At 72.6% G+C, this 56,900-nt stretch carries 50 protein-coding genes (2 of these 50 running past the window's edge); 28 read left to right on the top strand and 22 right to left on the bottom strand.

Annotation, left to right across the window (positions count from 1 at the left end):
* The 4 genes from C6376_RS17990 to C6376_RS17975 form a co-directional block, all read right to left on the bottom strand.
* On the bottom strand, positions 1-709 hold the 5' end (the start) of the coding sequence (locus tag C6376_RS17990; RefSeq protein ID WP_107444345.1) for a glycoside hydrolase family 13 protein. The gene continues 1,028 nt to the left of window position 1, outside the view; only the first 709 of its 1,737 coding nucleotides appear in the window; its start codon is at positions 707-709; the stop codon falls past the left edge of the window.
* 182 nt (positions 710-891) lie between these two features.
* Complete coding sequence (locus C6376_RS17985) at positions 892-1,800, bottom strand: sugar ABC transporter permease (protein WP_107444344.1); 909 nt, start codon at positions 1,798-1,800, stop codon at positions 892-894.
* Positions 1,801-1,813: 13 nt separating this feature from the next.
* Positions 1,814-2,818 (bottom strand): carbohydrate ABC transporter permease, encoded by a 1,005-nt coding sequence (locus C6376_RS17980; RefSeq protein ID WP_107444343.1) that lies wholly within the window; start codon positions 2,816-2,818, stop codon positions 1,814-1,816.
* A 124-nt stretch (positions 2,819-2,942) separates the two neighbouring features.
* On the bottom strand, positions 2,943-4,217 hold the full coding sequence (locus C6376_RS17975; RefSeq protein ID WP_107444342.1) for an extracellular solute-binding protein: 1,275 nt from the start codon (positions 4,215-4,217) through the stop codon (positions 2,943-2,945).
* 401 nt (positions 4,218-4,618) lie between these two features.
* Between C6376_RS17975 and C6376_RS17970 the strand changes: the two genes are divergently transcribed.
* On the top strand, positions 4,619-5,653 hold the full coding sequence (locus C6376_RS17970; RefSeq protein WP_107449037.1) for a LacI family DNA-binding transcriptional regulator: 1,035 nt from the start codon (positions 4,619-4,621) through the stop codon (positions 5,651-5,653).
* A gap of 275 nt (positions 5,654-5,928) precedes the next feature.
* Positions 5,929-7,017 carry a phosphatase PAP2 family protein gene (locus C6376_RS17965; protein ID WP_254075992.1) on the top strand — a complete coding sequence of 363 codons (1,089 nt, stop codon included), beginning with the start codon at positions 5,929-5,931 and terminating at the stop codon, positions 7,015-7,017.
* 288 nt (positions 7,018-7,305) lie between these two features.
* Here the strand turns inward: C6376_RS17965 and C6376_RS17960 are convergent, their stop codons facing one another.
* Positions 7,306-10,302 carry a bifunctional [glutamine synthetase] adenylyltransferase/[glutamine synthetase]-adenylyl-L-tyrosine phosphorylase gene (locus C6376_RS17960; RefSeq protein ID WP_107444341.1) on the bottom strand — a complete coding sequence of 999 codons (2,997 nt, stop codon included), beginning with the start codon at positions 10,300-10,302 and terminating at the stop codon, positions 7,306-7,308.
* A 152-nt stretch (positions 10,303-10,454) separates the two neighbouring features.
* Between C6376_RS17960 and C6376_RS17955 the strand changes: the two genes are divergently transcribed.
* The gene (locus C6376_RS17955; RefSeq protein ID WP_107444340.1) at positions 10,455-10,889 is read left to right on the top strand and encodes a VOC family protein; all 435 of its coding nucleotides are present in this window, start codon (positions 10,455-10,457) and stop codon (positions 10,887-10,889) included.
* Between the two features lie 228 nt (positions 10,890-11,117).
* Here C6376_RS17955 and C6376_RS17950 read toward each other — a convergent pair whose 3' ends face one another.
* Positions 11,118-12,479: a glutamine synthetase family protein gene (locus C6376_RS17950; protein ID WP_057583457.1), complete on the bottom strand. Its 1,362-nt coding sequence runs from the start codon at positions 12,477-12,479 to the stop codon at positions 11,118-11,120.
* 353 nt (positions 12,480-12,832) lie between these two features.
* Here C6376_RS17950 and C6376_RS17945 point away from each other — a divergent pair, with 353 nt between their 5' ends.
* Positions 12,833-14,053 (top strand): globin domain-containing protein, encoded by a 1,221-nt coding sequence (locus C6376_RS17945; protein WP_107444339.1) that lies wholly within the window; start codon positions 12,833-12,835, stop codon positions 14,051-14,053.
* A 65-nt stretch (positions 14,054-14,118) separates the two neighbouring features.
* Here C6376_RS17945 and C6376_RS17940 read toward each other — a convergent pair whose 3' ends face one another.
* Positions 14,119-14,565, bottom strand: a complete 447-nt coding sequence (locus C6376_RS17940; RefSeq protein WP_107444338.1) for an Rrf2 family transcriptional regulator — start codon at positions 14,563-14,565, stop codon at positions 14,119-14,121.
* A 142-nt stretch (positions 14,566-14,707) separates the two neighbouring features.
* Between C6376_RS17940 and C6376_RS17935 the strand changes: the two genes are divergently transcribed.
* From C6376_RS17935 to C6376_RS17920, 4 genes are all read left to right on the top strand, one after another.
* Positions 14,708-15,370, top strand: a complete 663-nt coding sequence (locus C6376_RS17935; protein ID WP_107444337.1) for a DUF3105 domain-containing protein — start codon at positions 14,708-14,710, stop codon at positions 15,368-15,370.
* Positions 15,371-15,381: 11 nt separating this feature from the next.
* The gene (locus C6376_RS17930; RefSeq protein WP_254075991.1) at positions 15,382-15,981 is read left to right on the top strand and encodes a DUF305 domain-containing protein; all 600 of its coding nucleotides are present in this window, start codon (positions 15,382-15,384) and stop codon (positions 15,979-15,981) included.
* Positions 15,982-16,294: 313 nt separating this feature from the next.
* Complete coding sequence (locus tag C6376_RS17925) at positions 16,295-18,238, top strand: protease pro-enzyme activation domain-containing protein (RefSeq protein WP_107444335.1); 1,944 nt, start codon at positions 16,295-16,297, stop codon at positions 18,236-18,238.
* Between the two features lie 82 nt (positions 18,239-18,320).
* Positions 18,321-20,075 (top strand): NAD+ synthase, encoded by a 1,755-nt coding sequence (locus C6376_RS17920; RefSeq protein ID WP_107444334.1) that lies wholly within the window; start codon positions 18,321-18,323, stop codon positions 20,073-20,075.
* Between the two features lie 134 nt (positions 20,076-20,209).
* Here the strand turns inward: C6376_RS17920 and C6376_RS17915 are convergent, their stop codons facing one another.
* The 4 genes from C6376_RS17915 to C6376_RS17900 all read right to left on the bottom strand — a co-directional run bounded on the left by C6376_RS17915 (position 20,210) and on the right by C6376_RS17900 (position 25,092).
* Positions 20,210-21,433: an MFS transporter gene (locus C6376_RS17915; protein ID WP_107449036.1), complete on the bottom strand. Its 1,224-nt coding sequence runs from the start codon at positions 21,431-21,433 to the stop codon at positions 20,210-20,212.
* A gap of 109 nt (positions 21,434-21,542) precedes the next feature.
* Positions 21,543-22,604, bottom strand: a complete 1,062-nt coding sequence (locus tag C6376_RS17910; RefSeq protein ID WP_107444333.1) for an endonuclease/exonuclease/phosphatase family protein — start codon at positions 22,602-22,604, stop codon at positions 21,543-21,545.
* Positions 22,605-22,774: 170 nt separating this feature from the next.
* Entirely contained in the window at positions 22,775-23,407 is a 633-nt protein-coding gene (locus C6376_RS17905) for a TetR/AcrR family transcriptional regulator (protein WP_254075990.1), read from the bottom strand.
* Positions 23,408-23,499: 92 nt separating this feature from the next.
* Positions 23,500-25,092: an MFS transporter gene (locus tag C6376_RS17900; protein ID WP_107444332.1), complete on the bottom strand. Its 1,593-nt coding sequence runs from the start codon at positions 25,090-25,092 to the stop codon at positions 23,500-23,502.
* A 181-nt stretch (positions 25,093-25,273) separates the two neighbouring features.
* On the opposite strand from C6376_RS17900, the gene panB reads away from it, so the two are divergent.
* The 3 genes from panB (at position 25,274) to C6376_RS17885 (ending at position 28,180) form a co-directional block, all read left to right on the top strand.
* Positions 25,274-26,149, top strand: a complete 876-nt coding sequence (gene panB / locus C6376_RS17895) for a 3-methyl-2-oxobutanoate hydroxymethyltransferase (RefSeq protein ID WP_107444331.1) — start codon at positions 25,274-25,276, stop codon at positions 26,147-26,149.
* A gap of 190 nt (positions 26,150-26,339) precedes the next feature.
* A complete protein-coding gene (locus tag C6376_RS17890) occupies positions 26,340-27,365 on the top strand; it encodes an ATP-binding cassette domain-containing protein (RefSeq protein WP_107444330.1) in 1,026 nt (341 codons plus the stop codon).
* On the top strand, positions 27,362-28,180 hold the full coding sequence (locus C6376_RS17885) for an ABC transporter permease (RefSeq protein ID WP_107444329.1): 819 nt from the start codon (positions 27,362-27,364) through the stop codon (positions 28,178-28,180). The genes C6376_RS17890 and C6376_RS17885 overlap by 4 nt, the downstream gene beginning before the upstream one ends.
* Before the next feature lie 111 nt (positions 28,181-28,291).
* Here C6376_RS17885 and C6376_RS17880 read toward each other — a convergent pair whose 3' ends face one another.
* On the bottom strand, positions 28,292-32,017 hold the full coding sequence (locus C6376_RS17880) for a BTAD domain-containing putative transcriptional regulator (protein ID WP_107444328.1): 3,726 nt from the start codon (positions 32,015-32,017) through the stop codon (positions 28,292-28,294).
* 187 nt (positions 32,018-32,204) lie between these two features.
* On the opposite strand from C6376_RS17880, the gene C6376_RS17875 reads away from it, so the two are divergent.
* A complete protein-coding gene (locus C6376_RS17875; RefSeq protein ID WP_107444327.1) occupies positions 32,205-33,005 on the top strand; it encodes a site-2 protease family protein in 801 nt (266 codons plus the stop codon).
* Here the strand turns inward: C6376_RS17875 and C6376_RS17870 are convergent.
* Positions 32,995-33,213: a hypothetical protein gene (locus C6376_RS17870; protein WP_254075989.1), complete on the bottom strand. Its 219-nt coding sequence runs from the start codon at positions 33,211-33,213 to the stop codon at positions 32,995-32,997. The two genes, C6376_RS17875 and C6376_RS17870, sit on opposite strands and share 11 nt — an antisense overlap.
* A 61-nt stretch (positions 33,214-33,274) precedes the next feature.
* Complete coding sequence (npdG, locus tag C6376_RS17865; RefSeq protein ID WP_107444325.1) at positions 33,275-34,003, bottom strand: NADPH-dependent F420 reductase; 729 nt, start codon at positions 34,001-34,003, stop codon at positions 33,275-33,277.
* Positions 34,004-34,105: 102 nt separating this feature from the next.
* Here npdG and C6376_RS17860 point away from each other — a divergent pair, with 102 nt between their 5' ends.
* Positions 34,106-34,702, top strand: coding sequence for a hypothetical protein (locus tag C6376_RS17860; RefSeq protein ID WP_107444324.1), 597 nt, complete (start codon positions 34,106-34,108; stop codon positions 34,700-34,702).
* Positions 34,703-34,823: 121 nt separating this feature from the next.
* Positions 34,824-36,164 (top strand): MFS transporter, encoded by a 1,341-nt coding sequence (locus C6376_RS17855; RefSeq protein WP_173985670.1) that lies wholly within the window; start codon positions 34,824-34,826, stop codon positions 36,162-36,164.
* Here the strand turns inward: C6376_RS17855 and C6376_RS17850 are convergent, their stop codons facing one another.
* Entirely contained in the window at positions 36,165-36,398 is a 234-nt protein-coding gene (locus C6376_RS17850) for a hypothetical protein (RefSeq protein ID WP_107444323.1), read from the bottom strand.
* 57 nt (positions 36,399-36,455) lie between these two features.
* On the opposite strand from C6376_RS17850, the gene map reads away from it, so the two are divergent.
* Positions 36,456-37,313 (top strand): type I methionyl aminopeptidase, encoded by an 858-nt coding sequence (gene map / locus C6376_RS17845; protein WP_107444322.1) that lies wholly within the window; start codon positions 36,456-36,458, stop codon positions 37,311-37,313.
* Between the two features lie 112 nt (positions 37,314-37,425).
* The gene (locus tag C6376_RS17840) at positions 37,426-38,073 is read left to right on the top strand and encodes a heme oxygenase (biliverdin-producing) (RefSeq protein ID WP_107444321.1); all 648 of its coding nucleotides are present in this window, start codon (positions 37,426-37,428) and stop codon (positions 38,071-38,073) included.
* A gap of 54 nt (positions 38,074-38,127) precedes the next feature.
* Here the strand turns inward: C6376_RS17840 and C6376_RS17835 are convergent, their stop codons facing one another.
* The gene (locus tag C6376_RS17835; RefSeq protein ID WP_107444320.1) at positions 38,128-38,331 is read right to left on the bottom strand and encodes a hypothetical protein; all 204 of its coding nucleotides are present in this window, start codon (positions 38,329-38,331) and stop codon (positions 38,128-38,130) included.
* A 105-nt stretch (positions 38,332-38,436) separates the two neighbouring features.
* Positions 38,437-39,081: a PhzF family phenazine biosynthesis protein gene (locus C6376_RS17830; RefSeq protein ID WP_107444319.1), complete on the bottom strand. Its 645-nt coding sequence runs from the start codon at positions 39,079-39,081 to the stop codon at positions 38,437-38,439.
* Between the two features lie 258 nt (positions 39,082-39,339).
* Here C6376_RS17830 and efeO point away from each other — a divergent pair, with 258 nt between their 5' ends.
* From efeO to C6376_RS17810, 4 genes are read left to right on the top strand one after another with little or no spacing between them, the layout of a single operon-like run.
* Entirely contained in the window at positions 39,340-40,479 is a 1,140-nt protein-coding gene (gene efeO, locus C6376_RS17825; RefSeq protein WP_107444318.1) for an iron uptake system protein EfeO, read from the top strand.
* A gap of 26 nt (positions 40,480-40,505) precedes the next feature.
* Positions 40,506-41,759: an iron uptake transporter deferrochelatase/peroxidase subunit gene (efeB, locus tag C6376_RS17820; RefSeq protein ID WP_107444317.1), complete on the top strand. Its 1,254-nt coding sequence runs from the start codon at positions 40,506-40,508 to the stop codon at positions 41,757-41,759.
* A 3-nt stretch (positions 41,760-41,762) separates the two neighbouring features.
* Positions 41,763-42,656 (top strand): iron uptake transporter permease EfeU, encoded by an 894-nt coding sequence (efeU, locus tag C6376_RS17815; protein ID WP_107444316.1) that lies wholly within the window; start codon positions 41,763-41,765, stop codon positions 42,654-42,656.
* On the top strand, positions 42,595-43,617 hold the full coding sequence (locus C6376_RS17810) for a hypothetical protein (protein WP_107444315.1): 1,023 nt from the start codon (positions 42,595-42,597) through the stop codon (positions 43,615-43,617). Before efeU ends, C6376_RS17810 begins: the two co-directional genes overlap by 62 nt.
* Positions 43,618-43,666: 49 nt before the next feature.
* Here the strand turns inward: C6376_RS17810 and C6376_RS17805 are convergent, their stop codons facing one another.
* The 3 genes from C6376_RS17805 to C6376_RS17795 all read right to left on the bottom strand — a co-directional run bounded on the left by C6376_RS17805 (position 43,667) and on the right by C6376_RS17795 (position 46,312).
* On the bottom strand, positions 43,667-44,404 hold the full coding sequence (locus tag C6376_RS17805; protein ID WP_107444314.1) for a bifunctional DNA primase/polymerase: 738 nt from the start codon (positions 44,402-44,404) through the stop codon (positions 43,667-43,669).
* Positions 44,405-44,534: 130 nt separating this feature from the next.
* Positions 44,535-45,167: a TetR/AcrR family transcriptional regulator gene (locus C6376_RS17800; protein ID WP_107444313.1), complete on the bottom strand. Its 633-nt coding sequence runs from the start codon at positions 45,165-45,167 to the stop codon at positions 44,535-44,537.
* Between the two features lie 143 nt (positions 45,168-45,310).
* Complete coding sequence (locus C6376_RS17795; RefSeq protein ID WP_107444312.1) at positions 45,311-46,312, bottom strand: Gfo/Idh/MocA family protein; 1,002 nt, start codon at positions 46,310-46,312, stop codon at positions 45,311-45,313.
* A gap of 87 nt (positions 46,313-46,399) precedes the next feature.
* On the opposite strand from C6376_RS17795, the gene C6376_RS17790 reads away from it, so the two are divergent.
* The 4 genes from C6376_RS17790 to C6376_RS17775 all read left to right on the top strand — a co-directional run bounded on the left by C6376_RS17790 (position 46,400) and on the right by C6376_RS17775 (position 50,786).
* Positions 46,400-47,665 (top strand): multidrug effflux MFS transporter, encoded by a 1,266-nt coding sequence (locus C6376_RS17790; RefSeq protein WP_107444311.1) that lies wholly within the window; start codon positions 46,400-46,402, stop codon positions 47,663-47,665.
* Positions 47,626-48,786, top strand: a complete 1,161-nt coding sequence (locus C6376_RS17785; protein WP_107444310.1) for a serine hydrolase — start codon at positions 47,626-47,628, stop codon at positions 48,784-48,786. Before C6376_RS17790 ends, C6376_RS17785 begins: the two co-directional genes overlap by 40 nt.
* 151 nt (positions 48,787-48,937) lie before the next feature.
* Positions 48,938-49,927 carry a small ribosomal subunit Rsm22 family protein gene (locus tag C6376_RS17780; RefSeq protein WP_107444309.1) on the top strand — a complete coding sequence of 330 codons (990 nt, stop codon included), beginning with the start codon at positions 48,938-48,940 and terminating at the stop codon, positions 49,925-49,927.
* A gap of 103 nt (positions 49,928-50,030) precedes the next feature.
* A complete protein-coding gene (locus C6376_RS17775) occupies positions 50,031-50,786 on the top strand; it encodes an SDR family oxidoreductase (protein WP_107444308.1) in 756 nt (251 codons plus the stop codon).
* Between the two features lie 264 nt (positions 50,787-51,050).
* Here C6376_RS17775 and C6376_RS17770 read toward each other — a convergent pair whose 3' ends face one another.
* Together C6376_RS17770 and C6376_RS17765 are read right to left on the bottom strand one after the other, a co-directional pair.
* On the bottom strand, positions 51,051-52,178 hold the full coding sequence (locus C6376_RS17770) for a D-alanyl-D-alanine carboxypeptidase family protein (protein ID WP_367881048.1): 1,128 nt from the start codon (positions 52,176-52,178) through the stop codon (positions 51,051-51,053).
* A 209-nt stretch (positions 52,179-52,387) separates the two neighbouring features.
* Positions 52,388-52,714 carry a hypothetical protein gene (locus tag C6376_RS17765; protein WP_107449032.1) on the bottom strand — a complete coding sequence of 109 codons (327 nt, stop codon included), beginning with the start codon at positions 52,712-52,714 and terminating at the stop codon, positions 52,388-52,390.
* A gap of 141 nt (positions 52,715-52,855) precedes the next feature.
* Between C6376_RS17765 and C6376_RS17760 the strand changes: the two genes are divergently transcribed.
* The 4 genes from C6376_RS17760 to C6376_RS17745 form a co-directional block, all read left to right on the top strand.
* On the top strand, positions 52,856-53,401 hold the full coding sequence (locus tag C6376_RS17760) for a DoxX family membrane protein (RefSeq protein ID WP_107449031.1): 546 nt from the start codon (positions 52,856-52,858) through the stop codon (positions 53,399-53,401).
* Positions 53,402-53,459: 58 nt separating this feature from the next.
* Entirely contained in the window at positions 53,460-53,900 is a 441-nt protein-coding gene (locus C6376_RS17755) for a MazG-like family protein (RefSeq protein WP_254075988.1), read from the top strand.
* A gap of 252 nt (positions 53,901-54,152) precedes the next feature.
* A complete protein-coding gene (locus tag C6376_RS17750; protein ID WP_107444307.1) occupies positions 54,153-55,007 on the top strand; it encodes a hypothetical protein in 855 nt (284 codons plus the stop codon).
* Positions 55,007-56,900, top strand: the 5' portion of a protein-coding gene (locus C6376_RS17745; protein ID WP_107444306.1) for a bifunctional serine/threonine-protein kinase/ABC transporter substrate-binding protein. 524 nt of this gene lie beyond the right edge of the window; the window shows 1,894 of its 2,418 coding nt (coding positions 1-1,894); the start codon lies at positions 55,007-55,009; its stop codon lies off the right edge, out of view. Before C6376_RS17750 ends, C6376_RS17745 begins: the two co-directional genes overlap by 1 nt.

Below are 56,900 nucleotides of genomic sequence, written 5' to 3'. Positions count from 1 at the left end.
CGGGCGCCTTGACCAGGCCGTGGGCGACGTCGATGCGGAAGCCGTCGACGCCCATGTCCAGCCAGAATCGCAGGATCGAGCGGAACTCGTCCCCGACCGCCGGGTGTTCCCAGTTGAAGTCGGGCTGCTCGGGGGCGAAGAGGTGCAGGTACCACTCTCCGGCCGAACCGTCGGGCTCGGTCACCCGCGTCCAGGCCGGGCCGCCGAAGATGGACTCCCAGTCGTTGGGCGGGAGTTCGCCGTTCGCTCCCTTGCCGGGGCGGAAGTGGTAGCGGTCGCGCAGGGGTGAGCCGGGGCCGTCCGCGAGCGCGCGCCTGAACCACTCGTGCTGGTCGGAGGAGTGGTTGGGGACCAGGTCGACGATGATCCGCAGGCCCAGTTCCCGGGCGTCGCGGATGAGCGCGTCGGCGTCGAGCAGGTTGCCGAACATCGGGTCGACGGCACGGTAGTCGGCGACGTCGTAGCCGGCGTCGGCCTGCGGCGAGGCGTAGAAGGGGCTGAGCCACACGGCGTCCACACCGAGGTCGCGCAGGTACGGGAGACGGGAGCGTACGCCTTCCAGGTCGCCCATGCCGTCGCCGTTGCTGTCGGCGAAGCTGCGCGGGTACACCTGGTAGATCACCGCGTCCCGCCACCAGTCGCGGCGCTGGGCGACGGTGGCGACGGCCGAGGTGGGGGCGGGGGCCGGGGCTGCGGGCTGCTGGCTCATGGCGTCCTTGGGGCGATCGGGGTTCCCCGCTCGAGCGGGGTCGAGCGGGGAGGAGTCGTTCGGTCAGAGGTACGGCGGCGGGTGACGAGGCGGCCGCGGTCACAGCGGGGTCGGATGGTGACCGCGGCCGCCCCGGGTCCACGGAGGGCCGGGCAGGTCCGGCGAGGCGACGGCGGTGCCCGTCACCCCTTGGTGCCGCCCGCGGTGAGGCCGGTCACCAGGTTCTTCTGCACGAGGTAGAAGAACACGGCGGCCGGTATCGCGATCAGCACCGCGGTGGCGGCCATCAGGTTGCGCTGGGCGTCGTGTTCGCTGACGAAGGACTGCAGACCGACGGCGAGCGTGTACTTGTCGTCGCTGAGCATGAACGTCGAGGCGAACGCGACCTCGCTGAAGGCGGTGAGGAAGTTGTAGAAGGCGGCTACCGCGAGACCGGGCTTGGCGAGCGGCAGGATCAGCCGGAAGAAGGTGCCGAACGGGGTGAGCCCGTCCACGCGCCCCGCCTCGTCGATCTCGAAGGGGATGGTGTCGAAGTACCCCTTGAGCAGCCAGGCGCTGTACGGGATGACGGTCGTGCAGTAGACGAGGATCAGGCCGAGGTAGTTGTCGATGAGCTGCAGGTCCGAGAGGATCTGGTACATCGGCACCATCAGCACGGCGACCGGGAACATCTGGGTGACCAGCAGCACCCACATGAACTTCTTGTAGCCGGGGAAGCGCATGCGGGACACGGCGTAGCCGGTGGTGGCGGCGATGAGCACACCGATGGCGGTCGTACCGAGCGTGACGATGAGCGAGCTCTTCAACCAGTTGAAGAACTCGGTGTGTTCGACGACGAACGTGTAGTTCGCGAACGTCATCTTGTCCCAGATACCGCCCGGGTGGAGGTAGTCGTCCTTGTCCGGGCCGAGGGACAGATAGACCAGCCAGGCGATCGGGAAGAGCGCGATCAGGCTCGCGGCGATCAGGACGCCGTGCGAGGCGAGGGAGCCTGCGAGGCTGTTCTCGCCGCGCCGCCGGGCCCGGCGCGAGGCCTTCGGGGGGCGCCCGCCGCCCGCCGCGGCGGAGGTCTCGACTGTGGTGCTGCTCATGGGAACTCCTGCCTCAGATCGCGAGCTGCTGCTCGTTGCGGTTCAGCCAGCGGCGGTAGAACGAGGTGAAGACGATCAGGATGGCCAGCAGCAGGATGCCGTACGCGGCCGACTGGGCGAAGTCACGCGGCTGCTGTCCGAAGCCGAGGTAGTAGGCCCAGGTGACGAGGATCTGCGCGTCCGGGGCGGTGTTGCCGAACAGCAGGAAGATCACGGCGAACTGGTTGAACGTCCAGATGACGCCCAGCAGGACGACGGTGGAGCTGACCGACCTCAGTCCCGGCAGGGTGACGTACCGGAATCGCTGCCAGGCGCTCGCGCCGTCCATCTCGGCGGCCTCGTAGAGCGAGGCGTCGATGGCCTGCAGGCCGCCGAGCAGCGAGATCATCATGAACGGCACACCGCACCAGGTGTTGACCATGATCGCGGCGAACCGCTGCCAGAACGTGTCCTCGAGCCACAGCGGCGACGGCAGGTGCAGGAAGTCCAGCGCGGAGTTGATGATGCCGCCGTCGGCGAGCATGAAGCGCCAGCCGAACACGGTCACGAAGGTGGGCACCGCCCACGGCAGCACCAGGATCAGCCGGTACAGGGTGCGCCCGCGCAACTTCTGGTTGAGGAGCAGGGCGAGGCCGAGTCCGATGCCGTAGTGCAGGGCCACGCAGGCCGCCGTCCACACGATCGTCCAGAGGAAGTGCGACCAGAAGCGGTCGTAGGCCGTCGGGCCCCACAGGATGTCGGCGTAGTTGTCGAGGCCGATGAACTTGTAGGTGGCGTCGATGTGGTTGACGCCGATGGTGCGGGCCGTGTTGAGGCTGTTGGCGTCGGTCAGCGTCAGGTACAGGCCGTACACCAGGGGGTACAGCACGAGGACGCCGAGGACGACCGCCACCGGGGCGATCATCGCGTACGCGTACCAGTGCTTCTGGTAGCCACGCCTGAGGCGGCCGGCCGGTCCGGTCCCCGGCTCACGGTCACCGCGGCGCTTGCCGGTCGCGCGGTCGATGGCGACTGTCATGGTTCGACACCTTCTGGATCTTCACGCTGGATCGTCGACGGGGGGCTGCGGCTCGGAGCTCACAGGCCGGTGGCCGCCGGATCTCTCCCCTCCACGATCTGGAAGATCCGGCGGCCGCTCGGGCTCACTTGCTGAAGTCGGGCACCAGCTTGGCGATGGCGAGCTCAGCGTTGCCCAGTCCCTTGTCGAGGGTCTCCTTGCCACCCGCGATCTTGGGCAGTTCGGTGTCCAGCGGACCCCACAGCGAGCTGTACTCCGGCAGCGCCGGGCGCGGCTGGGCGGCGGCCAGCACCGTCTGGTAGCCGGCGATGCCCGGGTCGGCCTTGACGGCCGCGGTGTAGGCGTCGTCGCGGGTGGGCAGCGTGGAGTTCTTCTGGGCGATGGTCGCCTGGGACGCGGCGGAGGTCATGAAGTCGACGAACTTCAGCGCGGCAGCCTGGTGGGCCTTGTCGGAGCCGGCGTAGACCGAGAGGTTGTGGCCGCCGGTCGGGGCGCCCGCCTTGCCGGTGGAACCGGCCGGGACGGTGGCGATGCCGAGGTTGGCCTTGTCCTTGAAGGCGCTGCCCTTGTAGAAGTTCGTGATCTCCCAGGGGCCCTGGATGATCGCGGCGACCTTGCCGTTGACGAACGCGTCCTGGATGTGGGCGTAGGCGTCGGCGGTGGTGTCGGCCTTGTGCAGGCCCTTGCCGTCGAAGAGGCCGAGCCAGGTGCCGTACGCCTTCTTCGCGGCCGCCGAGTTGACGGTGATCTTCTTGGCGTCGGCGTCGACGGTGTCGGTGCCCTCGCCGTAGAGGAACGACTGCGCGTAGTAGGCCTGCGTGGAGCCCCAGTAGCCGTCGACGCCGGTCTTGGCCTTGACGGTGGCAGCGGCGGTCTTCAGCTCGTCCCAGCTCTTGGGAGCCGCGGTGATGCCGGCCTTGGCGAAGAGGTCCTTGTTGTAGACCAGCGCGAGCGTGTCCGTGACCAGCGGGACACCGTACGTCTTGCCCTCGTACTTGGCCTGCTCCAGCAGGTTGGACTTGAACTTCGCCTGGTCCTTGAGGGCGTCCGTGCCGTCCAGCGGCAGGAAGTAGCCCTTCTTGGCGAAGGCGGGGGTCCAGCCGACCTCGGAGCGCAGGATGTCCGGGGCGCCGGACGCGCCGGCGGCCGTGTCGAACTTGTTCTGCGCCTGGTCGAAGGGCACGTTGACGTACTTGACCTTGACGTCCTTGTTGGCCGCCTCGAACTGCTTGACCAGGGCCTGGTACGTCGGCGCCTCATTGGTGGCGTTGGAGGTGTCCCACCAGGTGATGGTGACCGGCCCGGACGAGTCGTCACTGCCGCTGTCGTCTCCGCCGCAGGCCGTCGCCGCGAGGGCGAGGGACGCCACCAGCGCGGTGGCCGCTATGCCACGCCGCATGAGTTTCTCCTTGAGGGTGAGAGCCCGTATAGCTGCGGGAAGCGGTCCCGTCCGCTGTTCCCGCCGGCTCCGACGCGCCGTTGCCGCCGTCGAGCGACGTGAACGTAACAGCCCTGCAAGCGGCACGAAAGACCTTGCAGAAAAAAAGTGCAAGAACCGTCCGAAGTTATCCGCACGTGACCCTGACGTGACCTCCGCTCGACCGCTGTGAGACCGTTGTTGTCGCGGTTGAACGGCCCCACGACGGGGCACGCCACCGTTGTGCAAGACTCTGCAAGCTCTTGCCACGACTTTCACGAGGGAGCGCGATGACGCAGCAGGCCGGAGCGGGCCGTCCGACAGGTCGCCCGCGGCATCCGATCGGTGTGCAAGTCGGCACCCGACCGGTACAGTCCACCCCTGTGACCACACGGCTTGCCGACATCGCTGCGCAGGCGGGGGTGAGCGAAGCGACCGTCAGCCGCGTTCTCAACGGCAAGCCCGGTGTCGCCGCCACCACCCGCCAGTCCGTGCTCGCCGCTCTGGACGTCCTCGGCTACGAACGCCCGGTCCGGTTGCGCCAGCGCAGTGCGGGGCTGGTCGGTCTGATCACGCCGGAGCTGGAGAACCCGATATTCCCGGCCCTGGCCCAGGTCATCGGACAGGCGCTGACCCGCCAGGGCTACACCCCCGTCCTCGCCACCCAGACGCCGGGCGGCTCCACGGAGGACGAGCTGACCGAGATGCTGGTCGACCGCGGCGTCGCCGGCATCATCTACGTCTCCGGACTGCACGCGGACACCACGGCCGACATGCAGCGCTACGAGCAGCTGCGCGCCCAGGGCGTTCCCTTCGTCCTGGTCGACGGCTTCTCCCCGAAGGTCCAGGCCCCGTTCATCTCGCCCGACGACCGTGCGGCGATGACCCTGGCGGTGACCCACCTCGTCTCCCTCGGGCACACCCGGGTGGGACTGGCTCTCGGCCCCAAGCGCTTCGTGCCGGTCCAGCGCAAGATCGAGGGCTTCGTGCGCGCCATGCAGGAGCAGCTGCGGCTGAACCCGGAGACCATCGAGACCGAACTGGTCCAGCACTCCCTGTACACCCTGGAAGGGGGCCAGGCCGCGACCACGGCCCTGATCGACCGGGGCTGCACGGCGATCGTCTGCGCCAGCGACATGATGGCGCTGGGCGCGATAAGGGCGGCCAGGCAGCGCGGTCTCGCGGTCCCCCGGGACGTCTCGGTGGTCGGCTTCGACGACTCCCCGCTGATCGCCTTCACCGACCCGCCGCTGACGACGGTGCGCAAGCCGGTGCCGGCGATGGGCCAGGCCGCCGTCCGCACGCTCCTGGAGGAGATCGGCGGGACGCCCGCGCCGCACAGCGAGTTCGTGTTCATGCCGGAGCTGGTGGTGCGGGGTTCCACCGCCTCGGCGCCGGGCGACCGCGCCCGCGTCTAGGGCGTGTTTCGACGGCCTCTGACGCGACCTGGCGGCAACCGGGCGAAATCGGTTGCCGGCCCTCACCGAGCGTAGCCGTCCGCAGCGGGTGGGGCAGCCGATCACGCTAGGACGAGAACCCTCCGCGGATGCGATCGCCCCAGGCTCCGGGAACCCGGAAGCCTCTCCCGCGCACCGGGAAAAGATGAAGGGCGTCCATCGCCCCAAGGCGTGCAAAACTGACCCGACCGCGGGATGATCGGACAAAGAGGTCTTTTCTGGCAGACTTTGGGTCCATGGGTGAATCGACTGTGACGCCACTGGAAGGCCGCGACCAGGCCCTTCCGCAGGCCGTCACGGCCCGGACCCGGCGTCGTCGTCTCGTTCACGTCCGCAGCCCCCGCCGACCGCGCCTCTGGTTCGAGATCCTTCTCATCGCGGTGAGTTACTGGGTGTACTCCCTCGTGCGCAACGCGGTCCCGGAACAGCGTTCCGAAGCGTTGCGCAACACCGACTGGATCTGGCGGGCCGAGCACGGTCTCGGCATCGCCGTGGAGGAGTCCGTCAACCACGCGGTGAACTCGGTGACCTGGCTCATCGTGAGCATGAACTACTACTACGCGACGCTGCACTTCGTCGTCACGCTGGTCGTCCTGGTGTGGCTCTACCACAGCCACCCGGGCCGCTACGCGGCGACCCGCCTGGTCCTGTTCGCCACCACGGCAGTGGCCCTGGCCGGCTACTACCTGTACCCGTTGGCGCCCCCACGTCTGATGCCGCGCGGCGGCTTCGTCGACACGGTGATGGTCCACCGGACATGGGGGTCGATGGCGTCCGGCGACCTCAAACACATGTCGAACCAGTACGCCGCCATGCCGTCCATGCACATCGGCTGGTCCCTGTGGTGCGGCCTGACCGTGTTCGCCCTGGCCCGGCTTCCCTGGGTGCGCGTCCTCGGCCTGCTCTATCCGATGGCGACCCTGGTGGTCATCGTGGCCACCGCCAACCACTTCTGGCTGGACGCGGTCGGCGGCCTCCTCTGCCTCGCCTTCGGCTTCACCGTGGCCGGCCTCTGGTACGGCGCCCTGCCGTACGCCCTGCCGAGGACCGTCCCCCACACGCGGCGGGACGGCCTCCGGGCCGCGCGACGACGACGGCGCCCCTGGCACGTCCACAAGGCCACGACACCGCGCGACTCCGCGGGCTCCCCCGACCCCCGAACGCCCGGCGGCTCCCCCGCGGCGCGCACCCCGGACCGGACCCCCGGCGGCACACGACAGCGGAACGGCTCCCCGGACACGCGCACGCCGGGCGACCTTCCTGACGTGCGCACGCCGGGCGGCCCTCCGGGCGTGTGGTCGGCCGGCAGCCGCACGGACAGCTGAGCCGGCCCGTCGTCCGCGCCCAACCACCGGCCGTCGTCCCCCGCCCCTCCCGGCCGGAGTCCCCCGCTCGCCCCGCCGTCGTCCACAAACCCCACCCGGCCGCCGAACGTGCCCCTCGCGACCCCCGGGGACACCGCGCGTCCCGCATCCCGCATCGGCAGAGCCGCCCGGCATCCCGCCGGAGACGCCCGCGAGCGGGTCGCGTCGCCGCCACGAGCGACCCGCCGCCCCCGACCCCGGACCCGACCACGACCACGCAAACCGCCCACGGGACCGGCCGGAGCCGGGTCAGCCCGCGTAGAACAGCTCGTCCACCACGGTCCGGGCCCGGCGGGCGGTACGCCGGTAGTCGTCGAGCATGTCGCCGACGCGTCCGGGGCCGTAGCCGAGGTACCGGCCCACCGCGACCAGTTCGCGCGGGGCGGAGGGGAACGTGTCGCCGGCCCGGCCGCGCACCAGCATCACCGCGTTGCGCACCCGCGTGGCCAGCACCCACGCCTCGTCCAGCGTCGCCGCCTCCTCCGGCGGGATGAGGCCGGCGTGGCGGGCCGCGGTGAGCGCCTGCCGGGTGCGGGTGGTCCGCAGCCCCGGATGCGTCGCACCGTGCCGCATCTGGATCAGCTGCACCGTCCACTCGACGTCGGACAGGCCGCCCGGGCCGAGCTTGGTGTGCAGCTTGGGGTCGGCGCCCCGGGGCAGCCGCTCCGACTCCATCCGCGCCTTCAGCCGCCGGATCTCCCGCACGGCCTCCTCCGTGAGCCCGCCCGCCGGATACCGCAGGGGGTCGGCGAGCTCGAGGAACCTGCTCCCCAGCTCCTCGTCCCCCGCGACGACTTCGGCGCGCAGCAGCGCCTGCGACTCCCACCCCAGCGACCACCGCCGGTAATAGGCCGCGTAGGACTTCACCGTGCGTACGAGCGGCCCGGACTTGCCCTCCGGACGCAGGTCGGCGTCGACGAGCAGCGGTGGGTCGGCGCTGGGGATCTGCAGGAGCCGGCGCATCTCGGAGACGACCTTGTTGGCTGCCTCTGCGGCCTCCCGCTCGTCGACGCCCTCCCGGGGCTCGTGGACGAACAGGACGTCCGCATCGGAGCCGTAGCCCAGTTCGTGGCCGCCGAAGCGCCCCATACCGATGACAGCGAAGCGGGTGGGGAGGGTGTCGCCCCAGCCCTCGCGGACGACGGCACGCAGGGTGCCGGACAGGGTGGCGGCGGTGAGGTCGGACACGGCGCCGCCGACCAGGTCCACGAGAGCTCCCTGGTCGGCCTCGACGGGCTGCGCCTCGGTGCCGTAGGAGCCGACGATGTCCGCGGCGGCGATGCGGAACAGCTCGCGCCGGCGGACCCCGCGTGCGGCGGCGACGGCCTGCACGGCCCCGTCGGCCCGCCGCACCGCCGCGAGGATCTCCTGTTCCAGCAGCGCGCGGCCGCGCGGTTCGAGACCACCGCCGTCGCCGTCGCCGAGCAGCGCCACCGCCTCCGGCGCGCGCATCAGCAGGTCGGGGGCGAGCCGCCCGGCGGACAGCACCCGGGCGAGGTTCTCCGCCGCGGCTCCCTCGTCCCGCAACAACCGCAGGTACCAGGGGGTCTTGCCCAGGGCGTCGGAGACCTTGCGGAAGTTGAGCAGGCCCGCGTCCGGGTCGGCGGAGTCGGCGAACCATCCCAGCAGGACGGGCAGCAGGGTGCGTTGGATGGCGGCCTTGCGGGTGACGCCGGAGGCCAGCGCCTCCAGGTGGCGCAGTGCGGCGGCGGGATCGGCGTAGCCGAGCGCGACGAGTCGCTCGCGGGCCGCCTCCGCACTCAACCGGGTCTCGCCCGGGGCTAGTTGGGCCACCGCGTCGAGCAGCGGCCGGTAGAACAGCTTCTCGTGCAGCCGCCGTACGACGGACGCGTGGCGCTTCCATTCCCGGCCGAGCTCGGCGACCGGGTCGGTGCGCAGGCCGAGGGAGCGGCCGAGCCGCCGCAGGTCGGTCTCGTCCTCGGGGACCAGATGGGTCCGCCGCAGCCGGTAGAGCTGGATGCGGTGCTCCATGGAACGCAGGAAGCGGTAAGCGGCGTCGAGCTGGACCGCGTCGGCGCGCCCGACGTAGCCGCCCGTGGCGAGCGCCTGCAGGGCGTCGAGCGTGGTCCCGCTGCGCAGCGAGGCGTCGGCGCGCCCGTGCACCAGTTGCAGCAGCTGGACGGCGAACTCGACGTCCCGCAGTCCGCCGGGCCCGAGTTTGAGTTCGCGCTCGACCTCGGAGACCGGGATGTTCTCGACGACCCTGCGCCGCATGTTCTGCACGTCGACGACGAAGTTCTCCCGCTCGGCGGCCTTCCACACCATCGGCTCGACGGCGGCGACGTAGTCGGCGCCCAGGTCGAGGTCCCCGGCCACCGGCCGCGCCTTGAGCAGGGCCTGGAACTCCCAGGTCTTGGCCCACCGCTGGTAGTAGGCGAGGTGGCTGCTGAGGGTCCGCACCAGCGGGCCGTTGCGCCCCTCGGGCCGCAGGTTGGCGTCGACGGGCCAGATGGACCCTTCCACGGTGGTCTCGGAGCAGATCCGCATCATGTGCGAGGCGAGTTTGGTGGCGGCCCGCATCGCCTTGGCCTCGTCGGCCCCGTCGACGGCCTCGCCCACGAAGATGACGTCCACGTCGGACACGTAGTTCAGCTCGTGGCCGCCGCACTTGCCCATCGCGATCACGGCGAGGCGGCACAGCGCGGCGTCTTCGGGGGCGGCGGCGCGGGCCAGGCCGAGGGCGGCCCGCAGGGTGGCGGTGGCGAGGTCGGCGAGCTCGGCGGCGGTCTCGGCGACGTCGGTCGTCCCGCACACGTCGCGGGCCGCGATGGACAGCAGGCAGCGCCGGTAGGAGACGCGCAGCGACACCGGGTCGGCGGCCTCGGCGAGGCCGCGCTCGAACTCCTCCACGCCGGGGTGCAGGTCCCGGGGCTCGTAGGTGACCAGCGCCTCCCAGTCCCGCGGATGCCGGGCGAGGTGGTCGGCGAGGGCGGCGGACGCCCCCAGCACTCCCAGCAGCCGGTCCCGCAGGGGTTTGGCGGCGATCAGGGTGTCGAGCAGTTCGCGTCTCGCGGAGGGCCCGGACTGGGCCTCCACCAGCCCGACGAGACCGCGCAGCGCGAGGTCGGGGTCGGCGGTGGCGGCCAGCGCCTCCAGCAGAAAGGGGTCGTTGCGCACCGGGGACAGCTCGGGCCCGTCCAGCAGCCGCTCGGCGGCGGAGGGATCGGTGAAGCCGTGCCGCAACAGCCGAGTGAAGGTGCTGCTTCTGCGCCCCGGCGCCATCATCGAAGGCCTCCTCGTGCGATCAAGGTCGTCCGGAGTCGAGCGTAACCCTCGCCCCACGGTGGCGCTCCGGCCCGGTTTCGGGTTCTGTGGGGAACGGCGTGCCGCGACCGCCCGCGGGGCGTCGTACACAGGGACGACAAGGGAGTCACCCCATGGACATGACCCTCGAAGTAATCCTGCTGCCGGTGTCGGACGTGGACCGGGCCAAGGAGTTCTACCGCGACAGGGTGGGCTTCCACGTCGATCTCGACGGCGAGGTGATGGAGGGCGTGCGGATCGTGCAGCTCACCCCGCCCGGCTCGGGCTGTTCGATCGCCCTGGTGGACGGCCTCCAGGTCCCGACGGGCACCCCGCGGCCGGGGACGTACCACGGTATGCAGCTCTGTGTCACGGACGCGAAGGCGGCGTACGAGGAGCTGACCGCCCGGGGCCTGGACGTCACCGAGCCCCAGCAGTTCGCCCCGCAGGACGGCGCGACCTTCATGTACTTCAAGGATCCCGACGGCAACGGCTGGGCGATCCAGGAGTACCGCCGCCGCGAGACGGAGCCGCTCCACCAGGTCCTGGCGAAACCGGCCGCGCAGTAGGACCGACCGGGCCCAGACCGCCGGTGGCCGCGGGCCTGCCCGGCGGTGCGGCGAGGGCCGGCGACGCGTGAGGAACCGTATCCGGACGAACGTCTGCCGGCACGCGGGCGCCGTTCCGGGGCGGGACCGCCCGCGGACGGCCCAGGGCGGTGAGACACCGCGGGACCGACGGTCCACGACCGTCGGCCCCACAGCGTCATACAGCAGCGAACCCGCCCTGGCCTGCGGCTACAGCACCGGCAGGTTCTTGCGCAGTTCGAAGGCGGTGACCTCGGAGCGGTACTCCTCCCATTCCTGGCGCTTGTTGCGCAGGAAGAAGTCGAAGACGTGCTCGCCCAGGGTCTCGGCGACGAGGTCGCTGCGGTCCATCAGGGTCAGGGCCTCGCCGAGGTTCTGCGGGAGGGGTTCGATGCCCATGGCGCGACGCTCGGCGTCCGACAGCGCCCAGACGTCGTCCTCGGCGCCCGGCGGGAGCTCGTAGCCCTCCTCGACGCCCTTGAGGCCGGCGGCGAGCAGCATGGCGTAGGCGAGGTACGGGTTGGCGCCGGTGTCGAGGGAGCGGACCTCGATGCGCGCGGAGCCGGTCTTGCCGGGCTTGTACATCGGCACGCGCACCAGGGCGGAGCGGTTGTTGTGCCCCCAGCAGATGTAGGACGGCGCCTCGCCGCCGGCGCCGGCGGTGCGCTCGGAGCCGCCCCAGATGCGCTTGTAGGAGTTGACCCACTGGTTGGTGACGGCGGCGATCTCGGCGGCGTGCTTCAGCAGGCCCGCGATGAAGGACCGGCCGACCTTGGACAGCTGGTACTCCGCGCCGGACTCGTAGAACGCGTTGCGGTCGCCCTCGAAGAGGGAGAGGTGGGTGTGCATGCCGGAGCCGGGGTGCTCGCTGAACGGCTTCGGCATGAAGGTCGCCTGGACGCCCTGCTCCAGCGCGACCTGCTTCATCACCAGGCGGAAGGTCATGATGTTGTCGGCCGTGGAGAGCGCGTCGGCGTAGCGCAGGTCGATCTCCTGCTGGCCGGGGGCGCCCTCGTGGTGGGAGAACTCGACCGAGATGCCCATCGACTCGAGCATGGTGATCGCCTGGCGGCGGAAGTCCATGCCGATGTTGTGCGGGGTGTGGTCGAAGTAGCCGGAGTTGTCGGCCGGGGTCGGGCGGGAGCCGTCGGTCGGCTTGTCCTTCAGCAGGAAGAACTCGATCTCCGGGTGGGTGTAGAACGTGAAGCCCAGGTCGGAGGCGCGGGCGAGGGCCCGCTTGAGGACGTAGCGCGGGTCGGCGAAGGACGGGGAGCCGTCCGGCATGAGGATGTCGCAGAACATGCGGGCGGTGCCGGGGGCCTCCGCGCGCCAGGGCAGTACCTGGAAGGTGGAGGGGTCCGGCTTGGCGATCATGTCGGACTCGTAGACCCGGGCGAAGCCCTCGATCGCGGAGCCGTCGAAGCCGATGCCCTCGTCGAAGGCCTGCTCGAGCTCGGCGGGGGCCACGGCGACGGACTTGAGGAAGCCCAGCACGTCCGTGAACCACAGCCGTACGAACCGGATGTCGCGCTCCTCCAACGTCCGGAGCACGAACTCCTGCTGCTTGTCCATCTTCCGCTTCCCCATCCTTGCTGGTCAGGCCGCCTGCCTCCGGTCCCGGGGAGCGGCGGTCGGGCACCTGAGCATCAGACCACATCCCCGTTTCGGGCGCGTTGCCGACCATGATCGCCTCGGCGACCCGGACCTGAACGCCTCGTGTCCGGCGGGTGTCCTGCTCTGCCGCCCATCTTGCCTGCTCCGACCGGTATCCGTAATGCCCGACCCCCTCCGTCCGCCTCTCCGCTTAATTTGCATCTCAAATGCAACTTTAACTAGGGTGCCGAACGGCCGCACGGGACGAACCCCGCGACCGCCCCATGGCCCTGTGGCCCATGCCCCATGCCCCGTGAGCTCGAGGAGCCCCGATGCTGTCCGAACAGTCCGCAGCCACCGTCCGCGCCACCCTTCCCGTGGTGGGCGCGGCCATCGGCGACATCACCGAGCGGTTCTACGCCGGCCTCTTCGCCGCCCACCCCGAGCTGCTGCGCGACCTGTTCAACCGGGGCAACCAGGCGGCCGGCACGCAGCGCCAGGCCCTGGCCGGTTCCATCGCCGCCTTCGCGCGACACCTCGTCGACCACCCCGGGGACCGTCCCGACGCGATGCTCGGCCGGATCGCCCACAAGCACGCCTCGCTGGGCGTCGCGCCCGAGCAGTACCCGGTCGTCCACGAGCACCTCTTCGCCGCCATAGCGGACGTCCTCGGCGAAGCGGTCACTCCCGAGGTGGCGGCCGCCTGGGACGAGGTCTACTGGCTGATGGCCAACGCGCTGATCGCCGTCGAGCGGCGGCTGCTCGAGGAGCGGGACGGCGGCCCGGGGGCCCGGCCCTGGCGGGAGTGGGAGGTCGTGGAGCGCTTCGAGGAGACCGCGGACGTGGTCACCTTCCGGCTGCGGCCGCGGGACGGGGCGCCCGTCCGGGAGTTCCGTGCGGGCCAGTACGTGTCCGTGCGCACCCGGCTCGCCGACGGAGCCCGCCAGATACGCCAGTACAGCCTCTCGGGGGCACCGGACGCGCAGCTGCGGCAGATCAGCGTCAAGCGCGTGGCCGGCGGCGAGACGACCGCGTCGGGCGTGCTCACCCCCGAAGGCGAGGTCTCCCAGCACCTTCACGCGCACGTGCGGGAAGGCGACGTGCTGGAGCTCTCCGAGCCGTACGGCGACCTGGTCCTCGACGACGCCGACGGCGCCCCGCTGCTGCTGGCCTCGGCCGGCATCGGTGTCACCCCGATCGTCGCCATGCTGGCCCACCTCGCCGCCGTCGGGTACGAGGCGCCCGTCACCGTCGTCCACGCGGACCGCTCCCCCGCGCACCACGCCCTGCGCGCGGACCACGAGACCCACGCGGCGAAGCTGCCGGACGCCTCCGTGCACCTCTGGTACGAGCGACAGGCCCCGGCGGGCGCCCGGACCGGGCTGGCCGACCTCACCGACGTGCCCGTCGCGCCCGGCACGCGCGCGTACCTGTGTGGCCCGCTCCCCTTCATGCGCGCGGTGCGGGCGCAGCTGATCGAGAAGGGCGTCGCCCCCGCGGACGTCCACTACGAGGTGTTCGGCCCCGACCTGTGGCTGGCGACGGCGAGCTGACGCCGCGGCCGGCGGCGGCCCGGGGCGCGGCCCACGGCGAGGGCCCGCCCGGGGCGCCGCGCGGGTCAGGCCCGTCCCGGAATCCCCAGCAGCAGCGGGCCCGTCGGCTCCGTCACGAGGTCCGCGAGCGTGAGCGGGTCCAGGGACCGGTAGAACGCCTCCTGGGCCCGGCGCAGAGCGCCTCGCAGACGGCAGGCCGAGCTCAGGGGGCAGGGGGCCGGCCCGCCCTCACAGTCGACGACGTCGCCGTCCCCCTCGAAGGCGCGGACGACCGCGCCCACGGACGCCGCGCGGCCCGGTCCGGTGAGGGCGAGGCCGCCGCCCCGGCCGCGCCGGGCCTCGAGCAGCCCCATGTGCTGGAGCTCGGCGACGACCTTCGCCGCGTGGGTGTAGGGCACCTGCATCGCCGCGGCCACCTCCCGGGTGGTGGGGGTGACCTGCGGGTTCTCGCCTGTCACCGCGAGTCGCATCAGGACGCGCAGCGCCAGGTCGGTGGATCGCAACAGCCGCATGAGACGAAGCGTAGATAATGCGCATCTCGGGTTCAAATTATCTCGGGCCCCGGCCGTATCCCGTCTACGACAATCCCCCGCGTCGCACTACGATCAGCGGACCCGTTCGTCAGTTCCCCCTTTCCCGAGAAGGACAGGCCTCATGGGTTCCGCCAACACCACCGGCAGTGCGGCGCGCAAGGCGCGCATAGAGGAGATGCGGCGGGCCGAACAGGCTCGTGAGCGGCGAGGACGTGTCCTCGTGATCGGGGGCAGCGTCGTCGCCGTCGTCGCGCTCGTCGCCGGCGGCGTGTTCGTCGTGAGGTCGCAGTCCGGCGACGACGCCCCCGCCGCCGACTCCAAGGCCTCCGGGAAGTTCGTCACCGGCGCGGACGGGGTCAGGACGTGGCAGGGGAAGCTGGGGCGCACGCACGTCACCCGGACCGTGAAGTACCCGACCGAGCCCCCCGTCGGCGGCGACCACAACCAGGTCTGGATGAACTGCAACGGCGACGTCTACGAGAAGGCGCTGAACAACATGAACGCCGTGCACTCGCTGGAGCACGGCGCGGTCTGGGTGACGTACAACAGCAAGGCGGGCAAGGCCGACGTCGACGCCCTCGCCGCCAAGGTCAAAAAGACGCCCTACACCCTGATGAGCCCGGACGACGCCCAGGCCGACCCGATCATGCTCACCGCGTGGGGCAACCAGCGCACGGTGACGGGGGCGGGCGACCCGAACGTGGACAAGTTCTTCGCGAAGTTCGTGCAGGGCGAGCAGACGCCCGAACCGGGCGCGGCGTGCACGGGCGGTCTGCCGCAGTGAGGTACGCGGGAGTGGCCGTCGCCGTGGCCGGGGTCCTCGTCGCCGCGGGAGCCGTCACCTACTCGGTGGCCGAGGACGGCGGGGCGGGCGCCGACGCCCCGGTCGCCGACTCCGCCGACGCCGGGTTCGCCCGGGACATGGCGGTGCACCACCAGCAGGCCGTCGAGATGTCGTACGTCGTGCGCGACCGGACGACCGACGAGGAGGTGCGGCGGCTCGCCTACGACATCGCGCAGACCCAGGCGAACCAGCGCGGCATGCTGCTCGGCTGGCTGGACCTGTGGGGGCTGCCGAAGGTGTCGTCCGAACCGCCCATGACCTGGACGGGCATGCGCGGGATGAGCGGCGGCGAGGACGGCGCGCTCATGGTCGGCATGGCCACCGACGCCGAGATGAAGCGGCTCGGCACGCTCAACGGCAAGCAGGCCGAGATCCTCTATCTCCAGCTGATGACCGCCCACCACAAGGGCGGCGTCCACATGGCCGAGAGCTGTGTCGCCAAGTGCACGGTCGGCGTGGAGAAGCGGCTGGCGCAGGGCATGGTCGAGGCACAGCAGTCGGAGATCGATCTCATGGCGGGGATGCTGAAGGCGCGCGGCGCCAAGCCGTGACCGGCCGGCGGCCCGGCCGCGTCGGGCTCCGCGCGCCGGCCGCGGCCGGGCCGGGCCGTCCGGCCCTGCCTCGCGCGGCCCTCAACCGGGCCTTCGCGTGGCCGTCCTGACCCTCCCGGCCCGCTCGTCCCGTCCGTCGGCCCAACTCATAGGGTTTTCCCTCGACTTCGCGGACGAACCCGTCAAACCATGCCAGAAAGCAGCCACTTGGGCGCTTCTTGGTGTTCGCATTCCCCTGGCATGAAGCGTTCGTCGCCAGAGTGGCCCGCACGTCGAGTGATCCACTCGCGTCGAACCACATACAGGGGGTCCTATGAGATCCAATCGCGCCACGCTGCGCGCCGCGAGCATGGCAGCGACACTGCCCATGATCGCCGGCGCGCTGGCGCTCGGCATACCCGCGGCGCACGCCGCGGACGCCCCGGCCCGCGCCACGCTGACCGGGACCAAGCCCGCGTGGGCCACGGCCAAGGCGGACAAGGGCTCGACCCCGGACAGCGCGCAGGTCTCCGCCCGGGTCTACCTCGCGGGACGGGACGCCGCCGGCCTCGCGCAGTACGCGAAGTCGGTCTCCGACCCGAGCTCCGCCGCCTACGGCAAGTACCTCTCCGCCGCGCAGACCAAGGCCCGTTACGGCGCGACCGCGGCCCAGGTGGCCGCCGTCAGGTCGTGGCTGGCGGCGGCCGGTCTGAAGGTGACCGGCACGAGTGAGCACTACGTCTCCGTCAGCGGTGACGTGGCCGCCGCCGAGAAGGCGTTCGGCACCCAGCTGCACAACTACGCCAAGGGCTCGAAGACCTACCGGGCCCCGGCCAGGGCGGCCACCGTCCCGGAGAGCCTCGGCGGCGCCGTCCTGACCGTCACCGGCCTGGACAACGCCCCGCACAAGGCGACCCACAGCGACCAGCTGCCGGGTCCCGGCGCCGTGTTCAAGAACTCCGGACCGTTCTCCTCGTACTACGGTTCGAACATCGCGACCACGCTGCCGAAGGCGTACGGCAAGTCGATCCCCTACGCCGTCCAGGGCTACACCGGCAAGCAGCTGCGTGCCGCCTACGGCGCGGGCTCGTACACGGGCAAGGGCGTGCGCGTCGCGATCACCGACGCCTTCGCCTCGCCGACGATCGCCTACGACGCGGCCACGTACGCGAAGAAGCACGGCGACGCCGCCTGGAAGACCGGCCAGCTGAGCCAGGTGCTGCCCAAGAACTACACCCACACCGGCGCCGACGAGTGCGACGCCTCGGGCTGGTACGGCGAGGAGACCCTCGACGTCGAGGCCGTGCACGCGGTCGCGCCGGCCGCGAACGTCACGTACGTGGGCGCCGCGTCCTGCATGGACGACGATCTGCTCGACTCGCTCAGCAAGATCGTCGACAACCACCTGGCCGACATCGTCTCCAACTCGTGGGGCGACATCGAGGCCAACCAGACGCCGGACCTGGCGGCCGCCTACGACCAGGTCTTCCAGTTCGGCGCGGTCGAGGGGATCGGCTTCTACTTCTCCTCCGGCGACAACGGCGACGAGGTCGCCAACACCGGCACCAAGCAGGTCGACACCCCGGCCAACTCGGCGTGGGTGACGGCGGTCGGCGGCACCTCGCTGGCGGTCGGCAAGGGCGACAAGTACCTGTGGGAGACCGGCTGGGGCACCGAGAAGGCCTCGCTGTCCGCGGACGGCAAGAGCTGGACGGGCTTCCCCGGCACGTACACCTCGGGCGCGGGCGGCGGCACCAGCAAGACGGTCGCCGAGCCGTACTACCAGAAGGGCGTCGTCCCGAAGGCGCTCGCCACGGCCAACAACGCCGCCGGCAACCGCGTCGTCCCGGACATCGCGGCGATCGCCGACCCGAACACCGGCTTCAAGGTCGGCCAGACCCAGACCTTCCCGGACGGGTCCGAGCAGTACAGCGAGTACCGCATCGGCGGCACCTCGCTGGCCGCACCGGTCATCGCGGCCGTGCAGGCGCTGGCCCAGGAGGCGCGCGGCGGCAAGGCGATCGGTTTCGCCAACCCGTCGATCTACTCCAAGTACGGCTCGCGGGTCTACCACGACGTGACCGACAACCCCACGGGGTCCGGACTCGCCGTGGCGCGCGTCGACTTCGCCAACAGTGTCGACGCCACCGGCGGCCTGCTGACCTCCGTCCGCAGCCTCGGCAAGGACAGCTCGCTGTCCGCGGTGAAGGGCTACGACGACGTCACCGGCGTGGGCACGCCCGCGAACGGCTACGTCGACTCGTACCGCCGACGCTGAGCACCGTGACGTGATGGGGGGCGTGAGGGGATCGACACCCCCGCACCCCCCATCGCGTCGCTCTGACGATTACACTGTTCCCGTGCCTCAACTTCGTCTCGCCCTGAACCAGATCGACTCGCGTGTCGGCGACCTCGCCGGCAACACCGAAACGATCCTCCGCTGGACCCGGCACTCCGCCGAGCAGGGAGCCCACCTCGTGGCGTTCCCGGAGATGGCGCTGACCGGGTATCCCGTCGAGGACCTCGCCCTGCGCTCCTCCTTCGTCGAGGCCTCCCGCGCCGCGCTGCGGCAGCTCGCCGCGCGCCTCGCCGACGAGGGCTTCGGCGGGCTGCCGGTCGTCGTCGGCTACCTCGACCGGTCGGAGAACGACCAGCCGCGGTTCGGCCGGCCGGCCGGTTCCCCGCGCAACGCCGCGGCGGTGCTGCACGGCGGCGAGGTGGTACTGTCCTTCGCCAAGCACCACCTGCCCAACTACGGCGTCTTCGACGAGTTCCGCTACTTCGTGCCGGGCGACACCATGCCGGTGCTGCGCGTGCACGGCGTCGACGTGGCCCTCGCGATCTGCGAGGACCTCTGGCAGGACGGCGGCCGGGTCCCCGCGGCGCGCTCCGCCGGGGCCGGGCTGCTGCTCTCCGTCAACGCCTCCCCCTACGAGCGCGACAAGGACGACACCCGCCTGGAGCTGGTGCGCAAGCGGGCGCAGGAGGCCGGCTGCACCACCGCCTACCTCGCGATGATCGGCGGTCAGGACGAGCTCGTCTTCGACGGCGACTCGATCGTCGTCGACAAGAACGGCGAGGTCGTCGCGCGGGCCCCGCAGTTCTCCGAGGGCTGCGTGGTCCTGGACCTCGACCTGCCCGCGGCCTCCCCCGACGCGCCGACCGGCGTCGTGGACGACGGACTGCGCATCGACCGCGTGGTGCTGTCCGAGGAGCCGCTGCCGCGATACGAGCCCGAGCTGAGCGGCGGGTACGCGGAGCGGCTGGACGACGCCGAGGAGGTCTACTCGGCGCTTGTCGTGGGCCTGCGGGCGTACGTCGCGAAGAACGGGTTCCGGTCGGTGCTCATCGGGCTGTCGGGCGGGATCGACTCGGCGCTCGTCGCGGCCCTCGCCTGTGACGCGGTGGGCGCGCAGAACGTGTACGGCGTGTCGATGCCGTCCAAGTACTCCTCCGACCATTCCAAGGGCGACGCGGCGGAGCTGGCCCGGCGCACCGGGCTGAACTTCCGCACGGTGCCGATCGAGCCGATGTTCGACGCCTACATGGGCTCGCTGGGGCTGACGGGCCTCGCCGAGGAGAACCTCCAGTCGCGCCTGCGCGGGACCCTGCTGATGGCCGTCTCCAACCAGGAGGGCCACATCGTCCTCGCCCCCGGCAACAAGTCGGAGCTGGCGGTCGGCTACTCCACCCTCTACGGCGACTCGGTCGGCGCGTACGGCCCCATCAAGGACGTCTACAAGACGTGGGTCTTCCGGCTCGCCGAGTGGCGCAACCGCGCCGCGGCCGAGCGGGGCCAGACGCCGCCGATCCCGGAGAACTCGATCACCAAGCCGCCGAGCGCCGAGCTGCGCCCGGGGCAGGTGGACACGGACTCGCTCCCGGACTACCCCGTCCTGGACGCGATCCTCGAGATGTACGTGGACCGGGACCAGGGCGCGGACGCGATCGTCGCCGCCGGGTACGACCCCGCGCTGGTCGCCAGGACCCTGCGCATGGTCGACACGGCCGAGTACAAGCGGCGGCAGTACCCGCCGGGCGCGAAGATCTCCGCGAAGGGCTTCGGCAAGGACCGCCGCCTCCCCATCACGAACGGCTGGCGCGAGTCGCTGTAGCCGGGCTCGGGGAGCCGCCCCGGCAGGGCCCGCACGGAACCCGGCCGGGGCGTCGAGGCGGGCCGGCGCAGGGCGGGCCGGCGCAGGGCGGGCCGGCGCAGGCCCTACCCGCAGCCGGCCGGGTCGGCGGCGCGTCAGTGACGTGCCGCCGCCTCCGCCGGGCGCGGTACGTGGGTCGCGACGACGCGGTCGCGGACGGGGCGTCGCGGGGCGCGGCGGGCGTCGACGGCGTACGCGACGCCGGCCACCCCCAGGCCCAGCACCGCCAGCGCCGCCCCCGCGATCGCCGGGGAGGTGACGCCGTAACCGGCCGCGAGGGTCAGGCCGCCGATCCAGGCGCCGCCGGCGTTGGCCAGGTTGAACGCGGCCTGGTTGGCGGAGGAGGCCAGCGACGGGCCCGCGGTCGCCCGTTCCATCACCATCAGGTTGAGCGGGGAGCCCGTCACGAACGCCGCGACGCCCAGCAGGACCACGGCCAGCGCGCCGCCCCAGGCCGTCGTCATCAGCAGCGGGAACAGGGCCAGGACCAGGACCAGCGAGGTGAGTCCGGCGAACAGCGTGGGCCGCATCGCGTGGTCGGCGAGCCGGCCGCCGAGCAGGTTGCCGACGGTGGCGCCGACGCCGAACAGCGCCAGCAGCAGCGTCACGCTGGAGCCGGCGTACCCGGCGGATTCCGTCAGCATGGGCGTGATGTAGCTGTAGGCGGCGAACAGGGCGCCGAAGCCGGCCACCGTCGTGCCGAGCGCCAGCCACACCGGCAGCGAGCGCAGGGCGGACAGCTCGCGGCGCAGGCCGACGGCGGGCGCCCGGGTGTGGTCGTGCGGGATCAGCAGGGCCAGGGCGGCGATCGCCGCCAGGCCGATCACGCTGACACCGAGGAAGGCCGCCCGCCAGCCGAGATGCTGGCCCACGAGGGTGGCGGCGGGGACGCCCGCGATGTTGGCGACGGTCAGACCGAGGAACATCAGCGACACCGAACGGGCCTTGCGCTCCGGCGCGACCAGCGTGGTGGCCACCACCGCGCCGACGCCGAAGAAGGCGCCGTGCGGCAGACCGCTGAGGAATCGGGCGGCCAGCAGCCAGCCGTTGTCCGGGGCCAGCGCGGAGAGCGCGTTGCCCGCGACGAACAGGACCATCAGGGAGATCAGGACCGTGCGGCGGGACATCCGCGCGGTCGCCGCGGCGAGCAGCGGCGCGCCGATGACGACGCCGATCGCGTACGCGGAGACCAGGTGTCCGGCCGCCGGGATGGAGATGTGCAGGTCACCCGCGACGTCGGGCAGCAGGCCCATCATCACGAACTCGGTGGTGCCGATGCCGAAGGCACCCACGGCCAGGGCGAGCAGGGCCAGAGGCATGCAGAACTTGCCTTTCAGGGAGAGCGGGTTCCGTTTCATCATACGGTTCGTATGTTCAACTTCGGAACAAAGTCTCCCCGGCCCTGTATTCCGGCGGGCGACGCCCGGGTTACGGTGTGGTGACCTTCACACGCGCCGCCACCGGCAGATGGTCGCTGCCCGTCTGCGGCAGCGTCCACGAGGTGACCGGCGCCACACCCTTCACCATGATCTGGTCGATGCGCGCCATCGGGAACGACGCGGGCCAGCTGAACCCGAACCCGCTGCCCGCAGCGCCCTGCGTGGAGCGCATCTGGGAGGTCACGGCGTTCAACGAGCGGTCGTTCATGGTGCCGTTGAGGTCGCCGAGCAGGATCACCCGCGTCAGCCGCTCGTCGGCGATCGCCTCGCCCAGCGCGTCCGCGCTCTTGTCGCGCTGCCGGGCGGTGAACCCGGCCTGCAACTTGACCCGCACCGAGGGCAGATGGGCCACGTAGACGGCGACCTCCCCCTGCGGCGTCGCGACGGCCGCCCGCATGGCGCGCGTCCAGCCCAACTCGATGTCGACGGCCCGCACACCGCTCAGCGGGTACTTGCTCCACAGCCCGACCGTGCCCTGCACCGAGTGGTACGGGTACGTCGCCGCCAGCGCCTTCTCGTACACCGGGACGGCCGAGGCGGTCAGCTCCTCCAGGGCGAGCACGTCCGCCGCGGAGGCGGCCACGTCCCGGGCGGTGCCCGCCGGGTCGGGGTTGTCGGCGTTGACGTTGTGGGTGGCCACGGTGAGATCGCCGCCGGTGCCGGTGCGGTCGACGAGCAGCCCGCCGAAGAGGTTCGTCCACACCACGACCGGCAGGACGACGGCGATCAGCGCGGTCGCCGACCTGCGCACCACCGCGAGCACCAGCAGCACCGGCACGAACACGCCGATCCACGGCAGGAACGTCTCCGTGAGACTGCCGAGGTTGCCGAACCGGTTCGGGATGCGCGAGTGCAGCAGCATCACCAGGGACAGCGCCAGCGCCACACCCGCGACGACCAGACCGCGCCGCCAGATGCGCGGGTCCCCCCGCCAGCCCGTGGTCAGCCGACCGAGAAGACGTCCGATCAGGCGCCGGAGCCGGACTCCCCGAGGCTCGTGTCCCGAGTCTCCGTCGCCGTCCGTCTCCGTCATGTACGCCTGCTGCGCCATACCGCCGCCTCACTGCCTGCCGTGCACCGTCCGTCCCCCGGGTACGACCCTAGGGGATGATCGGCTTGGTTCTCGCCGTCTCGTGACGGCCGTACGGGAACGATGACGAGGGGCGCGGTCCCACGGGTTCCGGCGGCGGGCACGGCCCGGTCTGTGACGGAACGCTCACATCAGGGGTGCGCGTCCGGCGTGCTGACGGGGCGTAGTCCGGCGAGCAGCGAGTCGACGATGCGCTCCGGGAGGTCCTCGGGCAGATCGGCGTCGGGGCGCAGGACGGCACGCACGAGCATGGGGCCGACGAAGATGTCGTTGACCAGTTCGAGGTCGAGGTCGGCGCGGAGTTCGCCGTTCTCCTGTCCCCTGCGCAGGACTTCGACGCCCAGCCTGCGCCGGGGCGCTATCACCGTGTTGTGGTAGACCGTCCAGATCTGCGGGCTGCTCTTCATCTGGGCGTGGACGTTGTGCAGGATCGCCGAGGAGCGGCTGGCGAGTCCGCGCCGGCGCAGCGCCTCCAGCAGCACCACCAGGTCGTCGCGCATGGAGGTGCCGGGGAGTTCGGGGTCGTCGGGCTCGGCGGCCCGCAGCACGTCCACGAACAGCGCCTCCTTGCCGCTCCAGCGCCGGTAGATGGTGGCCTTGCCGACGCCGGCGGTGCGGGCGATGCGCTCGATGGACAGCTCGGCGAGCGAGACGCCGTCCTCCAGCAGCTTCATCGTGACCTCGATGATGGCCCGTTCCAGGGCCTCGTTCCGGGGCCGCCCCCGGACGGGCTGCTCGACGGCTGCGCTGTCGGCGGGGCTCACGTCCACTGATCCTTTCGTCGCACTGGGGAATTGTCGCCCACGGCGGGGGCGGGTGCGGCGACTCCCTGCCGCACCCGCCCACCCACCGGTCACTACGACGTGGTCCGGGCCGGTTCCGCCTCCTCCGCGTCGGCGGGCACGGGCTTCGGGCGGCCCGGCAGGAACGCGGCGACCACGGCCGCGCCCACGAGCGCCACCCCCGCCCCGCACAGCGCCGTGACGTGCATGGCGTGCAGGAAGGCGTCGTTGGCGGGGCCGACCAGCGCCCTGCCCCGGTCGCCGAGGCTCGCGGCGACCCCCAGCGTCGCCTCGATCGACTCGCCCGCCGTGTGGCGCAGGCCCTCCGGCAGCGTGCCGAGGCTGCCCTCGATGCCGTTGCGGTACGACGCCGACAGCACCGAGCCGAGGACCGCGATGCCGAGCGCGCCGCCGACCTGGCGGAAGGTGTTGCTCAGCGCGGAGGCCGAGCCCGCCTTCTCGCGGGGCAGGGCCTGCATGATGACCACGCTGGTCGGGGTCATGATGTGGGCCATTCCGGCGCCCATGCAGAAGAAGACGACCTCCAGCAGCCAGATCGGGGTGTCCGCCTCCAGCAGGGCGAACGCCCCCAGGGTGGCGGTGAGGAGGAGCATCGCCGCCGTGGTCGTGGCCCGGACTCCTATGCGGTCCACGACGAGGCGGGCGCGCGGCGCGAAGATCAGCTGGGCGGCGGCCAGCGGCAGCAGCAACAGGCCGGTCTGCAGCGGTGAGTAGCCGCGCACGCTCTGGGTGTAGAAGACCGAGAAGAACGTCACGCCCATGAGCGCGAAGAAGACGAGCGCTATGACGGAGATCGCGGCGGAGAACACCTTGTTCCGGAAGTACCCGACGTCGATGGACGGATGGTCGCTGCGCTTCTCGAAGACCACGAACGCGGCGAGGACCGCCAGTCCGGCCCCTATGGTCACGAGCACGGTCGGATCGGTGAAGTCGGCCAGCTCACCGCCCTTGATGATGCCGTACACGAGCAGGACGAGGCCGACGACCGACAAGGCGACGCCGACGGGGTCGAGACGGCCGGGGCTCGGGTCGCGGGACTCGGGCACCAGCCACATCATCAGGCCGAACGCGAGCAGCACGATGGGCACGTTGATGAGGAACACCGAGCCCCACCAGAAGTGCGCGAGGAGCAGACCGCCGGTGATGGGGCCGATCGCGATGGCGAGCCCGACGCCGCCCGCCCAGATGCCGATCGCCTTGGGCTGCTCCTCGCGCTCGAAGACGTTCATCAGGACGGCGAGGGTGGCGGGCATCACGAAGGCGGCCCCGAGGGCCATCAGCGCGCGGAAGGCGATGAGCTGGGCGGGCGAGCCCGACTCGGCCGCGAGCGCGGATCCGATGCCGAACACGGCGAGTCCGCCGAGCAGCACCTTCTTGCGGCCGATCCGGTCGCCGAGGAGCCCTGCGGAGAACAGCAGTCCCGCGAAGACGAGCGTGTAGGCGTTGATCGCCCACTCCAGCTCGCTCTGGGTGGCGCCGAGGCCGGTCGGGGCGGGTGTCGAGATCGTCTTGATCGCGACGTTCAGGATCGAGTTGTCGAGCACCACGATCAGCAGGCTCAGCATCAGGACGCCGAGGATCGCCCAACGACGCCGGTGCACCGCTTCCGGTATCCGCGGAGCGGTGGGGACGGCAGGAGTAGTCATGGCGCCGAGCTTAGGGCGTTTCCGATACGGAACCGTCTCGTATCGGAATGCCCGGGTGCGTTTCTTACTGAGGTTTTACCCACAGGGGGCGCTCTGGCTCTCGCCCGGGCGAAGTGCCACCATGGGCAGTGGTCCGGGGACGCCGTGAGGGCGCCTCGAGATGACGTTAGGAGCCGTTGCCATGACGCAGCTCTCGGCTGCCCGCAATGCCCCGCAGAAGCCCACCGACGGCAGCAACGCGCTGTACGGGGGCAAGGGCACGCGCCGTATCACCGTCCGCGACATCGCCCTCGCCAAGGAACGCGGCGAGAAGTGGCCCATGCTCACCGCCTACGACGCGATGACCGCCTCCGTCTTCGACGAGGCCGGGATCCCCGTGATGCTCGTCGGCGACTCGGCGGGCAACTGCCACCTCGGTTACGAGACGACCGTGCCCGTCACCCTCGACGAGATGACCATGCTGTCGGCGGCGGTCGTGCGGGGCACCAGCCGCGCGCTGATCGTCGGCGACCTGCCGTTCGGCTCCTACCAGGAGGGCCCGGTGCAGGCGCTGCGCTCGGCGACGCGCCTGGTGAAGGAGGCCGGGGTCGGGGCCGTGAAGCTGGAGGGCGGCGAGCGCTCGCACCGGCAGATCGAGCTCCTCGTGGAGTCCGGCATCCCGGTGATGGCGCACATCGGCCTGACCCCGCAGTCCGTGAACGCGATGGGTTACCGCGTGCAGGGGCGCGGCGAGGAGGCGGCCCAGCAGCTGCTGCGGGACGCCAAGGCCGTGCAGGACGCGGGCGCGTTCGCGGTGGTGCTGGAGCTGGTCCCGGCGGAGCTGGCGGCCGAGGTCACGCGGGTGCTGCACATCCCGACCGTCGGCATCGGCGCCGGTGCGGAGACGGACGCCCAGGTACTGGTGTGGACCGACATGCTCGGGCTGACCGGGGGCCGGGTGCCGAAGTTCGTCAAGCAGTACGCGAACCTGCGCCAGGTCATGGGCGACGCGGCGAAGGCGTTCGCCGAGGACGTCGTCGGCGGCACGTTCCCGCTGGACGAGCACAGCGTGCACTGAGCCTGCCGCGCCGAGCGGGTGGACGCCGGCCGGTCCGGGACGGAAAAATCCCCGGCCGCGTCCACCCGTCGGCGCGCTGTAGGCGGTGTGTCGGCGGTCTGTAGGCGGTCTGTCGGTTCCCCGCAGGCGCCGTCGGCCGCTGTCGACGGCGTGTCGGAACTCTGTCGGCGGCGGTTGCCACTGTTGCGGCATGACGCGAATCCACGACAACCCCAGCGGCGCGGGCAGCGCCGTGACCGTCCGGGGGCTGGTCAAGCACTACGGCGAGACCAAGGCACTGGACGGGGTCGACCTCGAGGTGCGCGAAGGCACCGTGATGGGGGTCCTCGGGCCGAACGGCGCCGGCAAGACCACCCTCGTACGGATCCTGTCCACCCTGCTGGCCGCCGACGCCGGCCGGGCGACCGTCGCCGGCTACGACGTCGCGGCGCAGCCCCGGCAGCTGCGCCGGGTGATCGGCCTCACCGGTCAGTACGCCTCCGTCGACGAGAAGCTCCCCGGATGGGAGAACCTGTACGTCATCGGCCGGCTGCTCGACCTGTCCCGCAGGGACGCCCGGGTGCGCGCCGACGAGCTGCTGGAGCGGTTCACGCTCACCGAGGCCGCCAGGCGGCCCGTGGCCACCTACTCCGGCGGCATGCGGCGGCGGCTGGACCTCGCCGCGTCGATGATCGGACGGCCGAGCGTGCTGTTCCTCGACGAACCCACCACGGGGCTGGACCCCCGCACCCGCAACGAGGTGTGGACCGAGGTCAAGTCCATGGTCGGGGACGGCGTCACCGTACTGCTGACCACCCAGTACATGGAGGAGGCCGAGCAGCTGGCCTCCGAGCTGACCGTCGTCGACCGGGGCAAGGTCATCGCGGGCGGCGGCATCGAGGAGCTGAAGGCCCGGGTCGGCGGCCGCACCCTGCGGATCCGGCCGGCCGACCCGCTGCAGCTGCGACCGCTGGCCGGACGGCTCGACGAACTCGGCATCACCGGGCTCGCCGCCACCGCCGTGGACGTCGAACGCGGCTCGCTCCTGGTGCCGGTTCTCAGCGACGAACAGCTGACGGCCGTCATCGGCGCGGTCAGCGCCCGCGGCGTCACCCTGGCCTCCCTCACCACCGAACTGCCCAGCCTGGACGAGGTGTTCCTCGCCCTCACCGGCCACCGCGCCGGCTCCCCGAACGACGCCACGCCCACCGAGACCCGCGAGGAGGTCGCCGTATGAGCGCGGCCACGATCGACATCGCCACCGCAGCCGACGGACGCATCCCGCTGCGCAGCCACCTGCGGCACACCGGTGCGCTGATCCGCCGCAACCTGCTGTGGATCCGGCAGGACCCCGAGTCGATGTTCGACGCGGTCCTCTTCCCGGTGGTCTTCACCCTGCTCTTCGTGTACGTCTTCGGCGGCTCCATCGGGCAGTCGCTGGGCGGCGGTCAGCAGGCGTACGTGCAGTACGTCATCCCCGGCATGCTGGCCATGATGGGGATGAACATGGCGCAGGGCGTGGGCACCGGCTTCAACACGGACTTCAACTCCGGGGTCATGGACCGCTTCCGGTCGCTGCCCATCGGACGGGGCTCGGTGCTCTTCGCCAAGATCGTCGTGGAGCTGATGCGCATGCTGGTCGCCTGCGCGATCCTCATGGTGGTGGCCGTCCTGGTGGGCTTCGACATCACCCACTGGCCCGGTCTCTTCGCCGCCGTGGGACTGGCCACGGTGTTCGGCTCGGCCCTGATGTGGGTGTTCCTCACGCTCGGCGTGATCATGAAGAGTCCGCAGTCCGTGCAGGCGATGGGCTTCCTGGTGCTGATGCCGCTGCAGTTCGGCTCGTCGATCTTCGCGCCGACCCGGTCGATGCCGGGCTGGCTGCAGAACTTCACCGCGTACAACCCGCTGTCCGCGCTCGCCGACGCGGCGCGCGGACTCATGGTGGGCGGTCCGGTCGCGCACGGCCTGTGGGTGACGCTCGCCTGGTCGGCCGGGCTCACCGCGGTGATGGCGCCGGTCGCGATCTACAAGTTCCGCACGAAGACCTGAGCCGCGGGCGGACGCGGAGCCGCCACGACCGGGCCGGCACGACCCGGCGGCGTGAGCCGAGGCCGGTACGACCGGGCCCGCCGACGACCCGGTCCGGGCCGGACGGGCGCGTCACACCAGGGCGGTGGCCTCCTCGTAGGAGAGGCCGCCGCCCTCGGCGTACGCCCGCTCGAAGCGTTCGTCGCCGAGCGCTGCGCGGGTGCGGTTCAGGGCGAGTTCACGGGCCTCGCGCTCCAGGCGCGGGGGGACGTGTCGCGGCGGCAGCAGGGCCTCGGCGGCCCCGAGACAGCGGGCGCCGGCGTCCGCACCGCCGTCCAGGCCCGTGAGGGCGGTCGCGGCGATGGAGAGATAGAAGGAGCACAGGTGCGGGGCGACGGCCTGGGACACCGGATCGGTCGCCCGGCCGAGGGCGGAGCGGATCCCGGGCAGGGCCTGCGCGTACCGGCCGTCGACCACCTCCAGCCAGGCCTCCGCGCCCAGGACGAACGCGTCGAAGACCGCGAAGTTGCCTAACGTGAAGCGCTCGCGCAGCAGCCTGAGCTGTTCGCGCGCCTCGGCGATGCGCCCGGTCGAGCCGAGTCGGCCGGCCAGGAAGAGGCGGGCCGCGGGGACGGCCTCGTTGCCGCCGTGCGTCGGCCCGTCGATCACCTCGCGCAGCAGGCGCTCGCCCTGCTCCCCGTCGCCCGCTTCCAGCAGCACGCTGCCCAGCCGGGCGCCGAGGACCGCCGCGTGGGCGCGGGCGCCGATCTGTTCGGCGTGCTCCCTGGCGCCCGCGTAGTCGTCGGCGGCGCGGCGGTAGTCGCCGAGCCGCTCATGCGCTTCCGCGCGCGCGGACAGAGCCTCCACGATGCCCCACACGTCGCCGAGACGGCGGAAGATCTCCAGGGCCTCGTCCGCGTCGCGGAAGGCGCTGCCCGCCCAGTCCGCGCGGTTGGCGAGGACGTTGGCGCGCATCTGCAGGCAGGAGGCGAGCTCCCACTCGTAACCGGGCGTGCGGCGGCAGGTCTCCACGTTGGCGTCGACGATGACGCGCATGCGGTCCGTGTCGCCGGTCAGCATCACGGCGAAGAACCAGAGCAGGCCGGGCGCGCGGCAGGTCTGCGGGAGGCCGGGTTCGTAGGTCTCGGCGATCAGGGCCAGTTTGCGCTGCGCCGCCGGGGTCTGCCAGTCGTCCAACTGGTTCTCCATGCAGGCGAAATGGGCCAGATGGACGCCCCGCCGGGCCTCCAGGAGGGTTTCGCCGGTGAGCGGCGGCGGGAAGTCGGTGCAGGGCTTCCAGACCGGGGCCGCCCGGCGCAGCGGCTCGGCGAAGGGGTCGGGACCGAGAGCCATGACCTCGGCGCACCAGGCTCCCGCCTCGAGGCGCAGGTCCCGCATCTGCCAGTACCAGACGAGGGACAGCGTCAGACTGAGCGCCTCCTGCTCGTCGCGGGCGGCGACCGCGCGGCGCAGCGCGGTGCGCAGGTTCTCGTACTCCAGCTGGATGCGTTCGGCGGCCTCGCGCTGACCGGGACCGCGCAGCAACGGCTCGTTGGTGCGGGCGAACTCGCGGTAGTACGTCAGATGCGCGCGCTCGGCGTCGGCCCGTCCACCCGACTCGTCCAGCCGCTCGGCGGCGTACTCGGCGACCGTCTCCAGCAGCCGGTAGCGCATGTCCCCGCCGGGCGACGGGGCGGCGACGACGAGGGACTTGTCGACCAACGAGGCGAGGGTGTCGAGGAGTTCGCGGGGCGGCCGGCCCGCGCGGGCGTCCCGCACATCCCCACGGCCGTCCACGCCGTCTCCGCGGCCCCCCTCGCCGCCCCTGTCCCCGCCACGGCCCGGGGCGGCGCCGCACACGGCCTCCACGGCGGCGAGGTCGCAGCCGCGTGCGAAGACCGACAACCGGGACAGGGCGTCGCGTTCGTCCGCGTCGAGCAGGTCCCAGGACCAGTCGACGACGGCCCGCAGCGTCTGCTGGCGCGGCAGCACCGTGCGACTGCCGGAGGTGAGGAGACGGAAGCGGTCGTCGAGGCGGTCGGCGATCTGACGTGGTGTCAGCATGCGCAGACGGGCGGCGGCCAGCTCGATGGCGAGGGGCAGGCCGTCCAGACGCCGGCAGATCTCGGCACAGGCCTCCGGGTCGTCCTCGGCGCGAAAGCCCGGCCGGGCGGCCGCGCCCCGGTCGGCGAGCAGCCGCAGGGCCACCGGCTCGGGCAGCGGGTCGAGCGGGCGCAGCCGCTCACCGGGCACGCCGAGGGGCTCGCGGCTGGTGGCCAGCACCGTCACCCACGGACAGCGTGCCAGCAGTTCCTCGACGAGCCGGGCGGCCGCCTCCACCACGTGCTCGCAGTTGTCGAGAACGATCAGCATGCGGCGCCGGGCGCAGTGCTCGACCAGGCGCTCCACGGGGTCGCCGTGGCGTTCCGCGGCGGCCCGCAACTCCTCGGCGCCGGCGCCGTACAGCACGGTCTCGCGGGCTCCCACGGCGGTGAGGACGGCCTGCGGCACGGCGTCCGGGGCGGCGACGGGCGCGAGCTCGGCCAGCCACACGCCGTCGCTCGCGATGTGCCGTACGGTCTCGGCGGCCTCCTGCGACAGCCGTGTCTTACCGGCCCCGCCGGGTCCGAGCAGGGTGACGAGGCGCGCGCCGGCCAGGTCCTCCCGGATGGCCGCGATGTCGTCCTCCCGGCCGACGAAGGAGGTGAGCCGGGCTCGGAGGTTGCCGGGGTCCCGCGGTCCCGAGGTCTCGGCAACCGGGCCGGCGGGAGTCGGGTCGCCCGGCCGCGGTTCGGCGGCGGCCGTATCGCCGGAAGCCGCGTCTCCCGGCCTCCCCGGGTTCCCCGGACTCCCGGTGCTCTCATCGGCCGGACGGCGCTCGGGAGCACCGGAGAGCCCGCGCCGCTCCGGCCCACCGGAACCACCGGAGAACCCGGACCCGCCGAGGTCGCCGTTGCCGCCGGAACGGTCCGCCCCGTCGAGACGATCGAGGCCGCGGAAGTCGCGGGAGAAACCCGAGCCGGTGGAGGATTCGGCGTCGCGAGAGCGCCCGGGGCCGCCCTGGGCGCCGGCGTCGCGCGCGAGCCCGGGGCCGCCGGAGGCGCTCGGGCCGGCGGCGGCGCCGGAGTTCACGGGGTTGAGCAACTCCGTGTGGAGTGCGCGTAGTTCGGGGCCCGGGTCGGCGCCGAGGCGGTCGGCCAGCAGTCTGCGTACCTCGTCGTAGGCGACCAGCGCCTGCGCGGTGCGGCCCGCGTCGCGCAGCGCGCGCAGGCGCAGGGCCTGGAGGGGCTCGTCCAGGGGGTGGGCGTCGCACAGGGCGGTGAGTTCGGGCAGCGCCTGCCCGGCCTGGCCCTGGGCGATCGCGGCGGTGTGGCGGGCGCGCAGCGCGTCGAGCCGGCGGGCCTCCCAGCGGCCGGCCTCGGCGGTCCGGTCGGGCAGGTCGGCGAGGGCCGGTCCGTGCCAGAGGGCGAGCGCGTCGTCCAGGAGGACGGCCGCCTTCGCCGGGTCGCCGTCGGCGAGGGCGCGGACGCCGTCGCCGGTCAGCCGCTCGAAACGGTGCAGGTCGACGTCGTCGGGGGCGGCGGACAGCCGGTAGCCGCCCTCGGCGGAGTCGATCGCGTCCGCCCCGAGGGCCCGGCGCAGCCGCCCGACCAGTGCCTGCAGCGCGCCCTGCGCGTCGGCCGGCGGGTCACCCGTCCAGACCTCCTCCACCAGCAGCCCCGCGGGAACGCTCCGGCCGGCCCGCAGGGCCAGCACGGTGAGCAGTGCGCGCAGCCGCGCTCCGCCGACGGCGACGGAGCTTCCGTCCGGACGGAGTGCCTGGGTGGTGCCGAGGATGCGATAGCGCACGGGGTTCATTCTCTCCGGTGGGATCGTGGTCGGTCACGGGGTTGCGTCGGGGTGGCGCGAGCGGCCGCCGCACGGGAGACCGGTCGCGCCGGAACCGACGGCGCGGACGGGACGTTTCTCCTGTACGCCACGTCCGGGTACGGTCGGGCAGTTCCACCAGCGCGTGCCGGACGCGCGAACCGATCCAGGGAGCTCCATGACCACCGCCACCTCCCGCCGCAGCGAGCGGCGGGTCAGTCCCGTCTTCCTGGGGATCCTGGCCGTCACCGCGGTCACGGGCTGGGCCACCTGGTCCGGGTTCGCCGAGCAGCCGGGTGTGGCGGTGTTCCTGTTCGTGACGGCGGCGTGGATCGTGTCGCTGTGTCTGCACGAGTACGCGCACGCGCGCACCGCTCTGCACAGCGGGGACATCTCGGTCGGCGCGAAGGGGTACCTGACGCTCAACCCCCTCAAGTACACGCACGCCCTGCTCAGCGTCGTGCTGCCGGTGCTGTTCGTGATCATGGGCGGGATCGGCCTGCCGGGCGGCGCCGTCTTCATCGAGCGCGGGCGGATCCGCGGGCGGTGGCGGCACAGCCTGATCTCGGCGGCGGGACCGCTGACCAACGTGCTGTTCGCGGTGGTGTGCACGGCGCCCTTCTGGCTGGACGCGCTGGACGGGGTGCCGGACGACTTCCGGTACGCGCTCGGCTTCCTCGCCCTGCTCCAGGTCACGGCGGCGATCCTGAACTTCCTGCCGGTGCCGGGGCTGGACGGCTACGGGGTCGTCGAGCCCTGGCTGTCGTACAACGTGAAGCGGCAGGTGGAGCCGTTCGCGCCGTTCGGGCTGCTGTTCGTGTTCGCGCTGCTGTGGGTGCCGGCGGTGAACGGGGTGTTCTTCGACATGGTCGACGCGGTGCTGCGCGCCCTCGGGATCAGCGACTTCGACACGTACTGCGGACAGTCGCTGTACCGCTTCTGGCAGGGCACGGAGGAGTACTGCGCGGTCAGCCCGTGACGTCGGCGCCGGCCGACCGGCGGAGCTTGTCGCGCTTCACGTAGTACCAGGTCATGTTGGACGACAGGCCCGCGAGCAGCACCCAGACGATGCCCAGGAAGCTGCCCTGGACGAAGGAGACGACCGCCGCGGCCACGGCGAGCACGCAGACGGCGAGGCTGTAGAGGGCGAGCCGCCGGGCCGGGCGGGTCGGGGGAAGGGCGGACATGGGGCGGTTCTCCTGTCGGGGGACACTGCCGGGCTGGCTCCGACCAGTGTCCCCCATGCGCTCATACGTCCGTGACGCGCAGCCCGGCGTGGGCCTTGTAGCGGCGGTTGACCGAGATCAGGTTGGCGACCAGGGACTCCACCTGGTGGGCGCCTCGCAACCGGCCGGCGAAGACGCCGCGCATGCCGGGGATGCGGCCGGCCAGCGCCTGCACGATCTCGACGTCCGCCCGCTCCTCGCCCAGCACCATCACGTCGGTGTCGATCTCGTCGATCTCCGGGTCCTGGAGCAGGACGGCCGACAGGTGGTGGAAGGCGGCGGCGACCCGCGAGTCCGGCAGCAGGGCGGCGGCCTGCTCGGCGGCGCTGCCCTCCTCCGGCTTGAGCGCGTAGGCGCCCTTCTTGTCGAAGCCGAGCGGGTTGACGCAGTCGACGACGAGCTTGCCGGCCAGTTCCTCGCGCAGGGACTCCAGCGTCTTGCCGTGGCCCTCCCACGGGACGGCCACGATCACGATGTCGCTGCGGCGCGCGGTCTCGGCGTTGTCGGCGCCCTCGACGCCGTGGCCGAGTTCCTCGGCGGCGGCCAGGGCGCGGTCGGCGGCGCGCGAGCCGATGATCACCTTCTGGCCGGCCTTGGCGAGCCGGTAGGCGAGGCCCTTGCCCTGCGGCCCGGTGCCGCCGAGCACGCCGACGACCAGTCCGGAGACGTCGGGGAGGTCCCACGGGTCCTTCGCGGGCGCCTTCGCCGGCGCGCCCGCGGAGGCGTTTCGTGCACTGTCGGTAGAGGTCATGGGCCGACTTTACGTGGGGGTGCGCGGCGGTCTTCCCCAGGTCGGGTGAATGCGGGGCGATCGGCGGCCGGCGGCGGCCGGACTGCGACAGCATGCGGCGGCATGGACGCCGTACGGGTCGCGCTGCTGCGTGAGGTGCTCGCCGGGACCGAGTGGCTGGGGGCCACCCGGCGGTTCGCCGCGGTGCTGCGGGGGTCGGTGGTGTCGCACGGGGGCGGGCTGCTGCTGGTCGGCTCGGCGCGGTACGAGCCCTGGCATCTGGCGGCGCACCTGGTGGACGAGGCCGCGTGGTCGGGTACCCCGGAGCTGGCGCCGACGCTGGTGCGCCATCACCCCCGTCCGTCGGACCCGGCGCAGCTGGCGGTCGGCCTGGGCCGGATCGAGGCGGCGCGGCGCGGCGAGACGCTGCTGGTGGCGACGCCGGCGGGGGACGCGCCGCTGCTGGAGCGGGTGTCGGACGCCCGGCGGGCCGGGGTCACGATCCTGGCGCTCGGCGTCGGCGAGGCGCAGCTGACGGCCCTGGCGCACGAGACGCTGGCCGTCCCGGACGGCTCCGCGCTGGACCTGGACACGGTGCAGCACCTGGTGAGCGCGGCGGCCGGGGAGACGCTGCCGCCGGCCCGGGGGCGCCGTCGTCTGCGCGACCGGCTCTCCCATCTCGCCGAACGTCTGACGGCGCCGCCCCCTCCCGCCTGGTGACCGCCCCGGCCCGCCGCGCCGGGCCGGGGGCGCCGAGGGGGGGCGGGACGCCGAACGGGGCGGGGCTACTGAGGGAAAAGCGGTTGCCGCTCTCTCCGGTGGCGGCCGAGCATGGCCCTTCGTGACCGACGACGCCTTGCCCGCTCCCGCTCCCGCTTCCGCTCCCCCGCCCTCCGGTCTGCGTGCGCTGCTTCCCGACCTCGCGCCCTGGCGGGCCTCCCCGGACTTCCGACGGCTGTGGGTCTCGGGGACGATCTCCGGGTTCGGGACCTTCCTCACCTTCGTGGCGCTGCCGGTGCAGGTGAAGGAGCTGACCGGGTCGGCCGCCGCGGTCGGCGCGATCGGGGCCGTGGAACTGGTGCCGCTCCTGGTGTTCGGACTGTACGGGGGCGCGCTCGCGGACGCCTGGGACAAGCGGCTCCTCATCGTGTGGACCGAGGCGGGGCAGGGGCTGCTCAGCGCGGTGCTGCTGGTCAACGCGATGCTGCCGGGGCCGGCGCTCTGGCCGCTGTACGTCGTCGCGGCCCTCTCCTCGGCTCTCGGTTCCGTCCAGCGGCCCGCGCTGGACTCGCTGTGGCCGCGGATCGTCGCCCATGAGCACCTGACGGCGGCCGCCTCGCTGAACGCGCTGCGGTGGACCGTGGGCGGGGTCGCCGGACCGGCCCTCGCCGGTGTCGTCGTCGCCTACGCCGGGCTGGGCTGGGCCTACGCCGCGGATCTGCTCACGTTCGTGGTGTCGGTCGCCTTCATGGCGGGCATCGCGGCGTCCCCGGCGTCGCACGAGGCGGCCCGCCCCTCGCTGAAGGCCGTCGCGGAGGGCGCCCGGTACGCCTGGGGCCGCAAGGAGCTGCTCGGCACGTACGCGGTCGATCTCGCCGCGATGGCCCTCGCGATGCCGCTGGCCGTGCTGCCGTTCCTCGCGGACGAGCTGGACGCCGAGTGGTCGCTGGGGCTGATGTACGCGGCGGTGCCGGCCGGGGCGCTGCTGGTGAGCCTGACCAGCGGATGGACGTCACGGGTGCACCGGCACGGCCGGGTGGTGGCGCTGTCGGCCGCGCTGTGGGGCGGGGCGATCGCCGCGGCGGGGCTCGTCGGCGACGTATGGCTGGTGCTGCTGTGTCTGACGTTCGCGGGCGGCTTCGACATGGTCAGCGGCATCTTCCGCGGGGCCATGTGGAACCAGACGATCCCGGACGAGCTGCGCGGGCGGCTCGCCGGGATCGAGTTGCTGTCCTATTCGGTGGGGCCGACGGTCGGCCAGCTGCGCAGCGGCGGCGTCGCGGCCTGGCTGGGGGTGCGGACGTCCGTCTGGTCGGGCGGTCTGCTGTGCGTGGGCGCTGTGGGGCTGCTGGCGGTGTGCCTGCCGGGGCTGATGACCTACGACGCCCGGACGAACGAGCACGCGGTGCGGCTCGCCGGGCGACGCGCCGCCACCGCGCCCTCGTCGGCGCCGGACGGCTGATCAGCCGCCGCCCGGCGTGCCGCCCTCGGGGGCGTCGTGCCACCGGGGGTCGTTCTCCCACTCGAGGTTGCGCTCGCGGGCGGTCTGCATCGCGTGCTCGGCCTCCCCACGGGTGGCGTACGGGCCGAAGCGGTCCTTGCCCGGGCAGTCGGGACCCTCTTCGACCTTCTTGTGCTCAAGGCAGTAGTACCACTCGCCCGGCTTGCCGGCGGTCCGCTTCTTGAACAGGGGCATGACGGCTCCTCTCGCCATCGTCATGTTCCCCCATGGCCGCTCGTTAGACTCACTGGCATGTCTGGCCAGTCACTGCTCGTCCCAGGCGAGCTGTCCCCCATCCGTTCGGTGCCCGGAAACATCCGCCGGCCCGAGTACGTCGGCAAGCCCGCGCCGGCGCCGTACACCGGGCCGGAGGTGCAGACGCCGGAGACGGTCGAGGCGATGCGCCGGGCCGGCCGGATCGCCGCGCAGGCGATGGCGGAGGCGGCGAAGCTGATCTCGCCGGGCGTCACCACCGACGAGCTGGACAGGGTCGCGCACGAGTACATGTGCGATCACGGCGCCTACCCGTCGACGCTCGGCTACCGCGGCTTCCCGAAGTCCCTGTGCACGAGCGTCAACGAGGTGATCTGCCACGGCATCCCGGACTCGACGGTGCTGCGGGACGGCGACATCGTCAACCTGGACGTGACGGCGTACATCGGCGGGGTGCACGGCGACAACAACGCCACGTACCTGGTCGGGGACGTGGACGACGAGTCGCGGCTGCTGGTGGAGCGGACCCGGGAGTCCCTGGAGCGGGCGATCAGGGCGGTCAGGCCCGGCCGGCAGATCAACATCATCGGGCGGGTCATCGAGTCGTACGCGAAGCGGTTCGGGTACGGGGTGGTGCGGGACTTCACCGGCCACGGGATCAACTCCTCGTTCCACTCCGGGCTGATCGTCCCGCACTACGACAGTCCGCACGCGACGACCGTCATCCAGCCCGGGATGACGTTCACCATCGAGCCGATGCTGACGCTCGGCACCCACGAGTACGACATGTGGGACGACGGCTGGACCGTGGTGACCAAGGACCGCAGGCGGACGGCCCAGTTCGAGCACACACTCGTCGTGACGGACACCGGCGCGGAGATCCTGACGCTGCCGTAGCGCGAGGCGAGACCCGTTCCCGGCCGGGGGCGCGTCTTTTCTTGTACGCTTTTACCGACAGTGTGTCGGCAACCCATTGACTTAGGTAAGCCTTACCGCGAAGGATGGGGACATGGACTCGTTCTCGACACTCATCCGCACGGCGTCCCACGAGCAGCACAGGGAGGCGGAGAGCTCGACGTTCATGGGCGACCTGCTCGGCGGCCGGCTCGGGGTCGACGCCTACGCGCGCTACACCGAGCAGCTGTGGTTCGTGTACGAGGCGCTGGAGGCCGGGGCGGAGCGGCTGGCGTCCGATCCGGCGGCCGGGCCGTTCGTGCGGCCGGAGTTGTTCCGGCTCGCCGCGCTGGAGCGGGACCTGGCGCATCTGCGGGGCCCCGGATGGCGCGACGGCCTGTCGGCCCTGCCGGCGACCGGGCGTTACGCGGCCCGGGTGCGCGAGTGCGCCGAGCGGTGGCCCGCGGGGTACATCGCCCACCACTACACGCGGTATCTGGGCGACCTCTCGGGCGGGCAGATCATCCGCGACCGGGCGGAGCGGACGTGGGGCTTCGCGCGCAAGGGCGACGGCGTCCGGTTCTACGTCTTCGAGGAGATAGGCAATCCCGCGGCGTTCAAGCGGAGTTACCGGGAGCTGCTGGACGGGGTGCGGGCGGACGACCTGGAGAAGCAGCGGATCGTGAGCGAGTGCAGGCACGCCTTCGCGCTGAACACCGCCGTCTTCCGGGAGCTGGGCGAGGAGTTCCCGCTCTCGGCGTGAGCCGGGCGCACGGACGGGCCCCCTCGCTTTCCGGCGAGGGGGCCGTGCGACGGGTCAGAAGCGGTCGCAGTGCTTGCCGGCCCAGAAGATGTCGGCCGAGACCGTGTCGATCGCGCCGACGTACGGGCTGCAGACACCCTTGACCTCACCGAAGTGGTGGTGCTCGCGGGGGCCGGCGTCGGCGGTGGCGGTCGTCGCGCCGACGGCGGCGAGGGCGAATCCCAGGGTGGTGGCGGCAAGGACTGAACGGATGCGCATGGTGTTCCTCTCACGGGGCTGAGCGGTCACGCTCAGTGGTCCCCGTTCGCGTCCGCGCGCACACGCCACACCACCCGTACGGACGCCGACGCACGGCCGGCGGGCTCAGCGCTCGAGGAACACCCGCCCGCCGATCTCCACCCAGCCGTACGGCTGGGGGGCCGTGAGGATCTGGGAGCCCGCTCCCTGGGTGATGTTCAGGGCCCGGCCGAGGCGCTCGGTGAGCAGCAGCGCCGCGGCGCCCGTCGCCTCGTCCTCCTCGACGCCGTCGTCCCGGCCGGGGAAGCCGCGGGCGCGGATCCGGCCCGCGGGCTCGTCCTCCCAGGCCCACGCGTAGATCCACTCGCCCTTCGGCGGCACCGGCAGGTCGTCGACCTCGGCGGCTGTGGCGTACTGGCTCAGGGTGCGCGGCGGGGCCCACTCGGCGCGGGCCTCGATCCAGGTGAACTCGCCGTCCTGGCGGGCACCGACGAGCCCGGCGGGGGTGACGAGCTCGGGGACGTCGAGGAGCCAGCCGACGCCCACGCACGGGTGGCCCGCGAACGGCAGCCGCATGGTGGGCGTGTAGATGTCGACGACGCCGCGCTCGGGGTCGTCGACGAACACGGTCTCGCTGAAGCCGAGTTTGGCCGCGAGCTCCTGACGGTCCGCACGCTCGGGCAGCACCGAGCCTTCGCGCACCACGCCCAGTTCGTTGCCGTAGCCGCCGTTCGGCGCGCAGAAGACGCGGAGCACGTCGTAATCAGTCACCGGGGAATTGAAGCACTGCCGGCGGCGGCGTACGTGCGATCGCGGCGGCCACGGAAACGGAATCTTTGAATCTCCTTTTACCTTTCCTTGACGTCTGGTTTGTGACTCCGTGATCCTCTCGTGCTCTTACAGCGTCTATGAGAGCTGAATCACGGCCAGGACGGGTATTACGCAGGTAAGCCTTGGATAAGTTAGGCGAGCCTCACCAATCCGTGTGAGCCCTGTCACGTGATTTTTCAGCCACCGCTGGGAGCCCGAATGCGAGCCGCACGACTCTCCGTCGTCACCGCCGTCGCCATGGCGACGGCCCTGACCGCCGTCACGGCCTGCACCTCGAAAAGCGGGGACGAGGACGGCGAGCGGGTCATCGGCGTGACCGCCACCGACTCCAAGTGCGAGACCTCCAGGAAGGAGATCTCCGCCGGCCACGTCGAGCTCGCCATCGAGAACAAGGGCTCCAAGGTCACCGAGGTCTACATCCTGTTCCCGGACGACCGGGTCGTCAGCGAGCGCGAGAACATCGGCCCCGGCACCAAGCAGCGGGTCACCGCCGAGGTGAAGGCCGGTAGCTACGAGATCGCGTGCAAGCCGGGCATGAAGGGCGACGGCATCCGCCAGGACCTCAAGGTCACCGGCGGCTCCGCGGCCGAGCGCGATCCCCGGCTGGACAAGGCGGTGGCCGCCTACCGCTCCTACGCGCAGGCCCAGGCCGACGAGACACTGCCCAAGGTCGCGACCTTCGTCGCGGCGGTCAAGGCCGGCGACCTCGAGGCCGCGAAGAAGGCCTACGCTCCCTCCCGCATCGGCTGGGAGCGCACCGAGCCGGTCGCGGAGTCCTTCGGCGACATCGACCCGAAGGTCGACGTCCGCGCCGACGGCCTGGAGGCGGGCCAGAAGTGGACCGGCTGGCACCGGCTGGAGAAGGCCCTCTGGCAGGACAAGAAGATCGGCGCCGAGGAGAAGACCCTCGCCGACCAGCTGGTCACCGACCTGACCGACTGGCAGAAGCGCGTCGGCAAGGCCGAGATCACGCCGACCTCCATGGCCAACGGCGCCAAGGAGCTCCTCGACGAGGTCGCCACCGGCAAGGTCACCGGCGAGGAGGAGCGCTACTCGCACACCGACCTCGTCGACTTCAAGGCCAACGTCGAGGGCGCGCAGAAGTCGTACGACCTGCTCAAGCCGGTCGCCCAGAAGAACGACCCGGCCCTGGTCACCGAGCTGGACAAGCAGTTCGCCGCGCTGAACGCGCTGCTGGACGCCTACCGGCCGAACGCCACGTCCTACGAGTTCACCTCGTACGACAAGGTCGGCGCCGCCGACCGCAAGAAGCTGTCGGACGGGGTCAACGCGCTCGCGGAGCCCCTGTCCAAGCTCGCCGCCGCCGTCGCCAAGTAACCGAACAGCATCCGAGGGGCCAGGACATGACGGAGTCGGACATCCAGGGCACCAGCCCGACGCGACGGTCGCTGATCGGCTGGGGCGGTGCCGGGCTCGCGCTCGGCGCCGCCGCGGCGGGCGGCGCGGTCGCGATGACCCGCACCGGCAACGACGTCGACCCGGTGGCCGCCGACGCGGGCGCCGCGGTCGACTTCCACGGCGCGAACCAGGCGGGCATCGCCACACCCGTGCAGGACCGGCTGCACTTCGCCGCGTTCGACGTGACGACCACGGACCGCGCCGAGTTCGTCCGGCTGCTGAAGGACTGGACCGAGGCGGCCCGCCGGATGACGGCCGGGAAGGCGGTCGGCGAGGGCGCGCACGGCGGCCTTCCCGAGGCGCCGCCGGACGACACCGGCGAGGCGCTGGGCCTCAAGCCGTCCCGGCTGACCCTGACGGTCGGCTTCGGGCCCTCCCTGTTCACGAAGTTCGACCTGGCCGCCCGGCGGCCGGGCGCCCTGGTCGACCTGCCCGCCTTCGCCGGGGACGCGCTCGACGCGGCCCGCAGCAACGGCGACCTGTGCGTCCAGGCCTGCGCGGACGATCCGCAGGTCGCCGTGCACGCGATCCGCAACCTGGCCCGGATCGGCATGGGCAAGGTCGTCATCCGCTGGTCGCAGCTCGGCTTCGGCAAGACCTCCTCCACCACGCCCGACGCGCAGACCCCGCGCAACCTGATGGGCTTCAAGGACGGCACCCGCAACATCGCGGGCACCGAGACCGACCGGCTGAAGAAGTTCGTGTGGGTCGGCGAGAAGGACGGTGCCGACTGGATGACGGGCGGCTCCTACCTCGTCGCCCGGCGCATCCGCATGCACATCGAGACCTGGGACCGCACCTCGCTGCAGGAGCAGGAGGACATCTTCGGCCGGGACAAGGGCGAAGGCGCTCCGGTCGGCAAGGCGAAGGAGCACGACGAGCCGTTCCTGAAGGCGATGAAGCCCGACGCGCACGTCCGGCTCGCGCACCCCGACTCCAACCAGGGGTCGACGATCCTGCGCCGCGGCTACTCCTTCACCGACGGCACCGACGGTCTGGGCCGGCTGGAGGCGGGGCTGTTCTTCCTCGCCTACATGCGCGACGTGAGCAACGGATTCGTCCGCATCCAGCGCCACCTGGCGACCGACGCGCTCAACGAGTACATCCAGCACGTGGGTTCGGCCGTCTTCGCGGTCCCTCCGGGCGTCCGCGACAAGGACGACTGGTGGGGCCGGACGCTGTTCTCCAAGGAGGCGTAGCGCGTGTTCTCCAACTACCTGATCGGACTGCGCGAGGGCCTGGAGGCCAGCCTCGTCGTCTGCATCCTCATCGCCTACCTGGTGAAGACCGGACGGCGCGACGCGCTGAAGCCGGTGTGGGCCGGCATCGCCGTCGCGGTGCTCATCGCGATGGCCTTCGGCAGCGTCCTCGAATTCGGCTCGCAGGAGCTGACGTTCGAGGCGCAGGAGGCGCTCGGCGGTTCGCTGTCGATCGTCGCGGTCGGCCTGGTGACGTGGATGGTGTTCTGGATGCGGCGCACCGCCCGGCACCTGAAGGCGGAACTGCACGGCAAGCTGGACGCGGCCCTCGCCATGGGCACCGGCGCGCTGGTCGCCACCGCGTTCCTCGCGGTCGGCCGGGAGGGCCTGGAGACGGCCCTGTTCGTGTGGGCGTCGGTGCACGCGGCCGGCGACGGCACCCCGCGCCCGCTGATCGGCGTGGCGCTGGGCCTCGCGACGGCCGTCCTGCTCGGCTGGCTGTTCTACCGCGGAGCGCTGCGGATCAACCTGGCGAAGTTCTTCACCTGGACGGGCGGCATGCTCGTCGTGGTGGCCGCCGGCGTCCTCGCGTACGGCGTCCACGACCTCCAGGAGGCCGACTGGGTCCCGGGCCTGACGGACAAGGCCTTCGACGTCAGCGACACGATCCCGCCCGACAGCTGGTACGGGACGCTGCTGAAGGGCGTGTTCAACTTCCAGCCCGATCCGACGGTCGTCCAGGTCACGGTGTGGCTGCTCTACCTGATCCCGACGCTCGCGCTGTTCCTCGCCCCGGTAGGGTTCGCCTCCGGGAAGGGGAGGGTGAAGTCACCTGATGAGCAGGGAACGCAGCCTGACGACCGGGGCTCCGAGCACGCGCGGGCCCCGAAGGCGTGACCGGTACGCGCTGACCGCGGCCTCGCTCACCGCCGTCTCGCTCCTGGCGAGCGGCTGCGTGGTGGTCCACGGGGAGCGCGAGGTGCTCCCGGGCGCCACGGCGAAGGAGGCCGCCAAGGCGGTCGACCGGTTCACGTCCGCGTACAACAAGGCGGACGCGGCGTACGACGCCTCCCTGGACGCCGAGTACACCGCCGGCGCCCTCCGGGCCATCGACGCGGCGCGCCTGAAGGCGGGACGCGCCAACAACCCGAACGGCAACCCCCAGCACAAGCCGCTGGTGCTGTCGGACGTGTCGTACACGATCCCCGAGAAGGCCGGCTGGCCGCGCTGGTTCGTCGCCGACGCCAAGGGCAACAAGGGCGGTGACACGCGCTGGCTGCTGGTGTTCACCCGCGACGCGCTGTCGCAGCCGTGGCGGGCGACGTACCTGACGCTGGTGGCGCCGGGCTCGCTGCCGAAGTTCGAGAAGGACGAGGACGGTTGGGCGCAGGCGGTGCCGGCCGACACCTCCCGGCTGGCGCTCGCGCCCGAGGACCTGAGTCAGGACTACACCGAGTACCTGCAGGGCGGCGGGGGCCCGTTCGCGGACGGCGCGTACACCAGCGCGCTGCGCGCCACGCGCACGAAGAACGCCAGTCGGCCGGGGCTCGCGACGCAGTACATCGACGAGCAGCTCACCGAGGGCGCCTACGCGCCGCTGGCGCTGCGCACCACGGACGGTGGGGCGCTGGTGTTCTTCACCACGCACCACTACGTGAGGCAGACGGCCGCGGCGGGCGCCGCGGTGCCCGCCCCGAACCAGAGCGTGCGGGCGCTGACGACGGGCGAGATCAAGCAGTCGCTGACCATGGAGTTCGTCGCCAACGAGGTGGCGCTGGCCCCCGCGAGGGGTTCCGCCGGGGGGAAGGTGTCGCTGCTCAGCCGGCTCGAGGGGCTGACCGCGGCGAAGGGCGAGTGACGCCCCGCCGCGCGGCGGGGACGGGGGGACCGGCCCGGGGCCCGGGCGCTCAGCGGTGCAGGGGCCAGGCGCCGGCGCTGTGGTCCGGGGTCTCGCCGGCGTGGCGGGCGCACGCGTCGGTGAGGATCTCCAGGAGCGTGAGCGGGTCGGGCAGCGGGTGCTCGGGGCCGCGCAGCCAGTGCACGCTCTGCGCGTCGTCGCCGGGGAGCCGGGCGGGCGGCACGAGGACGTAGGAGCCCCGGCAGTGCCAGCGCAGGCCGGGGTGCTCGTCCATGGTCTCGGGGTGGCAGTCCAGCTCACAGGGCCACCACTCGTCCTCGTCCTCGGGGGTGCCGCGGGTGAGGGTGAAGAAGAGCAGCCGGCCGTCGTCGCTGACGGCGACCGGGCCGACCTCGACGCCGGCGTCCAGCAGCCGCTCGAGGGCCGCCCGGCCGGCTTCCACGGGCACGTCGAGGACGTCGTGCGTCATGCCGGTGGCGGTGATGAAGTTGGCCTGCGGCTGATGACGGGCCCAGCGCTCGATCTGGGCGCGGTCGGTGGTGGACTGCGTCTGCCAGGCGAACGACACCGGGTGCCGGGCCGGGGTCGGGCAGCCGACGCGGTCGCAGGAGCAGCCGTAGCCGGGGGCCGGATGAGCGGCGGGCGCGAGCGGGAGACCCGCTCCGGCGGCGGCCAGCAGCAGGGCCTCACGGCCGCCTTCGCCCGCGGCTTCCGTCGGGCCGCTCGTGCGCAGCCACTCCGAGAGTTTGCCCCACAGGCCGGTCCGGCCGCCGAACTCCGCGCTCATCTGTCCCCTCGCCTCGCTGTGGTGCGGACAGCATGCCTCATGGTCCCATCATCCTGCGCATCGGGGGGCCGGAGCCGTGAATCGGGGCAGGTGGGACGGGTGGGGCCAGAGTGATACATGTGGTGCCTGCTCACCGGGGAGCGAGGCCGTGCAGGGCGTAGTCGACGAGGGTGTCGGTGTACTCGTAGGAGATCGGGCCGGTGTACTGCAGCCAGCGCTGGGCGAGCGGTGAGACGAAGAACTCGAGGGCGATGCGCAGATCGACGTCGGCACGGACCTGACCGGCCTCCTGGGCGGCGCGCAGCCGGTCCACGTAGAGCCGGAGGGACGGCTCCAGGAGCTTCGCCGTGAACGCGCGGCCGACCTGTTCGTCGACCACACCCTCGGCGGCCAGGGCGCGGGAGGGCGCCTCGAACCCGGGGTCCGTGAGCTGGTCGACGGTGGCCCGCAGCACGGCCTTGAGGTCGGCGGCGAGGTCGCCGGTGTCGGGGATGGCGTACGGCTCGTGCTCGGCCGCCCCCGCGTCCCGCGCCGCCTGTTCGCCGAGGTCGAGGAACGCCTCCAGCAGGACGTCGGCCTTCGATCCCCACCAGCGGTAGATGGTCTGCTTGCCGACGCCGGCCCGGGCCGCGATGCCCTCGATGGTGGTCTTCGGATAGCCGACCTCCACGACGAGGGCGAGGGCGGCGTCGTAGATCGCGCGCCGTGACCGTTCGCTGCGGCGGGCGGTGTCGGGGGCCGGCTTTCCGGGCTGGGTGACCATGCTCCGAAGGTACCAAGCCGGTGAGACGGTCCGTCTCGGAAGCGGCCGTCCGGCCGGCTCCGGGGCCTCCGCCCGGCTTGCGGGCCGTCGCCCGGGACGGGAGCCGTCGCCCGGCCGGGGACGGTCAGGTGGGCTCGGGACGGTCAGGCCGGCTCGCCGGGGTAGCGCACCCCGATCTGCTCCCGGACGGCGTCCAGGGTCCGCATGACGGCGAGGCTGCCGTCGAGCGGGACGAGCGGGGACTCGGTCTCGCCGGCCCGCAGGGCGCGCATGACCTCGCGGGCCTCGTGCCGGAACGTGGTGCGCGGCCCGTCGGCCGGGTCGGCGGCGAACTCCTCGGGGTCGTGCCCGGCGCGGTGCAGGACGATCCGGTCGGGGTGGAAGAAGCCGGCCGGGATGTCGATACGGCCGCGCGAGCCGGTCACCGAAGCGGTGGTGCCGGTGCCGCCGGAGACGGAGCAGTGCAGTGCGGCGAGCGCACCGGAGTCCCAGGACAGGGCCAGCGCCGTCTGGAGGTCGACGCCCTCGGCGGACAGCACGGCCCGGGCGGCGATGCCCGACGGCTCACCGAGCAGCAGGTGGGCGAAGGAGACCGGGTAGACGCCGAGGTCGAGGAGCGCGCCGCCGCCCTGGGCGGGGTCGCGCAGCCGGTGCGAGGGCGGGAAGGGCCCCTCGAGGCCGAAGTCGGCCTGCACGGTGCGGACGTCGCCGATCGCGCCGTCGTCCACGAGGGCCTTGAGACGGCGGATGACCGGGTTGCAGTACATCCACATGGCCTCCATGAGGAAGCGGCCGCCCGACCTGGCCAGCCCCACGAGTTCCTCGGCCTCGCGCACGTTCAGCGTGAACGCCTTCTCGCACAGCACGTTCCGCCCGGCCTCCAGGCAGAGTCCGGCGGCGAAGCGGTGGGCGGCGTGCGGGGTGGCGACGTAGACGACGTCGATGTCCTCGTCGGCGGCGAGGGCCGCCCAGTCGCCGTACGCGCGGGGGATGCCGAACCGGTCGGCGAACGCCTTCGCGGAGGCCTCGGTGCGTGAGGCCACGGCCACGACCTCGGCGTCGGGCAGGTCGATCAGGTCCGCCGTGAACGCGGCGGCGATCCCGCCGGTCGCCAGGATGCCCCACCGAACCGTGTCCGTCGTCATACCGCGCCCCGCCCTCGTGCCGTCCCAGCAGTGTGTTCGAGCTGAGAGCATAGGTGGCCGAGACGTCGGAGAGGGAGGGGCGACCGTATGCCGGAGGGTGGGGCCGTGCACCGGGTGCCGGACACTGCCGTGGCGCCGCCGGTGCGGGAGCGACGCCGGACCGGACTGCTCGTCACTCTCGTCCTCGGCGGTCTGACGGCCACTCCCCCGCTGTCGATGGACATGTACCTCCCGGCGCTGCCGGGGGTCACCCGCTCGCTGCACGCGTCCGCCGCGACCGTGCAGCTCACGCTGACGGCGTGCCTGGCCGGCATGGCGCTGGGGCAGCTGGTGGTGGGGCCGATGAGCGACCGGTGGGGGCGCCGGCGTCCCCTGCTCGCCGGCCTCGCCGTGTACGTCGTGGCGACCGCGCTGTGCGCGCTGGCGCCGACGGTGCAGGCGCTGGTCGGGTTCCGGCTGGTGCAGGGGCTCGCGGGCGCGGCCGGAATCGTGATCGCGCGGGCCGTGGTGCGTGATCTGTACGACGGCGTGGCGATGGCCCGCTTCTTCTCCACCCTGATGCTGATCTCCGGGGTCGCCCCGGTGGTGGCGCCGCTGATCGGCGCGCAGATCCTGCGGGGCACGGACTGGCGGGGGGTGTTCGTGCTGCTCGCGGCGGTGGGGCTGCTGCTGTCCGTGGTCGTGTGGAACAGGCTGCCGGAGACGCTGCCCGCCGCCGAGCGGCACGCGGGCGGGGTCGGCGAGGCGCTGCGCTCGATGCGCCGGCTCCTGTCCGACCCGCCCTTCACGGGCTACCTGCTCACCGGCGCCTTCGCCTTCGCCGCCCTGTTCGCGTACATCTCCGCCTCGCCGTTCGTGGTCCAGGAGATCTACGGTGCCTCCCCGCAGACGTTCGGCCTGCTGTTCGGCGCGAACTCGGTCGGGCTGGTGCTGATCGGCCAGGTCAACGGCAAGGTGCTGGTGGGCCGGGTGCGGCTGGACCGGGTGCTGGCCGTCGGGCTGGCGACGGCGGCGGTGGCCGCGGCCGCCCTGCTGCTCCTGACGACCGGTGTGTTCGGCGAGGTCGGGCTGACCCCGGTGGCCGTCGCGCTGTTCGTGCTGATGTCCGCGATGGGCGTCACCCTGCCGAACGCCCAGACGCTCGCCCTGCTGCGGGTGCGGCACTCCGCCGGTTCCGCCTCGGCGCTGCTGGGCACCTCGTCCTTCCTCGTCGGCGCGATCGCGTCCCCGCTCGTCGGCGAGCACACCGCCGTCCCGATGGCCGTCGTCCAGTTGACGGCCGTACTGACGGCGGCGGCCTGTTTCATGGTGATGTGCCGTCCCTGGCGTCCGAGAGCGGGAGAAGAGAGCTGAGCACCCCGAGACTGCGCGTCGACACACCGGAACGGGCCGGGCTCGACCCCGAGGAGACACGGCTGCTCGTCCGCGACGTCGTGGACCTCACCGCCGGGGACCGCCCGTGGGCGGCGGGCGCCGTGGTGGTGGCCGGGCGCGGCCCGGTGATCGCGGTGCGCAGGGCCACGGGCTGGGCGGTGCGGTACGCGGCGTACGATCCGGCGGCCGACGCCGGCGTGGAGCTGACCGCCGGGGAGCGGGTGCCGATGACCGTGGACACGCCCTTCGACCTGGCCTCCCTCACCAAGCTGTTCACGTCGGTCGCGGCGGTGCAGCAGATCGAGCGCGGCACCCTCGGCATCGACGCGCTCGTCGGCGCCTATCTGCCGGACTTCCGCGGGGCCGCCGAGCACGGTGTCACCGTCCGCCAACTGCTCACCCACACCTCCGGACTGCGGCCCGAACTGCCCCTGTACGACTGCGCCGGCCTCGCCGAGCGGATGGCGCTGCTGCGCGCGGAGGCGCCGTCCGGCGAGCCGGGCCGGTACGTGTACTCCGACCTGAACATGCTGCTGCTCCAGCAGCTCCTGGAACGGCTGACCGGCCGCCCGCTCGATGTCCTCGTGCACGAGGGGATCACCCGTCCGCTGGGGATGACCGCGACCGGGTTCGGCCCCTGCCCCGGCGCGGCGGCCACCGAGGACCAGCGGCGGCCGTGGGCGAGGGCGGACCGGGGGATGCTGCGGGGCGAGGTGCACGACGAGAACGCGTGGGCGCTGGGCGGGGTCGCCGGTCACGCGGGCCTGTTCTCGACGGGCGACGATCTGGCGGTGTTCTGCCGGACGCTGCTGGCGGGCGGCTCGTACGGGACCGCCCGCATCCTCGGCCCCGACTTCGTGGAGCTGCTGCTGACGCCGCCGGGGCTGGGGTTCGCGGTGGACCAGCCGTGGTTCATGGGCGAGCTGGCGGGCGAGGGCGCGGCCGGGCACACCGGGTTCACGGGAACGTCACTGGTCCTGGACCCCGCGACGGACACGTTCGTGGTGCTGCTGGCCAACACGGTCCACCCGGTGCGCCGGACCCCGGACAGCTCGCCGCGGGCCCTGGCGGGAACGCGGATGGCGATGGCGGTGCGGTAGGGGTGCCTCGGGCATGCTGTACGGCGCCGGGCCTGGCAATGTCAGCCTGTCCGGCGCTTGAGGACGAGGCCCTTTCAGGGCCGAAGCGGGGGTCCGGGGGCGGTAGCCCCCGAAGAGGGCGGCACCAGCACCGGTGCCCCATAATCGCCGGGTGAACGTCTCTGCCCCCGCCGCCGAAACCCTCCGCACCGCCCTCGGAGAACTCCTCGACGGGCTGCCGCCCCGGCAGGCCGCGCAGGCCGTCGAGCGGCTCATCGCCAGCTACCGGGGCGCCACCCCCACCGACGCGCCGATCCTGCGCGACCGCGCGGACGTGGCGGCCTACGCCGCGTACCGGATGCCGGCGACCTTCGAGGCGGTGTGCTCGGCGCTGGAGGCGTTCGCGGACGCGGTCCCGCGCTGGACACCGGGCAGCCATGTGGACGTCGGCGGCGGCACCGGCGCCGCGACCTGGGCGGTGAGCGCGGTCTGGGAGGGCACGCGCCCGGTGACCGTCCTCGACTGGGCGGAGCCCGCGCTGGCCCTCGGCCGTGAGATCGCCGCCGCCAACCCGGCACTGGCGGACGCCCGTTGGCAACGCGGCCGGATCGGCTCGGCGCTCACACTGGACCCGGCGGACCTGGTCACCGTCTCCTACGTCCTCAACGAGTTGCCCGCCGCCGACCGCGCCGCCCTCGTCGACGCCGCCGCGTCGGCCGCGCAGGCCGTGGTGATCGTCGAACCGGGCACCCCCGACGGCTACGCCCGCGTGATCGAGGCCCGTGACCGGCTGATCGACGCCGGTTTCCGGGTGGCCGCGCCCTGCCCGCACAGCGCGGCCTGCCCGATCGTCCCCGGCACGGACTGGTGCCACTTCTCGGCCCGGGTCAGCCGCTCCTCCCTGCACCGCCAGGTCAAGGGCGGCTCACTGCCGTACGAGGACGAGAAGTTCAGCTATGTGGCGGCCGCCCGCTTCCCCGTCTCCCCCGCCCCCTCCCGCGTCGTCCGCCGCCCCCAGATCCGCAAGGGCCAGGTCCTCCTCGACCTGTGCGAGACCGAGGAGCGGCTGAGCCGCACCACGGTGACGAAGCGGCACGGCGAGCTCTACAAGGCGGCCCGGGACGCGGACTGGGGGGACGTCTGGCCGCCGGCCGACGAGTGAGTCCGGGGCGGCCGACGTCGTCCGGAGCGCCTCGGCGTCGGGTGTCCGCGCGGCTCCCGGGGTCGCGGGGCCGCTGCGGGCGTCTCCCGTACGCTGCGGGGCCATGGACGGGAACACGAGGATCGCGGTGGTGACCGGCGCGGGATCCGGCGTCGGGCGGGCGGTGGCCGGCGAACTGCTGCGCGCGGGCTGGTCGGTGGCACTGGCGGGACGGCGCGCCGAAGCGCTGGAGGAGACGGCCGCGCTGACGCCGCAGGGCAAGAGTCTCGCGGTGCGGACGGACGTCTCGCGCCCGCAGGACGTGACGGCCCTCTTCGCCGCCGTGCGCGAGCGGTTCGGGCGGCTGGACCTGCTGTTCAACAACGCGGGCACGTTCGGTCCGGGCGGTGTGCCGTTCGAGAACCTGCCCTACGACGCCTGGCGGCACGTCGTGGACACCAACCTCAACGGGGCGTTCCTGTGCGCGCAGGCCGCGTACCGGCAGATGAAGGAGCAGCGCCCGCAGGGCGGCCGGATCATCAACAACGGCTCGGTCTCGGCGCACACGCCGCGTCCGCTGTCCGCGCCGTACACGGCGACCAAGCACGCCCTCACCGGTCTGACCAAGTCCCTCTCGCTGGACGGGCGGGCGTACGGCATCGCCGTCGGGCAGATCGACATCGGCAACGCGGCGACGGCGATGACGGCGCGGATGGGCACGGGCGCGCTGCAGGCCAACGGCGAGATCGCGCCGGAGCCGGTGATGGACGTCGCCGACGTGGCCCGCACGGTGCGGCACATGGCGGAGCTGCCGCTGGAGGCCAACGTGCAGTTCGCGACGGTGCTCGCGACGGCGATGCCCTACGTGGGACGGGGCTGAACGGCGCCGGAGGCCGCCCCACGGATCGTCAACTCCGCAACCTGCACAATCGGAATTCATCGGTCCGCACCATTGCGGCCGGTGGCAGACCTATGCTCAACTCTTCTGCACGGAAACTTCACACTTGGTGCACGACAGTTCCGCACCGAAGGACCGAAGAGCCATCCCGAGGGGGGAGGGCAGCCGTCCCATGGCACCGGGTGGGGGTGGACCTCGCCGGGACCGCGAGGTACGCACCGGTGCCGTGGGACGGCTGCCACACCGTCAACTGCCCGGCGGAGTCTGCCGGGTGCGCCGTCTGCGCACCGCGTACGCCCCGCCCACCGCGAGCGCCACCGCTCCCCCGGCCCCGCCGAGCATCCCCCAGCCGTCCGGCCCACCGCCCGCCGACGAGGCCCGCCGCGCCCCTGGATACGGCGGCGCCGGCACGGCCGTCGCCTTCTTCCCGCCCTCGCTCAACGCCTCGACCAGCGTCCCCACGGGCCGCGCCGAACTCCGCTGCGCGAAGCCCCAGTCGAGCAGTGCGGCCGTCTCCCCGTAGACGGCGTTGTGGCCGCTCTCGGGATGCAGCACGGTGACGATCAGTGTGCGGCCGGCCCGGGTCGCGGCGCCGGCGAAGGTGTTGCCGGCGCTGCTGGTGAAGCCGTTCTTCACCCCGATCAGACCCGGGTACGGGGTCACCCCGGAGGAGCCCGACAGCAGCCGGTCGGTGTTCTCGATCACGCGGGTCCGCCCGCCGCCGGCCGGGAAGCGGGCGGTCCTGGTGGCACAGTGGGCGCGGAAGCCGGCGTCGCGCAGGCCGTGCCGGGCGAACAGGGCGAGGTCGTAGGCGGAGGACAACTGGCCCGGGTGGTCGTACCCGTCGGGGCTCACGACGTGGGTGTCCAGCGCCTGGAGGTCGGCCGCCCTCGCCTGCATCTCGGCGACCGTCTTCGCGACCCCGCCGTTCATCCGGGCGAGCACCTGCACGGCGTCGTTGCCCGAGCGCAGGAAGACGCCCAGCCACAGCTGTTCGACGGTGTACGTGACGCCGGTCCGGACGCCGACGAGGCTGGAGCCGGACGGCACGCCGGCCAGGTCCGCGTCGGTCACGGTGCGCCGCTCGGTAGGCGCGAACCTGTCCAGCAGAGTGTCCGCGAACAGCATCTTCAGCGTGGACGCGGGCGCGACCCGCAGATGCGCGCGGTACGAGGCGAGCACCTCGCCGCTGTCGTGGTCGGCGACCAGCCAGGCGCGGGCGGTCAGCTTCCCCGGCAGTGCGGCGGCGCCCGCGCCGGCCTGGACGCCACCGGCGGCCAGCCGGGCCCCGCCGACCACGCCGCGCGTCGCCGCGGCGGCCGGCCCGGCGAGGAACGGTGCGGCCGCGAGGGGCGCCGTGGCCGCTGTCGCCAACAGGGAACGCCGGGAGAGCGACGGCGCCGACGGCGAGGGTGACGGCCGGCGCGGGGGCTGACGCGGCGACCGCTGCGAGGGCTGATGTTGCGGAGGCTGGTGCGGGGAGGGGCCCGAGAATGCGTGCACTGCGGGACCGTACACGCATTCTCATGCCGTACGCGTCCGTCGCGTCCGTCGCCCAGGGTGACGCACGAACTCGCCGCGTCCTACGCCTGACCGGTCTCGAACCGGGAGATGCGTCCGTCGTCCGCGACGACGAAGCTCCACCGGGTGCGCATCTCGCCCCAGGTGTCGTTGCGGTAGTCGGCGACGAGGGCCCGGCCGCCGTCCGACTCCCTGGTGACGTCCAGGTGCCCGTGGGAGGAGAAGATCTCCCGGTCGGCCCACTCCTCGAGGTCGCGGTCGGAGCCGTCGTCCGACATGGTCGCGTCGGGCGTGAGGAGGCGGCGGAAGGCCTCCTCGTCGTGGGCGTTGACGGCGGCGACGAAGGCCCGGACCGCCGGGTCGCTGAGTCTGTCGATCTGGATCGCCATGTGGGCCAGACTCACACCGCGGTCCGGGCCCCGCCACCCGAACGGCGTGCAGGACGGGCCGGACGGGTGTGGGAGGTGCGACGGTGGAAACGCGTGGGGGTGTTCCTGTCGTTGTTCCCGCTTCCCCTTCAGGGAGTCACCGTGACCTGTTACGACCGACGTGATCTCGGCCTGCTGCTGCTCCGGCTGGGCACCGGCGGAGTGCTGGCGGCACACGGCGCGCAGAAGCTTTTCGGCTGGTTCGGCGGACACGGCCTGGAAGGGACCGGCCAGTTCATGGAGTCCGTCGGCTACGCGCCGGGCAAGGCGAGCGCCACCGCGGCGGGTCTGGCGGAGGCCGGCGGAGGCACACTGCTGGCGCTGGGCCTCGCCACCCCGGCGGCCGGCGCCGCGGCCGCCGGCGCGATGGCGGGCGCGTCCGCCGTCCACACGCCCAACGGCTTCTTCGCGGCGAGCGGCGGCTACGAGCACGCCGCCTCCCTGGGCCTGGCCGCCGCGGGCCTCGCCGTCACCGGACCCGGCCGGCTCTCCCTCGACCACGCCCTCGGGCACACCGTCGACCGCAGCTGGATGGTCCCGGCCGCGCTCGGCGTGACGGCCGCCGTCACGGCGGTGGTCGTGGGCCTGCGCAACCAGCGGCTGCGCAGGCGGGAGGAGGGCGAGCAGGAGGCGCTGTTCGAGAACTAGCAACCGGCAGATTCCGGCGCGGGCGACGGCCACGGCCATCGCCTGAGAGGCTGCGCCCATGAGCACCGAGCCGCCCCACGCCCACCCCGTGCCCCCGCCCCACGCGCAGCCCGTGCCCCTGCCCGGACGAGAGCCCGCCTCCCCGTCCTCGCAGACCGGCGAAACGGTTGAGCTCTGGGCCACCGTCGACGCCCTCCGTGCCTGGCTGGACGCCGGGCGCGTGCACGACGGCCTCGACGGACTCCTGCTGCGCGTGCTGAAGCTGTCGGAGGAGGTCGGCGAGGTCGCCCAGGCGGTCATCGGCGCGACCGGGCAGAACCCGCGCAAGGGCGTCACCCACACCTGGGACGACGTCCGCAGCGAGCTGTGCGACGTGATCATCACGGCGCTGGTCGCGCTGCGCACACTCACGCCGGACGCGCAGGCGGTGTTCACGGCGCATCTGGCGCGGGTGGCGGAGCGGTCCCTCTGCGGCGCGGGCGACCACCGCTCGACGTAAACCCGCACGACGACCGTGCGCAGGCCGACCGTGTCCCGGCCCCGGCGACACCGAAGGCGTCTCGACCCCCGGAGCGCTCCGGCGAAGCCGGTCGACCGAGGTGCCACGCCCCACGGCGGCGGTCCGCCGCCGCCCCGGGCGAGCATGCGTGGCGAAGGCCGAACTCCGTTCACGGAACCGCCCGCCCGCGTATCGCGTACCTCTGTACGATCACCGCACGCGAAGCGGGGGCGCTGAGGCGGAGGGGCGGGCATGGACGACAACACAGGCAGACGCAGGTCGACTTGGCTGAGAGCCACGGCGTCGGCGGCCGCGGCGGCAGCATTGCTCACGGGCTGCGGCTCCGGGGACGACAAGGCGGCCGAGCCGAGCCCCTCGGCGTCCGCCGGGTCCACGGCGCCGACCACGTCCGGCTCGCCCTCGCCCGCCGCGTCCGCCTCCTCGACGGGCGGCGGCACCGCCTCACTGACACCGTTCGAGGCGGACCCCGCCGCGGTGCCCCGGACGGCACGTCAGGCCGAGAATCTGGCGCAGGCGGTCGCCCTGCAACCGCAGGCCTGGGGCCCGGACTACCGGGCCCAGCAGCCGGCCGCGAGCACCCCCCGCACCGTCGCCGTGCTCGACGCGCAGTGCCGCTGGCAGCGCCGGCCTCTCCCGAAGACCGTCCTGGCCTCGCTGTCCCGGTACAGCGAACTGCCGGGCGCCGGCGGCAAGGGAACGATCAAGGTGACCGCGGCGGTCACCGTGCACGCCACGGTCCGCGACGCGGACCAGCAGTTGTCCACCACCCTGGAAGAGCCGTTGCGCTGCCAGGTGCAGCAGGTCCGCACCGACGAGCAGATCACCGGGCTCATGTCGACCGCCACCCCCTACGGCCAGGGCAACAACACCTACGCCGACGACCAGGTGGTCGAAATCGGCGCCTATGTCACGGGGGCGAGCGCCCAGGCGTACCGCTGGTTCGTCGCCCGGCTCGGCACGGTGACCGTGGCGGTGTCGGTGATGGGCGCCCAGGGTTACAAGCTCGACGATCTGGTGCAGTTCGCGTCGAACGGCATCAACTCGATGCTCACCCGCGTGGAGACCGAGCTCGGGAGGAAGAACTGATGGATCCGCTGCGTTCTTCCGACCCCGCGCACATCGCGGACCACCGGCTGCTCGGCCGGCTCGGCGCCGGCGGCATGGGCGTGGTGTACCTGGCGCGCACGCCGGGCGGCGCGCTGGTCGCGCTGAAGGTCCTGCTCGCCGAATACGCCGAGGAGCCGGGCTTCAAGGAGCGCTTCCGTCGCGAGGTGGAGGTCGCCCGGCAGGTGCACAGCCCCTGGGCGGTGCCGCTGGTGGACGCCGACGCGGACGCCGACGCGCCCTGGCTGGCGACGGCGTTCGTGCCGGGTCCGTCGCTGGGCGAGGCGGTGGCCGGGTACGGTCCGCTGTCGGAGCCCGGGGTACGGCTGCTCGGCGCCCGGCTGGCCGAGGCGCTGGGCGAGGTGCACCGGGCCGGACTGGTCCACCGGGACCTGAAGCCGGGCAACGTGCTGATCGCCCACGACGGGCCCCGTCTCATCGACTTCGGCATCGCCCGCGCCCCGGAGGACACGGCGCTCACCGCGACCGGCCTGGTGGTCGGCACCCCCGGCTATCTCTCGCCCGAGCAGGCCACGGGACCCGGTGGCGACGACATCGGTCCGGCGAGCGACGTGTTCTCCCTCGGCTGTGTCCTGGCGTTCGCGGCGACCGGCCGCGCGCCGTTCGGCAGCGGTGCGGTGGACGCCCTCCTGTACCGGGCGGCGCACGATCCGGCGGACCTGGACGGGATCCCGGCGGCGTTGCGCGAAGTGGTGGAAGCCTGCCTGGAGAAGGACCCGGCCCGGCGTCCGGACGCCGCGGAGCTGGTGCGGCGGTTGACGACCGGGAGCAGGCCGCAGGACGGGCCGACCGGCGACCCGCGGGACGACTCCGACGGCAGCCCGCAGGGCGGAGCCCCGAGCGACCCGCGGATCGCACTGCAGGGGGCGCCGCAGGGAGAGCGGAAGACCGAGCCGCAGGACGAGCCCCAGGACGAGCGGGCGCCGGGATGGCTGCCCGAGCCGGTCACCCGGCTGATCGCCGAGCGGTCGGCCGCCGCGCTCGCGCTGCCGGACATCGAGCACACCCAGGTCACGGCGTCCTCCCCGGCACGGTCCGGCGCGGGGCCGGAAGGCCTGCCGGACTCCGCTGCCGACGTACAGGACACACCCCCCGGCCAGGTCACCGACGAGAACACCGCCTCGGTGCCCGGGCCGCAGGACGCCCGCCCGCCCGGCCGGCGCCGTTTCCTGCTGCTCGCCGGCGGGGCCGTGGCGGTCGCGGCGGGCGTCGGCGGCACCGCCTGGTGGGCGGCGGCCCGGGACGACGACGCGAAGAGCGGCACGCCCGCCGCCGCCCGGCGGCCGGTGCACACCCTCGCGCTGCACGGCGACCTCAGCGGCCCGCAGCGGGAGACGGGCCGCGCGCAGGAGCGCGGACTGCGGCTGGCCGTCGCGGAGTTCAACGCGCGCGCTGACGCCCCGTTCACCGTGAAGGTCAGAGCCGTCGACGACAAGGGTGATCCGGCGACCTCGACCCGGCTCGCCGGGGCACTCGCTGACGACCCGTCGGTCCTCGCGGTGGTCGGCCCGACCACCGACGCCACGGCGCAGGCGGCGCTCGGGAAGTACGCCGCCGGATGGCTGCCTGTCGTCGCCGTGTCCCCCGGCAGCATGAGCCTCCTCATCCAGGGATTCCGTTCGTTCCTGCTCGGGCGGCTGCCCGACTCCGTACTCGCCGTGTACGTCAGCAACTACCTTCGTGGGATGGGCCGTTCACGCAAGGTCGGCCTCGTCGTCGACCGTCCGGCCGGCAACTACGGGACGGACCTCGCCACCTCCCTCAGCACGCAGCTCGCCAACGCCCGGCAGCCTGCCGTGCCGGAGGTGGTCAGCGCGATGCGCGACGACTTCGGCAACGTGGTGAACGCGGTGC

This window comes from Streptomyces sp. P3, assembly GCF_003032475.1.
Taxonomy (GTDB): domain Bacteria; phylum Actinomycetota; class Actinomycetes; order Streptomycetales; family Streptomycetaceae; genus Streptomyces.
Note: the sequence above shows the minus strand (reverse complement) of the source record. Positions and strands in the feature narration are given on the sequence as shown.

Coding starts and splice junctions, on each gene's coding strand:
- C6376_RS17985 (WP_107444344.1), bottom strand. CDS start 1,800: ATGAGCAGCACCACAGTCGAGACCTCCGCCGCGGCGGGCGGCGGGCGC.
- C6376_RS17980 (WP_107444343.1), bottom strand. CDS start 2,818: ATGACAGTCGCCATCGACCGCGCGACCGGCAAGCGCCGCGGTGACCGT.
- C6376_RS17975 (WP_107444342.1), bottom strand. CDS start 4,217: ATGCGGCGTGGCATAGCGGCCACCGCGCTGGTGGCGTCCCTCGCCCTC.
- C6376_RS17965 (WP_254075992.1), top strand. CDS start 5,929: ATGGGTGAATCGACTGTGACGCCACTGGAAGGCCGCGACCAGGCCCTT.
- C6376_RS17960 (WP_107444341.1), bottom strand. CDS start 10,302: ATGATGGCGCCGGGGCGCAGAAGCAGCACCTTCACTCGGCTGTTGCGG.
- C6376_RS17955 (WP_107444340.1), top strand. CDS start 10,455: ATGGACATGACCCTCGAAGTAATCCTGCTGCCGGTGTCGGACGTGGAC.
- C6376_RS17950 (WP_057583457.1), bottom strand. CDS start 12,479: ATGGACAAGCAGCAGGAGTTCGTGCTCCGGACGTTGGAGGAGCGCGAC.
- C6376_RS17945 (WP_107444339.1), top strand. CDS start 12,833: ATGCTGTCCGAACAGTCCGCAGCCACCGTCCGCGCCACCCTTCCCGTG.
- C6376_RS17940 (WP_107444338.1), bottom strand. CDS start 14,565: ATGCGGCTGTTGCGATCCACCGACCTGGCGCTGCGCGTCCTGATGCGA.
- C6376_RS17935 (WP_107444337.1), top strand. CDS start 14,708: ATGGGTTCCGCCAACACCACCGGCAGTGCGGCGCGCAAGGCGCGCATA.
- C6376_RS17925 (WP_107444335.1), top strand. CDS start 16,295: ATGAGATCCAATCGCGCCACGCTGCGCGCCGCGAGCATGGCAGCGACA.
- C6376_RS17915 (WP_107449036.1), bottom strand. CDS start 21,433: ATGCCTCTGGCCCTGCTCGCCCTGGCCGTGGGTGCCTTCGGCATCGGC.
- C6376_RS17910 (WP_107444333.1), bottom strand. CDS start 22,604: ATGGCGCAGCAGGCGTACATGACGGAGACGGACGGCGACGGAGACTCG.
- C6376_RS17900 (WP_107444332.1), bottom strand. CDS start 25,092: ATGACTACTCCTGCCGTCCCCACCGCTCCGCGGATACCGGAAGCGGTG.
- panB (WP_107444331.1), top strand. CDS start 25,274: ATGACGCAGCTCTCGGCTGCCCGCAATGCCCCGCAGAAGCCCACCGAC.
- C6376_RS17890 (WP_107444330.1), top strand. CDS start 26,340: ATGACGCGAATCCACGACAACCCCAGCGGCGCGGGCAGCGCCGTGACC.
- C6376_RS17885 (WP_107444329.1), top strand. CDS start 27,362: ATGAGCGCGGCCACGATCGACATCGCCACCGCAGCCGACGGACGCATC.
- C6376_RS17880 (WP_107444328.1), bottom strand. CDS start 32,017: ATGAACCCCGTGCGCTATCGCATCCTCGGCACCACCCAGGCACTCCGT.
- C6376_RS17875 (WP_107444327.1), top strand. CDS start 32,205: ATGACCACCGCCACCTCCCGCCGCAGCGAGCGGCGGGTCAGTCCCGTC.
- C6376_RS17870 (WP_254075989.1), bottom strand. CDS start 33,213: ATGTCCGCCCTTCCCCCGACCCGCCCGGCCCGGCGGCTCGCCCTCTAC.
- npdG (WP_107444325.1), bottom strand. CDS start 34,003: ATGACCTCTACCGACAGTGCACGAAACGCCTCCGCGGGCGCGCCGGCG.
- C6376_RS17860 (WP_107444324.1), top strand. CDS start 34,106: ATGGACGCCGTACGGGTCGCGCTGCTGCGTGAGGTGCTCGCCGGGACC.
- C6376_RS17850 (WP_107444323.1), bottom strand. CDS start 36,398: ATGCCCCTGTTCAAGAAGCGGACCGCCGGCAAGCCGGGCGAGTGGTAC.
- map (WP_107444322.1), top strand. CDS start 36,456: ATGTCTGGCCAGTCACTGCTCGTCCCAGGCGAGCTGTCCCCCATCCGT.
- C6376_RS17840 (WP_107444321.1), top strand. CDS start 37,426: ATGGACTCGTTCTCGACACTCATCCGCACGGCGTCCCACGAGCAGCAC.
- C6376_RS17835 (WP_107444320.1), bottom strand. CDS start 38,331: ATGCGCATCCGTTCAGTCCTTGCCGCCACCACCCTGGGATTCGCCCTC.
- efeO (WP_107444318.1), top strand. CDS start 39,340: ATGCGAGCCGCACGACTCTCCGTCGTCACCGCCGTCGCCATGGCGACG.
- efeB (WP_107444317.1), top strand. CDS start 40,506: ATGACGGAGTCGGACATCCAGGGCACCAGCCCGACGCGACGGTCGCTG.
- C6376_RS17810 (WP_107444315.1), top strand. CDS start 42,595: ATGAGCAGGGAACGCAGCCTGACGACCGGGGCTCCGAGCACGCGCGGG.
- C6376_RS17805 (WP_107444314.1), bottom strand. CDS start 44,404: ATGAGCGCGGAGTTCGGCGGCCGGACCGGCCTGTGGGGCAAACTCTCG.
- C6376_RS17800 (WP_107444313.1), bottom strand. CDS start 45,167: ATGGTCACCCAGCCCGGAAAGCCGGCCCCCGACACCGCCCGCCGCAGC.
- C6376_RS17795 (WP_107444312.1), bottom strand. CDS start 46,312: ATGACGACGGACACGGTTCGGTGGGGCATCCTGGCGACCGGCGGGATC.
- C6376_RS17790 (WP_107444311.1), top strand. CDS start 46,400: ATGCCGGAGGGTGGGGCCGTGCACCGGGTGCCGGACACTGCCGTGGCG.
- C6376_RS17775 (WP_107444308.1), top strand. CDS start 50,031: ATGGACGGGAACACGAGGATCGCGGTGGTGACCGGCGCGGGATCCGGC.
- C6376_RS17765 (WP_107449032.1), bottom strand. CDS start 52,714: ATGGCGATCCAGATCGACAGACTCAGCGACCCGGCGGTCCGGGCCTTC.
- C6376_RS17755 (WP_254075988.1), top strand. CDS start 53,460: ATGAGCACCGAGCCGCCCCACGCCCACCCCGTGCCCCCGCCCCACGCG.
- C6376_RS17750 (WP_107444307.1), top strand. CDS start 54,153: ATGGACGACAACACAGGCAGACGCAGGTCGACTTGGCTGAGAGCCACG.